Below are 57,671 nucleotides of genomic sequence, written 5' to 3' on the forward strand. Positions count from 1 at the left end.
CCGACTACACCGCGTACGAAGAGCTGCTGGACGTCTTCAAGGCGTTCACCGCCATCCCCATCCTGCTGGAGGGCGAGCGCGGCTACGCCTTCACCCACGACGACCTGCGCCGTGAAATCCAGGGGCGCGGCCTGTCCGCCCTGCTCTTCTCCAACCCGTGCAACCCCACCGGCAAGCTGGTGCAGGGGGACGAGTTGGCGCGGTGGGTGGGCGTGGCACGCGAGCTGGAGTGCACGCTGCTCATCGACGAGTTCTATTCGCACTACATCTGGACGGGCCGTCCGGGCGTGCTGCCGGTGGAGAGCGCCGCGCGGTACGTGGAGGACGTGAACCGCGACCCGGTGGTGCTCTTCGACGGGCTCACCAAGAACTGGCGCTATCCGGGCTGGCGCATGACGTGGACGGTGGGGCCCAAGCAGGTCATCGACACGGTGTCGAGCGCGGGCAGCTTCCTGGACGGCGGCGGCAGCCGGCCCCTGCAGCGCGCGGCGATCCCGCTGCTCCAGGAGGACACGGTGGTGGCGGAGACGCGCGCCATCCACTCCACCTTCCGCGAGAAGCGCGACAAGTTCCATTCGCGCCTGGAGCGGCTGGGCATCCGCACGGACCGGGCGCCGGACGGGACGTTCTACGTCTGGGGCAACCTGTCCGGACTGCCCGCGCCGCTCAACGACGGCATGGCCTTCTTCCGCGCCGCGCTGGAGCACAAGGTCATCAGCGTGCCCGGTGAGTTCTTCGACGTGAACCCGGGCAAGCGCCGCGCCCGGGCCTCGCGCTTCCGCAGCTACGTGCGCCTGTCCTTCGGCCCCTCGTGGGAGACGCTGGACAAGGCGCTCCAGCGACTGGAAGCGCTGGTGCTCCAGCACACGCCCGCGACCTGAAGCACGCAGCAGGGCCGGCCCCGGTCAGGACTCCGGGGTCGGCACGCCGCGGAACTCCGCCGTGGCCATCACGTGCACCTTCTTGCGGTGCGACAGCGGGAAGCCCAGGGCCACGCGGCCCTTGAGGTAGTTGCCACCGGAAGACATGGACACCGAGGAGCCCTCGTCACCGGCGTTGTAGCCCCCGCGCCCGGTGGCGAAGAGGTGCGCCTCCAGCGTCCGTTCAGAGAAGCGGTGCAGTCCCGCGAGCTTCACGCCCAGCCCGGCGGCCACGCGGCGGGCCTTCTTCACCGACTCGCGGGCCAGCTCCTCCAGCCAGTCCTGGCGGAACTCCAGCTCGCGCGAATAGCCCCACTTGAGCTCGCGCAGCGTCGCCTGCTTCATCGTGCTGAAGGCCGCGAGCACGTCCCCCAGCCGCTCCACCTGCTCCAGCCGGATGCGCAGCACGTACACCGCCGAGGACGAGCGCGTGAGCAGCCCCTCCGACATCTCCGCCTGCACCGACTGGAGGGTGAAGGCCGTGCGGGGCACGCCCAGATCCTCCAGCGCGCGCACCAGCACCACCACCTCCCGCGCGTTGGTGAACGCCGCGTTGCCGGTGAAGAAGGCCGACGCCTTCACCTCCACCACCGCGTCCACGTGGTCCGCTTCCAGCTCGTGGTCGGCGGACAGCTCCACGACGATGAGTCCCGACTCGGTCCCGGCCTGCTCCGACATGCGCCCCTCTTCGCGGGTGTGCGGCCCCACGCGTTTGGAAGGGCGGGAGTATAGGCTGCCCCCACGACCATGCGACGCATCCCGTCCCGGCTGTGGCTGTTGTGCGCCCTCTACTTCGTGCAGGGACTTCCGTTCGGCTTCCAGGTGACGGCGCTGCCCGTCTACCTGCGCACGCGCGGCGTCTCGCTGGCCGCGCTGGGCTTCGCGGGCGCGCTGTCGCTGCCGTGGATGCTCAAGGCGCTGTGGGCCCCGCTGGTGGACCGCTACGGCTCCCAGCGCGTGGGCCGGCGCCGCTCCTGGATATTGCCCATGCAGGCGGGCCTGGCCCTGGCGTGCGTGGGCGCCGCCTTCGCCGCGCAGCGGGACTCGCTGCCGCTCTTGCTGGGCCTCATCTTCGTGATGAACCTCTTCGCCGCCACCCAGGACATCGCGGTGGACGGCCTCGCGGTGGACCTGCTGCGTCCGGAGGAGCTGGGCCCGGGCAACACCGCGCAGGTCGTGGGCTACAAGCTGGGCATGCTCACCGGCGGCGGGCTGCTCGTGTGGGCCAGCTCGCGCATCGGCTGGTCGGGCCTGTTCCTCGTCATGGCCGCGCTGTGCCTCACGGTCTTCACCGTCGTGCTCTTCGTGCGAGAGCCGCCCCCGCGTGAGCAGGAGGGGCCCGCCGGGCCGAAGCTGGACTGGCCCGCGCTCTTCGCGCGCCTCAAGTCCGCGCTCACCCTGCCGGGCACCGGGTGGCTGCTGCTCTTCATCGGCACGTACAAGCTGGGCGAGTCCATGTCCGACGTCCTCTACAAGCCCTTCCTCGTGGACTCAGGCTACACGCCCGCCCAGATTGGCCTGTGGGTGGGCACGTGGGGCACCGCCGCGTCGCTCATCGGGTCCACCTGTGGCGGCCTGCTCGCCGCGCGCCTGCCGCTGCTGGGCGCGGTGGCGCTCACCGGGACGCTGCGCCTGTTGCCCCTGGCGGGACGGTGGCTCCTCACCCAGGTGGGCGTCAGCGACGCGGGCGTGCTGGGCGTCACCCTCACCGAGGAGTTCTTCGGCGGCGCGCTCACCACGGTGATGTTCGCCTTCATGATGTCGCGCACCGACCGCCGCATCGGCGCCACGCACTACACACTGCTGGCCAGCGTGGAGGTCGCGGGCAAGGCACCCGCCGGGCCGCTCGCGGGATTGCTCGCGGATCCGAAGTTCGGCGGCTGGGGCTATCCGAACGTGTTCCTGTTGGGCGTCGCGCTGTCCGCCGCGTTCCTCGCGCTGCTCGCGCCCCTGCGCCGCAACAGCCCCGCGCCCACGGCCCAGCCCGTGCACCCGTGAAGAGGTGAAGCCCTGACGCACCGCCGCAAAAGCGCCCCGGGCCCCGCGTTCCTCCCGGGGTCGCTTGCGGTCCCCGCCGCCTCTGTCATTGATTCGCGCCACGGTCCGGGTGGGCGGAGCGCACGCTCCGGCCCGGCCCTCAACAAACTCCTGGAGGAAGCGACATGGCGGAGATGAAGACGTACGCGGGTGCTTGCCACTGTGGACAGGTCAAGTACGAGGCCCAGACGGACCTGGCACAGGTGGTGAGCTGCAACTGTTCCATCTGTCACAAGCGCGGCCTGCTCCTGACCTTCGTCCCCCCGGAGCAGTTCAAGCCCCTGGCCGGCGTGGACAACCAGAAGCTCTATCAGTTCAACAAGAAGGTCATCGACCACCTCTTCTGCTCCAACTGCGGCGTGGAGTCCTACGGCACCGGCATGGGCCCGGATGGCAAGCGGATGTTCGCCATCAACGTGCGCTGCCTGGACGGCGTGGACATCTCCACGCTCACGCCCATGCCGTACAACGGCCGGGACGCGTAGGCATCCCGCACGGCCCGCCGCCTACGCGCGGCGGGCCCGCCACACCAGGCCGGCGGCGAGGACCACGGCCGTGGGCGCGACCCAGGGAAGCGACTTGCGCAGGCGGTGCTCCCAGACGTCCACCCGGTCCGCCAGGAGCAGCAGCATCCAGTGCGAGGGAACGTGGTCCGGCTTGCCGTAGGCGGCCCTTCGCAGCAGGCCACTCAGCCCCTGTGGAGGCTGGGCCGTGCCGAACACCGGGGGCATCTGCCTGCGGCCCGCGTGCTTGTACACCGGCACATCCGCGTGCTGCGGCGCGATGGGCACGCGCGCCCCCGCCAGCGGCCGCGGTGCGGTCTCCATCGGGACGCCCGGGCGCCGGGAGGTGTCCAGGTCCACGGCGATGTCCGTCGCCTTCTGCTTCGACTTCGCCCGGGGCGTCGCGGTGCGTGGTTTGCGAGGTGTCTTCTGGCGCATGAAAGGCTTCCGGGTTGTTGAAGCGGGTTCAGGTCAGGCGTGGCCGTGGGGCATGAGGACGCACTTGATGCACCCGTCCTGCTTGTCGGAGAACAGGTCGTAGGCCTCCGGCGCCTGCTCCAGCGGGAAGCGGTGGGTGATGATGGCCTTCGCGTCGATGCGCCCCTTCTGGATGTGCTCCAGCAAGTGCGGCATGTAGCGCCGGGTGTTCGCCTGGTTCATCCGCAGCGTCAGGCCCTTGTTCATCGCGGTGCCAATGGGGATGAAGTTCCACGGCGGCCCGTACACGCCGATGATGGAGATGTTGCCGCCCTTGCGCACGCTGTTGATGCACCACTGGATGACGGTGGGCGCGCCGGCCTCCAGCTTCAACCCCAGGCCCAGCACGCGGTGCGCGCGCGAGCCTTCCGCCTCCATGCCCACCGCGTCGATGCAGACGTCCGGGCCCCGCCCTTCGAACATGTCCTTCAGGTGCAGGACGATGTCGTCCACGTGCTTGAAGTTCACCGTCTCCACGTTCGCGAACCTGCGCGCGAACTCCAGGCGGTACGGCAGGGGGTCCACCGCCACCACGCGGCCCGCGCCCATCAGCCACGCGGACTTCATCGCGAAGAGACCCACCGGGCCCGCGCCGAACACCACCACCGTCTCCCCACCTTTTATCTCTCCCATCTCCGCGGCCTGATAGCCGGTGGGCAGGATGTCGCTCAGGAAGAGGACGGACTCGTCGTCCATGCCGTCCGGAATCTTCATGGGGCCCACGTCCGCGAAGGGCACGCGCACGTACTCCGCCTGCCCGCCGTCGAAGCCGCCGGTGGTGTGCGAATAGCCATACACGCCGGACGCCACGTCGCTGCCCGGGTTGCTGTTCTCGCAGTTCCCGGTGAGGCCGCGCTGGCAGTAGAAGCAGGTGCCGCAGGAGATGTTGAAGGGCACCACCACGCGGTCGCCCTTCTTGAGCTGCGCCACTTCGCCGCCCACCTCCTCCACCACGCCGGTGAATTCGTGGCCGAAGGTGCAGCCCACGCGCGTGTCCGGCACCAGTCCGTGGAGCAGGTGCAGGTCGGAGCCGCAGATGGCGGCGCGGGTCACCTTGAGGACCACGTCCTGGGGATGCTCGATGCGCGGGTCGGGCTTCTGCTCTACCTGGACGCGGTAGGGACCTTGATAGGTGAGTGCACGCATGCGCGGTGATTCCTCCGTCCCCAAGGGGTGAGGACGGCCGCGCGCCACGACAAGGGACGGTGCGCCCCGAGGGCCAGGTCGCCGGGTCGCCCTACTGCGGAGCGAAGGTGCCCACGGGCAGGTCCGCCGCCCGCCACAGATACCAGCTCACCACCGTGCGGTAGGGGCGCCAGCGCTCGCCGTAGGCCAGGAGCGCCTTGGGCTTGGGCATCTCCTTCAAGCCGTTGAGCACCATGAAGCCCTTGCGCACGCCGTAGTCGTCCACGGGCAGGATGTCCGGCCGGCCCAGGCGGAAGATGAGCAGCATCTCCACGGTCCACTGGCCAATGCCTCGCACTTGCGTGAGGTGTTCAATCAGGTCCGCGTCGGACATCCGGCGCACGCGGGCGAGCGTCGGCACGGTGCCATCCACCGTCTTGCGCGCCAGGTCCTGGATGGCCAGCAGCTTGTTCGCGGACAGGCCCGCTTCGCGCAAGGACAGGTCCGGCACCGCGAGCAGCTTCTGGGGCGTGAAGCCCTTGCCCTGCCCCACGCGTTCGCACACGCGCCCGAAGATGGTCGCCGCCGCGCGGCCGTGGAGCTGCTGGTAGACGATGGAGTGCGCCAGCGCCTCGAAGGGGCTGTGCAGCGGACTGCGCTCCATGCGGAAGGGGCCCACCGTCTTGAAGAGGGGCCCGAGCGTCGGGTCGGCCTTGAGCAGCGAGCGCCGCACGGCGGGCGTGTACGCGTCAGGAAGCAACGAAGGGGACGGGGCGGGAGCGCGCGGCATGGACCGCATGCTGCCCTGCCCCGTGCCACGCGCAACCCCGTTCCCACGCGTTCCGGCTAGATGGGCGCGGCGCGGTCGGTCTCCTCGGGCACCTCCATGCGGGGCTCGCCCTCCATCATCGAGTCGAACTCCTCCTCCATCTGGATGCCCAGGTCTTCCAACTGCTCCTTGCTCAGGAGCTTGCGCGCGGACTTGAAGAGGTCGTCCTCCTCCTCTTCGACGTGGTGCTCCACGTTCTCCTGGAGGACCTTCATCTTGGCGTCGAACTCCTCGTCGTCCGCCTCCATGCCCAGCAGGTCCGCGATGAGGCGCTTGACCACGAGGTGCTCCTCGGCGGCCTCGCGCAGCTTGTCCTCGGTGTCGTCCGTCTTGAGCGCCGGATAGAGGTAGAGCTCCTCGATCTTCGCGTGCGCCCCCAGCCGGTCCGCGATCTGTTCGAAGAGCTCCTGTCGCTCCTCGTCGTTGTGATCCGCGAGCTTCTCGTACTTCTTGAACAGCTTGGACACTTCCTCGTGCTGCTGCTTGAGCAGTTCCAGTGCGTTCATGTCGTCCCCCAGGACAGGTGCTAGTCAGGTGCTGATAGATGGGGGTGGGGGCCCGTGAATGGAAGCCTCCCACCCGCACTTCTCACTTCACCGGCAATTTCCGCGACGGGAGATCCTTCAGCGCGGGGCCGTTGAGCACGCGGCCGGTGGGGCTGAAGCGGCCGCCGTGGCAGGGGCAATCCCAGGAGCGCTCGGCGTTGTTCCAGTTCACATGGCACCCCAGGTGCGTGCACACGGGAGACACGGCATGCGCGGTGCCATCGTCCTCGCGGTAGACGGCCACCTTGTGGCCCTCCACTTCCAGAATCTTCCCTTCGCCCGGGGCGACGTCCGCCAGGTGGTGACCGTCCGGCTTCGCCAGGCGGTCCGCGACGAAGCGGAAGGCCACGTCCGCGTTCTCCTGGAGGAAGTCCTTCGCGCTGGCCTTGGGCTTCACGCGGCCAGGGGCGTACAGCGCGGCGTAGGGGTTCTGGTTGCCGAGGATGAGGTCCGACACCACCATGCCGGCCAGCGTCCCGAACGTCATGCCCGTGCCGGAGAAGCCCGTGGCCACGTACACGTGACGGCGGCCCACGTTGCGGCCGATGAAGGGCAGGCCGTCCGCGGGTTCGATGATCTGCCCCGACCAGCGGTGGGTGAGGCGCTTCACGGGCAGGTGCCTCACCGCGTAGTCCTCCAGCGCGGTGAAGCGCGAAGCGGTGTCCTCCTCCGCGCCGACCTTGTGGTCCTCGCCGCCCACGATGACGTACGGCACGCCGCCCACCTGCTGCGTGCGGATGTAGTGATAGGGCTCCTGGCTGTCGTAGTACTGGCCCGCTTCCAGCGGCCCCTCCAGCGGCCCCGCCACCGCATAGGTGCGGTAGGGGTAGAGCCTGGTGTGCATCGCCACGCGGTTGAGCGGCGTGGTGGTGGCCTCCACCACGGTCTGGGCGGTGACGGTGCCCCGCTCGGTGACGACGCGGCAGGGCGTGCCGTCATGCAGGTCCACCACCTTGGTGTTCTCGAACAGGTGGCAGCCGTCGCCAGGGATGGCGTCCGCGAGCGCGAGCAGGTACTCGCGCGGGTGGAACAGGGCCTGGTCCTCCACGCGCAGCGCGCCCTTCACCGGGAAGGGCAGCGGCACGTCCCGGGTGAAGGAGGCCAGCAGCCCCACCTGCCTCGCGGCGGAGACTTCAAGCACCAGCTCGCGCAGCTCCCGGTCGGTCTGCGCGTACTTGAAGGCCGGCACCCGGGTGAAGCCGCAGTCGATTGCGAGCGACTCCACCAGGGAGGCAATCTGTTCAATGGCGGCCCGGCTGGAGGACGCGGCCAGGTGCGCGCCCTTGTCACCGAAGTCCTGGAGCAGCGTGGTGTACGGCGTGTCCAGCAGCTCCGTCAGGTGCGCGGTCGTCTGCCCTGTCTGGCCGGAGAGGATGCGGTGCATCTCCAGCACCGCGACCTTCTTGCCGGCGCGCTTGAGCAGCCAGGCCGTCGTCAGCCCCGCGATGCCACCTCCGATGATGGCCACGTCCACCGCGAGGTCGCCCGGCAGGGTGGGAAGGTCCCGGGGCGGGGTCGTCACCGTCCAGAGGGATTTGTTCAGGCGCTCGTCATTCATGGCTCAAGGCTAGGAATCCGCCCCCCAGGGCATAAGCCACGCCTGCCATGCCCTGACCGGCCGCCTGCCCAGCTCGGGGTGTGTGCGACCCAACAGAGCCCCGCTCCGGGTGTTGGCAAGTCAGGCCCTTGGAACAGGAGTGGCTGGGGCGCGATGACCCCAGCGCGTTAGAACACCTGAGCCGGGGGTCCGCGCGCCGGGCGGGCCAAGGAGCGGTGTCGAGATGCCCGTGGAACGCATCGCTGGCTCGGCCAGCCTCGTGGACCTGCTGGACCGGATGTTGGACCGGGGACTGCGCTTCGACGCGCGGGCCCTGGGAACTCCGGGCCACGCCGCCTCATTGGAGGGAAAGGCGCGGATCGTCGTGGCATTTTCGGAGGTCCGCACCGCAGACTCGCCGGAACGCGGACTCCCGCCGCGTGAACCCTCACCCGGAGCGTAAGTTCGTGGCGTCTCCAGCCCCGCTGCCCCCCGCCGAAGCCGATGCCGGGGCGCGCCTCGTGCTCGCCGAGCACCTGCTCGCCTGCGAGTCCGCCATCGCCTGTGCACGGACCTTGGTGGAGTGGCTCACGCGGCAGACCGGGGTGCCGGTCGCCTGCCTGGGGCCGAGCGACGGTGGACCCGCGGCCGGCTGCCTGGCCAGTGAAGGGCTGACGGGAGCCCAGCAGACCGCGCTCGGGCTCGCGTGGGAGGAGCCCGCGTCCGCGCTGGTGGCCTTCCGCACCCGGCCCGGAGCCCGGTGGCTGGCGGCGGACGCGCTGGAAGGCAACGTGTTTCCGGGCGGCTTCCTGGCGGTGCCACTGGGCCGGCCCGGGGCGCCCGCGGTCGCGCTGCTGGCGGTGGGGCTGTCCGGGCCCGGCGTGCCGCAGGACGTGGCGTGGGCAGCGTCATGCGCCGGGCCGCTCCTCGCGCGGCTGGTGGCCTCCGATGCCCGGGCGCCGCGACGGCTGGAGCCAGACCGACTCCTGCGCCGGGTCATCAACGCGGTGTCGGACCCGGTGCTGCTGACGGACCCGGAGGGCGTGCTGCTCTTCGCCAACGGCCGCGCGGAGGCGCTGCTGGTGGCGGGCCCGGATGCCAGCCCCGGACGCGCGCGGGCGGTGGAGATCAACCAGCGCCTGTTCCGCGAGACGCTCGTGCAGGGCGGCGCCCTGGGGACGGGCGTGCACCGGCGCGAGGTGCCCCTGGTGGATCCCGTGGAGGGCATGGACCTGCTCTTCGAGCTGGTCACCACGCCGGTGCTCGCGCCGGACGGCCCCGCGGTGGTGGTGAGCGTGCTGCGCAACGTGACGGACCTGGGCCGCGCCGCGCAGGCCCTGGGGGAGAGCTACCGGCGGCTGCGCGCCACCGAGCGCGAGGCGCGCAGCGAGCGCCACCGGTTGGACCGGGTGCTGGACTCGGTGGCGGACCCCATCATCCTGTCCGACCCGGCCGGCGGCATGGTGATGATGAACGACCCGGCCGAGCGCCTCTTCGCGTGGCCCCACGAGTCGGGCGAGGCCTCCATGCGCCGGGTGCGCGCGAACGACGCGCTCTTCGGCTCCTTCCTCTCCCACCTGTTGGGCCCCGACAACGCGGGCGTGTCGCGGTGGAAGAGCCAGTTGACGCTGGACGACCCCGCCACCGGCGCGCCCGTTCCCATGGAGGCCATGGCCAACAAGGTGCTGGGCGACCAGGGCGAATTGACGGGCATCGTCACCGTCTTCCACGACCGCACGGAGGTGCTGGAGCGGGCGCGGCTGCTGGAGCGGGTGAAGGAGGTCTCCAGCGAGCTGGAGGCGCGCGTGCTGTCCGCGACGGCGGAGCTGGCGGAACAGAACGAGAAGCTGCGCCGGCAGGCCATCCAACTGGAGCAGGCGAGCGCGGCCAAGTCGCAGTTCCTGGCCAACATGTCGCATGAGTTCCGCACGCCGCTCAACGCCATCCTCGGCTACACGAACATGCTGCTCCAGGGCGTGTCCGGAGAGATGACGCCGCCGCAGCGCCGCAACCTCACCCGCATCGACTCCAACGGGCGGCACCTGCTGGAGGTCATCAACGAGATCCTGGACATCACCCGCATCGAGGCGGGGCGGATGCCGCTGCACCTGACGGACTTCGGGATGCAGGAGCTCCTGCTGGAGGTGATGGGGGAGATGGATCCCATCATCGCGCGCAGCAAGCTGACGGTGGAGACGCACCTGGAGGAAGGACTGCCGGGCGTGTGGACCGACCGACAGAAGGTGAAACAGATTGTTCTCAACCTGTTGTCCAACGCGCTGAAGTTCACGCATGAGGGCAGCGTGAATGTGTCGGTGGAGTATCAGAACGGCACCGGCACCCTCGCCATCTCGGTGAAGGACACGGGGATCGGCATTGACGTGTCGAACCAGGAGAAGATCTTCGAGGACTTCCAGCAGGTGGACAGCTCTCCCACGCGGGCCTATGGGGGCACCGGCCTGGGACTGTCCATCTGCCGTCGGCTGGCGACCATGCTGGGGGGGCGCGTCTCCCTCCAGAGCACTCCGGGCCAGGGTTCGACCTTCACCCTGCACTTTCCACGACGCGCGAGACGGACATGACGAACACCCCGGAAAAACCCAAGCCGCTCGTGCTGGTGGTGGACGACTACCAGGATGCCCGGGAGATGTACGCGGAGTACCTGGAGTTCTCCGGCTTCCGCGTGGCGGAGGCGAAGAACGGCCAGGAGGCGTTGGACAAGGCCTTCGAGCTGGTGCCGGACGTCATCCTGATGGACCTGTCCCTGCCGGTGATGGATGGCTGGGAGGCGACGCGCCGGCTGAAGGGCGACGAGCGCACGCGGCACATCCCGGTGGTGGCGCTCACCGGGCATGCGCTGAAGGGGCACTCGGAGGACGCGAACCAGGCCGGGTGTGATGCGTACGTCACCAAGCCGTGCCTGCCGGACAATCTGGTGGAGCAGGTGAAGAAGATGATCGCACGGCGCGAGGCGGCCTCGGCGAGCTGAAGCGTTCCCAGTCGAAAGGCGGAGCACGCCATGGCGACGAAGCAGCAGGCGGAAGTCACGCGGGAGGGCCGGGCGCACTACCTGTACGCCATCGTGCGGGCGGAAGGCGGCTGGGAGCGGGACCTCGCCGGGTTGGGCACGGCGCCGGTGCGCACGGTGCGCGAGGACGACCTGCTGGCGCTGGTGTCCGACACGGCGGGCCTCCGGGTGGCGCCCACGCGGGCCCATCTGCTGACCCATCAGCGCGTGACGGACGCGGTGCTGCGCGAGCACACGCTGGTGCCGGTGGCCTTCGGCACGGTGCTGCCGTCGGAGGAGCGCGTGCGGGAGGTGTTGCGCACGGCCCACGCCCCGCTCGTGCGCGCGCTGGCCATGCTGGACGGACGCGTGGAGCTGGGGCTGAAGGTGTACTGCCACCGCGACGCGCTGGCGCGCCAGTTGGAGGAGGAAGCGCCCCAATTGGCCCGGCGGCCCTCCGAGCCCGAAGAGGACCACGAGCAGCGGATGGAGCTGGCGCTGCTGGAGCGCACCACGCGGGACATGGACGTGCTGCGTGACGGGTTGGGACCGCTGGTGGCGGCCACGCACGAGTCCGCGCCCCTGGGAGAGCGGATGCTGCTCAACGCGGCCTTCCTGGTGGACCGCGCGGCGGTGTCCGCCTTCGAGGCACGACTGAAGACGCTGGCGGCGCGCACGGAGCTGTACGCGTACCGCTTCACCGGGCCCTGGCCGGGCTACAGCTTCGTGGACGTGCGGCTGGGCGTGGAGGCCAGCCCCGCCGCGGCGTCCTGACGGGCGTTTCAGCGCGGGGGCGCGGTGAGCTTCGCGGCCTCCTCGGCCAGGGACTCCAGGCCGCCGCCCATGCGCGTCCAGCCCGGCGTGAACTCGGTGCGCGCGTACCACGTGTGATCCGTCGCCATCGCCATGGAGAGCTCGCCCACGGGCTTGCCGGCGCGCTGGTATTCGATGCGGAAGGCGGGCGTGGAGGCGAGGCCCGGCGGGGACTCGCCCCGGCCGAGGAACTCCAGCGGGGTGAGGCGCCACACGCGGTCGTGCCAGTTGCGGGTGAAGTCGTCCGGGGTGCCGGGTGCGTCCACGGGCGACAACTGCACGGCGCCCGGGGGCTGGCCGCTGGCCACGAAGGCGCGGGAGGTGGTGCCGGCGGTGATGACCACGCGGTCGAAGCCGTCCACGTCGAAGGTGTGCAGGCGCCGGTCCACGAGCCGGCTGGACGCGGCCTCCAGGTCCGACAGCAGCGCGGGGCCCAGGAGGAAGACGTGGCTGTCGGAGGGCCGCTGGAGGTAGGGCGCGCCCCAGCCGGAAGCGGGGGCCGCGAGGCGGAAGGTCTTCGGCGTGCTGTCCACGGTGAGCGTCAGCGCCCGCTCCGTCTTCGCGAGGCCGAGCTCCTCCAGCTTCTTGGCGTCCAGGACACCCAGCTCGCGCTGGGCCCGCAGTGGGGCGAACTTCGCGAACAGCTTCTGGGCCAGGTCGTTGCCTCGCAGCTCACGGGGCGGTGGCACGGGGGCCGGGGTTGACGGTGTGCCGGCATCGGCGCCAGCGGTGGCGAGGGCACCCGCGTCCGAAGCACGAGCGGGGCCCGCATCGGAGGCTGCGTTCGCACGGGATGTCGCGTCGGCGATGCGAGCACCCTCGCCTGCATCGGAGGGGCCTGCGTCGGGCGCCGCGCGGACGAGCGCATCCACATCGCCGCCATCGACACCCGCATCCGCGCCCACGGGCTCCACCTTCGGCTTCGCGGGCTTGCTGCCCAGACGGACCCAGATGGCGTCGCGGTCCTGGGCGTCGCGGAACAGCTCCACGAAGCGCGCCTCGTCCTCGTAGCGGACCCGGTCGAGCGAACGCACCTGCGCGTCCTCCACCGTCACCTCGCCCGCTGCTCGGGACGGCTCGCGCTGCCACACGAAGAACGCGGCCACCAGGGCCACGCCCGCCAGGACTCCTTGCACGGCCACGTCGCGCGCCTTCATCGCGCACCTCCCACCGCTGCGGCGCTCCGAGGCGCACGCCGTCCGCGTCTGCGCGTCACGAAGAAGCCCACCGCCAGCACCACCACCGGCGCCAGGAAGACAGTCGCGTAGAACCACGCGACATCCTGCGAGCGCGTGTGCTGCAACGGCACGTCCTCTTCGCTCGTCGTCGCACCGGAGAGCGCCTCCTCACCGGAGAGCCAGCGCAGCGTGTCCACCGCCAGGTACGCATTGCCCACGTTGCCGAGGATGCCGTCGCCCAGCGCATCCGCGTCCGCCATCACCACCGCGCGCGGCGCGGGCTTCCCCTCCCCCGCCGCCGGCTTCTCCACCGCCACCACCAGCGGCCATGCCCGCGTGACGTCCGCGGCCTGGGGCTCGAAGTCGCCGTTGAGGTCCGCGAAGGTCTCCGCGTGCGCACGCACGCTCACGTCCAGCTTCACGCCGGGCACGGGCGGCGACACCAGCTCCAGCGCCACCGCGCCCGGGAACGCCACCGCCGCCTGTGAGCCCAGCGCGGACAGCGACGTGACGGACGGGTGCGAGGAGAAGCTCGCCGTGCCAAGGTTGCCCCGGTCGCTCACCTGACGCGTGGTGCGGAAGAAGACGCGATCATTCGCCAGCGGCACGCGCAGCGACCGCAGCCCCAGCGGATTGAGCAACGGATCCAGCGCCGCACCGTCCGGCTCCAGCGCGATCCACAGCCGGCCCCCCTGCTCCCAGTACTCCTGGAGCGCGGTGACCTCCTCCGGGCGCAGCTCGCTCGTGGGCCCCAACACCGCCACCATCGCCGCGTCGCGCGGCACCTCCGAGCCCAGCCCTTCCGCCGCCGTGAGCGTGCGCACGTCCACGTTCTGCGCGCGCAGCAGCTCCTTGAACTGCGCCACCGAAGGCCGGGCCGCTTCACCGGGAACGGGCCGCGTGTCGGCGCGCTCCCCGTGGCCGCCCGTGAGGTAGACGATGCGCCGGGGCTTCGCGACCGACAGCATGCGCCGCTGCACTTCGGCGTCCAGCCGCTGGAGCTGTCCCCGCGCCCGCTCCACGTCCAGGCCCAGCGTCAGGACCTCCTTGCGGTCCCCGCGCGACAGCACCACCGAACCATTGTTGCTGACACCCAGCGCCTTGCCCCGAGCAGGCTCCACCGCCTGATCCAACGACTCCACGCTCAGCAGTGGGCTCTCCGGCTCCAGGTCGCGGAAGTACTGCCGCACCGCCTCGCCCACCTCGTTGGCGGGCGGAAAGAAGAGCGTCACCTGCAAGGGCTCGTTGAGGCCGAGCACCAGCTTGCGCGTCGCCTCGCCCGACCGGGCGGTGCGGAAGTACGACAGGTCCCAGGTGGCATCCGCCTTCGTCGCCACGTAGGTCGCCGCGAACGCGAACACGCCCACGAAGGCCATGCCCAGACCGGAGAACAGCGCGCTGCGCACCCGCCCCGTCTCCGGCACCGGCGCCCGCGCCATCGCCACGAGCGCGGTCTCCACCAGCACCAGCGGCAGGAGCGCGCACACGAGCAGCGCCGGGAACAGCACCGCCAGCACGCCCGAAAGTCTCGGAGCGGAGCGCGACAACGGCGCCCCGAACAGCGCCGTGCCCACGTCCCCCTGGACGAAGTAGAGCACCAGCGCCCCCAGCCCCAGCGCGTACAGGGCCAGGACCCACCGCTCCAGCGAACGCCGGGCGGGAGGGGCCGCCAGCATCCGCACCACGCGCCAGCCCGTGGCGCCCACGGCGACGGCGACGCCCAGCGCGGCCAGGGCCACGCGGCCGGAGCCCACGCCCAGCACGCGCTCCGCGATGAAGACCGCGACCAGCCCCGCGACGAAGGCCACCGTCGCGGCCAGCCCGGTACCGAAGGAAGCTGTCGTGCTCATCGCCACCTCCGCGCTTCCAACACCCGTGTCGCCGCGAACAGCGCCACGTACGTGACGGCCAGGTAGTAGACGACGTCGCGCACGTGGATGAGCCCTGCCTGGAACGGGGGGAAGTGCTGGTTCCACAGCGACATCGCGCTGAAGACATCCGACAGGGGCTGCTCGGTGATGCGCGCGAGCAACCAGCACAGGATGAGCGCCACCAGCATCACCGCGGAGAAGATGGCCGCGAGCAGTTGGTTCTTCGCCAGCGAAGAGCCGAACGTGCCCACCGCCAGCGACGCGCTGCCCAACAGCAACAGTCCCAGGTAGCCCGCCGCCACGTGCCCGAAGGACACCTTGCCGTTCACCAGCACCAGGAGCGGCATGTACAGCGTGCACAACAGATAGAGCGCGAGGAACGCGAGCCCCGCCAGGAACTTGCCCAGCACGATGTCCCGGTCGCGCACCGGCGACGCGTACAAGAGCGGCAGCGTGCCCGTCTGGCGCTCCTCCGCGAGCAGCCGCATGGAGACCAGGATGGCCGCCACGATGGTGAAGCCACTGGAGTAGTAGAAGAAGCCGGACAGCACCTCCGCGGAGCGCTTGCTCGCGCCGCCCAGGGCGTACGCGTTGAAGAACAGGCCGTTCACCGCGAGGAGGATGGCGAGGATGACGTAGCCGCTGAGCGTGCGCAGGTAGCCGGCCAGCTCGCGGCGGGCAATCAGGAGCGCCTTCACGCGCGCACCTCCTGGCCCGTCAGCTTGAGGAACAGCGCTTCCAACTGCCCTTCTCCCGCGTCCAATCGCAGCAACTCCAGCCCCGCGCCCACCACCGCCCGCGCCACCTGGGGCCGCAGGTCCGGGGACGCCGCCACCTTCAACCCGAGCACCTCACCCTCCCCCTGCCGCACCTCCACCGCGCCGAACCCCTGGAGCGCTTCGAGCGCCCGCGCGCGCGAGCCCCGCACCTCCAACTCGATGGAGGGACCGCCCAGGCTGCGCGACAGCTCCTCCTCGCTGCCCTGCGCGAGCAGCGCGCCCTTGTGGATGATGAGCAGCCGGTCACACGTCTGGGAAATTTCCGGGAGGATGTGGCTGGACACGAGCACCGTGTGCGCGCCCTTGAGGCCGCGGATGACGTCGCGCATCTCGACTATCTGGAGCGGATCCAATCCGCTGGTGGGCTCATCCAGGATGAGCAGCGCGGGCCGGTGCACCAGCGCCTGCGCCAGGCCCACGCGCTGGCGGTAGCCGTGGCTGAGCGTGGAGATGACCTCGTCGTGCACGTCGCGCAGGCCCGTCTTCTCCTCGGCCTCGCCCACGTGGACGGGGGTGGCCTTCGCGGGCACGTCGCGCAGGCGGGCGACGTAGGTCAGGTATTCGCCCACCGTCATCTCCTCGTAGACGGGGGGCACGTCGGGCAGGTAGCCGATGCGCTGGCGCACCTCGTGGGACTGGTTCACCACGTCGTGCCCGTCGATGACGACGCGCCCCGACGTGGGCAGCAGCACGCACCCGAGAATCTTGAGCGTCGTCGACTTGCCGGCGCCGTTGAGGCCCAGGAAGCCAATCACTTCACCCTGACCGATGGTGAAGGCGAGGTCGCGGATGGCCGCGTGCTCGCCATAGAACTTCGTCAGCCCATCGACCTGGATCATCAGGACTCCTCGAAGCGAGGGGGAAGCGGCGCACTTCTGTCCCCCCGCCCCGGGAGTGTCAAGCACGGGCCTACGTGTGGCGGAATTCCGCGCCCTCGGTGGTCCGGCCCAGGGAGAAGCGCAGCGCGCCTTCCAGGTCGGGGAACAGGAAGGGGAAACCGTGCGCCTGGGCCACCGTGGGCAGGACGTGGGCGCTGGAGAGGAGGGTCTCCTCGCCCATCTGTCCGAACACGGTCTTCACCACGCCCACCGGCAGCGGGAAGAGGGCGGGACGGCGCAGCACCTTGCCCATCACCCGGGCCAGCTCCCCCTGGCGCACGGCGTGGGGCGCCACGGCGTTGAGCGGGCCGCGCACGGCCGGCGTCGCGATGGCGAACTGGATGAGCCCGAGCAGGTCCTCCAGGGACACCCAGCTCATCCACTGCTTGCCGGAGCCGATGGGCCCACCCCCACCCGCGAGGAACGCGGGCGCCAGCTTCGCGAGCACCCCGCCGCTCGCGTCCAGCACCACGCCGATGCGCAGGTGCACCACGCGGATGCCCGCGGCCTCGGCGGGCGCGGTGGCGGACTCCCACTGGCGCGTGACGTCCGCGAGGAAGCCACCGCCGACACCGGACGTCTCCGTGAGTTCCTCGTCGCCCCGACTGCCATAGAGGCCGATGGCGGAGGCGCAGACGAGCACGCGAGGCTTGCGGCTGGCGCGGGCCAGGGCCTCGCACAGCACGCGGGTGCTCTCCGTGCGGCTCTTGAGGATCTCCTGCTTGCGCTCCTCCGTCCAACGCCCCTCCGCGACGTTGGCGCCGGACAGGTGCACGACCGCGTCCAGGCCCTCCAGCCCTTCCGCGTCCACGGTGCCCCGGTCGGGCGCCCAGGCGATGTCGCCCCGGGCCGCGTTCGGACGGCCGCGCACCAGCCGCTTCACGCGGTGCCCGCCGGTGGAGAGGAACGACGCCAGCGCCTTGCCCACCAGGCCCGACGCGCCGCCGATGGCCACCGTGAGAGGGGCCTGGTCCTTGAAGGCGGCATGGCGGCGCAGGTCCATGCGGGTGAGGGTATGGCGGTACGCGAACATGCGCTCCAGGCGCTCGCGCGCGTAGCCGCCGCCGAAGGTGTCCCCGAGCGTCCCCACGGGCAGCACGTACTCCACCGCGTCCTCCAGGACGGACGCCTGGGGGGTGGTGCCTGGGTGCATGCGATGGTCGTGGACCCACTTGGTGAAGGGACCTTCACGCTGGGTGTCCTGGAAGGAGGCGCCCTCCACGTAGCCGGTGTGTTCGGCGACCAGGCGCTGGGGGATGGGGCCCAGGTGGATCTTCACGACGACGCGGGCGCCAGGACGGATGCCGTCGCCGGTGCGCTCGACGACCTCGGCGGTCTCCCAGGGAGGCGACAGGCGCTCGAAGGCGCCCTCACGGGTGTGCCAGGCGAAGAGGTCGGCGGCGGGGACTGGCATCTGGCTGCGCGCATCGAAGACGTGCGACTTGCCCATGGGTGCTCCTGGGGGGAGATTGCGACCGCGCATGCTTAATCCCGACCTCCTCGACCGTGCAGTCGAATTGCTTCGACGCGGCGGTGTCATCGCCCTGCCAACAGAGACGGTCTACGGCCTCGCGGCCAACGCCGAGGACGAACTGGCGGTCCGTCGCGTTTTCGCCATCAAGGGCCGGCCGGCCACCCACCCCCTCATCGTGCACATCCCCGGGGCGGAGCACCTGTCCCAGTGGGCCCGGGTGGTTCCGGAGGAAGCGACAGCCCTGGCGCGGGCCTTCTGGCCGGGACCGTTGACGCTGGTCCTGCCGCGCACCGCGAGGGCCACGGACGCCGTGACGGGAGGCCAGGACACGGTGGCGCTGCGCGTGCCGGGGCATCCGGTGGCGCTGGAGGTGCTGCGACGGCTGGGCGGAGGCGTGGCCGCGCCCAGCGCCAACCGCTTCGGCCGCGTGAGTCCCACGACGGCCGGGCACGTGGAGCAGGACCTGGGCGGCGATGTGGATCTGGTGCTGGACGGTGGCCCGTCCACGGTGGGCGTGGAGTCGACCATCGTGGACCTGTCCTCCGGTGCGCCCGCCATCCTCCGGCCGGGAGGACTGGCGACGGAGGAGGTGGAGCGGGTGCTGGGCAGGACGGTGCCAGTGCGCGCGTCCACCACGGTGCGCGTGTCCGGTTCGCTCGCGTCGCACTACGCACCGCGCGCGGGTGTGGTGCTGGCGGAGCCTTCTGATGTGTCGCAGCGGGTGGAAGCCCTGCGGGCCCAGGGCCTGCGCGTGGGCGTGCTCGGCCCCGCGTCGCTGTCACTGCCGGGGGATGTGCAGCGCTTCGACGTGCCGGGAGAACCGGCGCAGGCCGCGCGCGTCCTGTATGCCCGGCTGCGGGAGGCGGATGAACAGGGCCACGACGTGCTCGTGGCCTGTCTGCCTTTGGCGAGCGGCCTGGGCATCGCGGTGAGGGACCGGCTGTCTCGCGCCGCGGCCCCGCGCGACTGAACAGCGAGGGGTTGTTAGAAGTCCTTCGCCATTCGCTTCTGCTCCAGTTCCATGGCCTGCCTACGCGCCTTCGCAATCTCAGGCGCATACCGCGAACTCTCGTATTCGACGACCACCGCCACGACGCCTGGGGCCGTCACGCTTGTGAGCAGCACCTGACTTTCAACGGTCTCCCAATGGCTCATCAGCAAGAACCGCTTTTGGGCGGCGCGAGCCTCTCGCCGCGCCTCCATCTCATCATTTTCCGCCCGGAGGTCCATCCGCTGCTGCCCGTAAAGATCCGGCGGCACTCCACCCGGTAGCGACGAAGTCACCTTCCCCAGGAAGTACACGGCATCAGCAGCGGATCGATAGCTTCCCACCCGCCGCTGAGCCTCGTGGACAGTGTCCCGGTCACGCCCCGGTGTCCCATACTTCCGAGAAAGCAGGCGACGCAGCAGCAGATGGGCCTCCCTTGAGTTTCTGACCTCCGGGGAAAAGACATCCACTGCTGCGAACCTGTTCTCGACAAATCCAAGCGTCACGATGGCGGGCATTTTCGCGAGCAGGGTCTTCCACCGAAGCGCATTGCCATTGAGCAACCCTGCTTCAGGGAAGAGCGCTTGCACTTCCTCAAGAGTCATTCCCCAGCGGGCCTCTTGAAACCCCTCGGGGCTACGATAGCGCGAGCCCTGCCGTTCCCAGTCGCGCAGGGCTTCACGACGTTGCTGCGCGGTGGGCCCTTCTCTCCGGGTCGCGCATCCCACGGACAGCCCCAACATCAAGACACAACCCAGAATATCCAGCCTCAAGGGACCTCCGACCTGGGCCACGAGACAATCAGGAAGGTCTTCGACCTATCGCGGATCCGTGGAGAATCAGGATTCTCGCACGCCAGTGGCTCGACATAAAAGAGAGAGGCCCCCAGCAGAAGCCCGGGGTCCGGTCGCCCCAGGGGGCCTTGCAGCAAGCGACCGTGGGCATCCACGGCGCCGGTCCTTGAGAGGGAGCCACGTGCACGGGACTGACCGCAACCTGGTAGTTATTCATCCCGGTTGCGGCACCTCGCACTACTTCGAACCCTTCCGCCGAGGCGCCGTGAACCGCTTGAAGCACCTTATCGATGCCCCGGAAAGGCGCCGCAGTCCGAGTCCGCCACCCAAGACGCCTGGGATGAGACAGCCTTCCATGGACGGCGGCCCGTCCGGACACACCTTCGCATCAGAGGTCCTCCACCATCTCCTCGTGCGCCTTCTGGCTGGAGCGCCCGATGAGGCCAGCGCGCCGGGATGCGTACCGCGAGCTCTCGTACTGGAGGGACATGACGACCTTGCCGGGCAGGGCCCACTTCGTCAGGCTCACCTGGCTCTCTATGTTGGTCCCCCGGTGGAGCACGCGGAACTTCCCCCAGGCTGACAGGGAGATCTCCGCAGTGGAAGCATCGGCCAGGGCAGCCTCCTCCTGCACGGGGCACAGGCCCGCGGCGAAGCGCACCGGGACGTTGCCTTCCGTCACCTGCCGCGCCACGTCGAAGGTGCGCATCGGGTCGCCATACTTCCGCGTGAGCAGATCGCGCATTAACGTCTGAAACGTGCGCACGTCCGCCACCTCCGGGAAGAAGACGTCCACCGCAGCCAGCCGGTCCTCAAGGAAGCCCAACACTACCTCCGCCGGCACCTCCGCAATGGTGGTCTTCATCCGCAGCGTTCCATCCGGAGACACGCTCGATTCAGGAAGCACGGCGCGAACCTTCGCCGACGTCATGCCTCAGCGCGCCTCCTGCAACCCTTCCGACGAACGGTAGGTCTTGTCCACCGCCACGAGTCGCATCCCGCCGCTCCAACACGGACGGCCTTGCCGGATCCAAAGCGCAGCCCACCGCGAGTCCCAGCACCTCCACCTGTCCCACGGTCCACGATGTGCTCGTCGCATGTCTGCTGGCAGCGAGCGGCCTGGGCATCGCGGTGAGGGACCGGTTGTCTCGCGCCGCGGCCCCGCGAGAGTTGTAGAGCACATCAATCGCAGACTCGCCCCGCACGTCTGTCCGCGGCATGGCTGACGCATCCAGACGCGACGCCAGACCTCCTCCAGGCGGATTCTGCACGTTGGGGTCCTCCAGCGCGGCCCGCATCCCGCACGGAATATTCCTCAAAGACAATCCCGTCTCTGCAATCCACTGGAAATCAGTCGGTTCCGCTCAACCAGCAAAGACCGCCTGAGCCGCATAAAAAGCTTTGCAAGCCAATCATTAGGACAGGTTTGACTTTCACTTACAGTGCGACAATAGTTATTCCCCGGGTCAACGACAGGCATGCCCTTTTTTGACGGCACCCGTCCGCCCCGGAAGGAATCCCCACATGCTGAAGCACTCTCTCAAGGCCGCGCTCGCGGCTGGAGCCGTGTTGTGCGCGGGCTGTCAGGCCGAGGGGCCGGATGAAGCCTCCGTGGATCCCCGGGATCCCATCTCCGACCGTGGCGGCATGGGCGTCACGAACCGTGGCCAGGAGCAGGGGCTGGGCTCGGTGCAGCCCCAGACGGTGGATGCCCGCAAGTCGGTGGTGCTGACCGAGACGGCCATCCTGACCGGCTTCACCCTGTCTGGCGTCCTCAACCAGCTCGCCTCGCAGAACGGGGGCACGGGCCTCAACTCCACCCAGTTGTTCCGCCAGCTCTGGGACACCCAGAACCCCACCACCGGACAGGCGGACCTCCAGCCGAGCGCGCACTGCAACGACACTGGCAATCTGCTCAACGGCTTCCCCAATGGCTGCCGTACTTCGGAGGGCGCCCAGGCGGTGCCCACCAGCATCACCAACATCAACTCCTACTCCGCCATCGGCCTCTACAACCGGTTCGACCTGGCGCCCACCTCCGGTGCGGACTGTGGTGAGTACCGCGTCGTCTTCGCCAAGACAGGCGGCGGCGGCGGGCGCAACTTCATCATCTTCGAGGCCGCCCTCCCCAATCCCCGTCCGGACCTGGGCATCGACGGCTGCCGCCCCGTCCAGGCCTTCTGGCGCGACCTGAGCACGAAGCCGGTGGCCACCCGCGCCACCGCCGTGCGCGACTTCTACTTCATCGGACTGCCCGGCTTCTCCCCGGTCATCCACATGAACAACTACGGCTTCAACCCGGCGGGCATCGGTCAGGTGCGCGTCAACATGTTCATCGGCGGGCCGTGGATGCTGAAGGAGTTCAAGCTCAACCGCCAGTGCCCGGCCGGCGTGTGTACGCTGAAGTTCGCCCCGGTGACGGTGAAGGCCAACCCGGCGGGCCGGCTCTTCAACCCCGCCTCCACGCACGCGCTGGCCCCCAGCTTCCGCGCGCACTTCATCACCCAGGTGGAGGAGCTGGCGGTCAACAACGTCAACACCTTCAACTACAGCGTCCCGGACACGTTCAACGCCGCCCAGAGCGACGCGCAGTCGTTCGGCATCGAGGACGACTATTCGGCCCAGTTCGGCAACAGCGCCAGCACCTTCCGCAACGACATCCAGGCGGAGCTCACCCGGCTGGGCAGCACCGTGTCGCCCAACCAGATCGTCGCCCGCGCCCAGGCCCTCTCCTGCGGCGGCTGCCACGACCGCAGCAACAGCGCCTCCCTGGGCGGCTTCTCCTTCCCGAACTCGGCGTCCTTCGTGCACAGCACGGAGAACATCCAGACGGGGCCGGAAGGCACCCGCTTCGCCGTGTCCAACGCCCTGGCCAACACCTTCATCCCCTTCCGCAAGCAGGTGATGGAGGACTTCCTCAACGCGGACCACCCGCTCACCCCCGTCTCCCGATTCGACATCTCCGGCTCGGCCACGGATGGCCTCTTCGGCTACTGGGTGGAGCGCCGCGCCACTGGCGTCGTGATGAAGGCCTCGCTCGACAGCGGCGGGGAGAGCGTCCTCGCCTTCAACCGTCCGGACCCCATCGCCGTCGCCACGGATGGCCTCAACGTCTACTGGACGGAAGCCAGCGGCTCCATCCTCAAGGTGTCCGTGCTCGGCGGCGCGGTGTCCACGGTCGCCACCGGCCTCACGGGCCTGGGCGGCATCGCCACCGACGGCACCAGCCTCTTCATCACCCAGGGCGGCTCCCTCCTGTCGTTGCCCCTGGCGGGCGGCGCCACCACCGCCCTCGCCACCGGCCGCCCCGGCCTCACGGGCCGCCTCACCGTGGATGGCGCCAACCTCTTCTGGCACGAGGGCAACGACGTGCAGCGCATGCCCAAGGGCGGCGGTGCCATCAGCCTGTTCACCTCGCGCCCCGGCATCACCGGCCTGGCCAGTGACGGCGTGCGCCTCTGGGTGGCCGAGGACCTGAACCCGGGCAACGTCCTGGCCTTCCCCCTGGCGGGCGGCGCCCCGGTGGCCACCTTCGCCGCGGCCTTCAACATCAACAGCATCTCCGCGGGCGGCGGTCACGTCGTCTGGACGGAGAACCGCAACCCCGGCGTCGTCATGGCGAAGGTGAAGTAGCCCGCCAGCGACGCATCACCGGCCCCCCCTTCCCAGAGGGGGTCGGGCCTCTGCTTCCCAGCCCGGCTGTCCCTCTCAAACGCTCACGCGATGGGTTCCACATGCGCAAGCCTTCCCTTCCCACCTTCCTGAAGGTCGCGGTCCTCACCCTCCTGCCCGCCGCCGCGGTCGCCGAACCGATGCAGGAATGGCGTTGCAGCGTCGACAGCCTCACCCCGGACAAGGCCCAGGCCCGCATCGAGTGGGCCCGCAAGTGCGGCCTCACCCAGAACCTCAACCCGGGCGGCCCGAGCTCGTGGTTCCTGTCGGGCAAGGCCTTCGACACGAGCTTCGACTGGGCCAAGGAGTACAAGGAGTTCAACACCAACCGCGCGTGGACGGGGAATCTCAACCAGTACAACGTCAACTACTACCACGCGTTTTCGAAGTACGACAACACGCCCATGTACACGGTGGCCGCGGAGACGAGCGGCCCCACGGCGAACTACTTCAAGTGGTCGCACACCAGCACCCGCCCCCGCACGCTCTACCCGTCCTTCGAGAACAGCCCGGTGGCCGGCAGCGGCACGCAGCTCTTCCCGCACCCCACCCTGCAGAACTGCAACCTGTATTCGGACGAGACGGGCACCACCGTCTGGAATACCAACTTCTACGTCATCGCCTACTGCGAGTCGTCCTGCTACGCGCCGGACCAGAAGGTGCTGTTCAGCAACGGCGAGACGAACCTCCTGGAGGCCATGCAGCAGGGCCGTGAGGACATCATCACCCTGGGCGCCAACGCCACGCTGGACGACCTCCAGCTCACCCAGGGCAAGGTGTACAGCTACACCTCCGAGACCCGCGACAGCGAGCACCTGCTGTACCACCTGCGCACCGCGTCCGGCGGCGAGCTGAAGGTCACCAACGAGCACCCCGTCGTCACCCGCGAGGGCCGGATGGTGCAGGCCCAGACGCTCAAGGTTGGTGACGAGCTGTTGCGTCAGGACGGCACCCCGGACGCCATCGTCTCCGTGGAGAAGAGCACCCACTTCGGCAAGGTCTACAACCTCAAGCCCGAGTCGCGCGACCAGGTCTCCAACATCCTCGTCGCCCAGGGCTTCCTCGTCGGCTCCGCCCGCTTCCAGAACGACGACGTCGAATACATGAACCGCGTCCTGCTGTACCGCGGCGTCCCCGAGGACGTGCTGCCGCAGTAGTGCCCCGGTGCGCTGTCTGGCCGTGTCCCTGAAAACCCAAGGAGCAAGCAGGATGACTTCACCCATCTCACGTCCCCTCGCCGCGCTGGCGGCGCTGTCCCTCTTCCCTCTGGCGGCGCAAGCCGAGCCCCTCCAGGAGTGGCGCTGCAGCACCGACAGCCTCAACCCCGGGCAGGCGACCATCCGCATCGAGCGGGCCCGCAAGTGCGGCCTCCTCCGCAACGTCCTCAACCCCGACGCGTGGTTCATGTCCTCGCGCGCGTTCGACGCGAGCTTCCAGTTCGCCAAGGACTACAAGGAGGTCAACACCGCGGTGAACCCGCTGGGTGACAAGTCCTTCTCGGGCAGCTCATTCCAGTGGAACGTCAACTTCTACCACGCGTGGGGCACCTTCGACGCGACGCCCATCTACAGCGTGGCGAAGGAGACCACCGGGCTGACGGCCAACTACTTCAAGTGGTCGCACACCGCCACCCGGCCGCGCCCGCTGTACCCCACCTTCGAGAACACCGCCTCCGTGGGCACGGGCACGCAGTTGTTCCCCCACCCCACCAACCCCGACGACTGCCGGCTCTACAGCAATCCGGAGGGTACCGGCGCGCCGGTGGCCAACAGCAGCAGCTTCTTCGTGGTGGCCTACTGCGAGTCGTCCTGCTTCACGCCGGATCAGAGCGTGCTGTTCGGCGGCGGGGAGAAGAACATCCTCGACGCGATGAAGCAGGGCCGCGAGGACATCATCACCCTGGGCCCCGACTCCACGCTGGACGACCTCCAGCTCCAGCAGGGCAAGGTGTACAGCTACACCTCCGAGACCCGTGACAGCGAGCACGTCATCTTCCACGTGCGCACCGCGTCCGGTGGCGAGCTGAAGGTCACCAACGAGCACCCCGTCCTCACCCGCGAGGGCCGGATGGTGCAGGCCCAGACGCTCAAGGCCGGTGACGAACTGCTGCGCCAGGACGGCACCCCGGACGCCATCGTCTCCGTGGAGCGGGGCACCCACGCCGGCAAGGTCTACAACCTGAAGCCGGAAGCGCGCGACCAGGTCTCCAACATCCTCGTCGCCCAGGGCTTCCTCGTCGGCTCCGCCCGCTTCCAGAACGACGACGTCGAATACATGAACCGCATCATCCTGTTCCACGCCGTCCCGGCCGAAGCGCTGCCGGACTAGGCGGTTCCGGAGCACGTCACCCAGTCACGCGCAGCACGCCCGGAGCCCGGCAGGGGCTCCGGGCCCCTTCTTGGAAATCACGGGAGAGGAGCACCATGAAGCGCAGCCGTTCGCGGATCGTCCTGGGAGTCGCCCTGCTGTCGGGCGGGGTGAGCACATGGCTGTGGTTGGGACAGGAGACGCCCGCCACCGCGCCCCCCGTGGCCCAGGCGGACGTCAAGGCACCGACCGCTCCGGTTGCGCCCACCGCCGCGCTGGCCCCCAGCGTGAAGACGCCCCCGTCGCTCGCGGCGGCACCCGCGCCCGTGCCGGGCCTCGAGCGTCCTCCGCTGATGCCCAAGGAGCTGATCGCCCAGGTGCTGGAGGACAACAAGCCCCTGGGCCTGTTCATGCACTACCACAAGCATGTGCTGCTGGATGCGCAGGGCCGCGACGAGTACCGCAAGCTGCTCTCCGGCCCGGAGATGATGAAGACCATGGCCGACGGCCTGAAGGATCCGGGTCGCGGCGAGGTGGAGCCCCGGGAGCAGTACGAGCGGCTGATGGAGGTGGATTACTTCAAGGCCGCGCTCGCGTGGAAGGACAACCCCCAGCGCGAACAACTGCTCGCGCACGCCGAGGACGTCATCCTCCAGCAGAACATCTTCGGCGGTCAGGACACCGAACGCCGCTACATGCTCGCGGGCGGGAAGATGGAGATGTACCGCCTGCTGGCCGAACAGGACATGCAGCGGGCGCTCGCGCTCGGCGAACGCGCCCGGGGCACCCACATGGAGCAGCTCACCGCGTGGATGGCGACGGAGGAGCAGCGCCGCCGCACCCAGGAAGAGCAGATCCGCCTGGAGATGCAGGCCCAGGCCCGCAACTCCGCCACGCCTTGATGCCCCGTTCCAACCGCACGCGTCTTCCAGCGCATGGATTCCCCATGCCTCGCACAAACAACAGGTGGTGGTCAGTGTCGCAACACAGAGAGAGCCGGGGCGCGCGCAAGGGGATGGGGCTGGTGCTGGCCGTGGGGGTGCTGGGGACGGTGGGCTGCACGGGCGAGGAAGACCCGCAGGAGCCCGCGGGCACGTGTCAGACAGCCTGGCGGCAGGACTACCAGGGCGGGAGCTCCAGCGCGGACGAGGCGCTCTCCATCTGGGCCGGCAGCTCCGGCGCCGTCTACGTCGCGGGCTATGACCGGGGCAACCTGGGACAGACCAACATCGAACCCTCGGGCAATTCTCGGGCAGTGGTGCTGCGCTTCCTCCCCAATGGAACGTTGGATCGGACGGAGATCACCGACACGGGCGGCACTGACGTCGCCGAGCACATCACCGGCAGCGAGACCCAGGAATTGCTGACGGTGGTGGGCCGCACCACGGGCGCGCTGGAGAACGCCACCAACCGGGGGCAGTTCGACCTCTTCGTGACGCAGTTGGATGGCAAGGGCAACAAGCAGCGGACCGTGCAACAGGGCGACGAGCGCCCGCAGCACCCGATGAAGGTCGCCGTCCATCCCAACGGCAGCGTGTTCGTCGCCGGGTTCGACGACATGTTCGTCCAGGGTCGCGTGGTGTTGGATTCGGAGAATGGCTTCGTCACCCGCATCAACCGGGAGGGCAACGGCTTCGCGTCCACCGCGGCCTGGAAGTTCGCCTCCACGCTGGCGTCCAACCCGGACCGGCTGACGGGCTTCGCCACCAGTCCCAACGCGGACGCCCTGTACTCCTCCGGCTTCAAGTTCTTCGCCGACAGCGAGGGGCCCGGCGGCGCCTTCGTCCGGCGGCACGACCCGGCGAACGGCAGCGCCGTCTGGACGACCGCCATCGCGCCCGTCGCCACGGAAGCGGACGAGCTGCTGGTGACGCCCGACAACAAGCTGCTCCTGGCGGGCTCCAGCATGCTCCCCCTGGAGGAAGGCGTCCCCATCGCGGGGGAGGTGGACGTCTTCCTGGCCCAGCTCAATCCCGGCGACGGACAGGTCCAGTGGATCCGCACGGTGGGCACGCAGGGCAGCGAGCAGACCACCGCGCTGGCCCGCGCGCCCAATGGCGACATCTACGTCGCGGGCTCCACCCTGGGCGCCTTCCCGGGCTTCACCCACCAGGGCGCACGGGATCTGTTCGTGCTGCGCTTCAGCGCGGACGGGCGGCTGCTGGGCACCCTGCAGCGGGGCACGTCCGGCAATGACCAGGCGACGGCCCTCTGGGTGGACCCGTGCGGCAGGGTGTTCATCGCGGGCTACACCGAGGGCGCGCTCGTCCCCGGCATCCAGCACCAGGGCAGCCGCGACATGTTCCTGCTCAAGGTGGATGTCCCCCAACTCCAGACGCCTCCGCTCTAGCGCCCCTTCGCGCAGCGCCCCCGACTTCGTCCGACAAAGGAAGACCTGAATGTTCAAGCACTGGTCGCGCGCGCTGCTCGCCGCGGGAACCCTCATGGGGACGGGCTGTCAGCCGCCCGGCACGGTGGACGCGGAGTCCGCCGCCCCCGCGCCCTTCTCCGAACGGGGAGGCATTGGCATCGTCGCCCATGAGCAGGCGTTGACGACCCTGTCGCCCCAGACGGTCGATGGGCGCAAGTCCGTGGCGGTGACGGAGGCCGCCATCCTCGCCCCCTTCACCCTCTCCAGCGTCCTCCAGCAGCTCGTGGCCCAGAATGGGGGCTCGGGGCTCAACGCCACCCAGCTCTTCCGCCAGCTCTGGGACACGCAGAACCCGTCTCCCGGCCAGCCGGACCTCCAGCCGAGCGCGCACTGCAACGACAGTGGCAACCTGCTCAACGGCTTCCCCTATGGCTGCCGTCCCCAGGAGGGCGCCCAGGCGGCGGCCAACAGCCCCACGAGCATCAACTCCTACTCCGCCATCGGCCTGTACAACCGGTTCGACCTGGCGCCCACCTCCGGGGCCCACTGCGGTGAGTACCGGGTCGTCTTCGGCAAGACGTCCGGGGGCTCGGGCCGGGCGTTCCTCATCCTGGAGGCCGCGCTGCCCAACCCCCGTCCCGACCTGGGGCTCGACGGCTGCCGCCCCGTGCAGTCCTTCTGGCGCGACCTGAGCGCGAAGAACGTCGCGGACCGCGGCACCGCCCTGCGTGACTTCTACTTCACGGGCCTGCCCGGCTTCTCGCCGGTGTTCCACATCAACAACTACGGCCTCAACCCGGACAACACCGGCCAGGTGCGCATCAACGTCTTCATCGAGCCACTGTGGGTCCTGAAGGAGTTCAAGCTCCAGCGGCAGTGCCCGGGTGGGGTGTGCACGCTCAAGTTCGCCCCGGTGACGGTCAAGACCAACCCCTTCGGCGAGCTGTTCAACCCGGCCTCCACGCACTCGCTGGCCCCAAGCTTCCGCGCGCACTTCGTCAGCCAGGTGCCCGCGCTGGCCGCGGACAACCTCAACACCTTCAACTACGCGGTGCCGGATCAATTCAACGCCGTCCAGGGCGACTCCAGCTCCTTCAATCCCGTGGATGAATACAGCCTGCGCTTCGGCTCGGGGCCCAGCGCCTTCCGCAACGACATCCAGAGTCGACTGGACATGATTGGCAGCGACCTGACGCCCACCCAGATTGTCGCCCGCGCGCAGGCGCTCTCATGCAGCGGCTGTCACCAGCGCAGCGACGGCGTGGACGTGGGCGTCCTGCCGGATGGCAGCACGATGCGCTTCCCCAGCGCCGCGGGCTTCATCCACAACATGGAGTTCACCGAGCCGGGGCCGGACGGCAACCGCTTCTTCCTCTCCAGCGCGCTCACCCAGACCTTCATCCCGTTCCGCAAGCAGGTGATGGAGAACTTCCTCAACGCGGAGCATCCGCTCACGCCGCCCTCGCGCTTCAACCTGTCCGGCACGGCGACGGACGGCCGCTTCGCCTACTGGGTGGAGCGCCGCGCGGGAGGCGTGGTGATGCGCGCGTCGCTCGACAGCGGCGGCGAGCAGCTCATGGCCTTCAACCGGAATGAGCCGCTGGCCATCGCGACCGACGGCACCCACCTGTACTGGACGGAGGCGGCGGGCTCCATCCTCAAGCTCCCCGTGGCCACCCCGCTCGCCACCCCGACCGTGTTGGCCACCGGCATCACCAACCTGGGCGGCATCGCCACGGACGGGACGAACCTGTTCTGGACCGAGGGCGGCGCCGTCCGGAAGATGTCCAACCAGGGCGGCACCCGCTCCGATGTCGTCACCCAGCGCGCCAACGTCACGGGCCGCATCACGGTGGATGGCACCCACGTCTACTGGCAGGAGGGGGATGCCATCCGCAAGGTGGCCAAGGGCGGCGGCGCCGTCTCCACACCGCTGACGCGGGCCTCCATCACCGGCCTGGCCAGTGACGGCACCCAGCTGTGGCTGGCGGAAGACGGGATGCCCGGACAAATCCTCCGGGTGCCCGTCGGCGGTGGCGCCGCGGTGCCGGCCTTCACCCCGACGTTCAGCCTCACCAGCGTGGCGGTGGGCGGCAACCACGTCGTGTGGACGGAGAACCGTGGCCCCGGAACCGTGATGGCGAAGACGAAGTAGCGGCTGCCCTGCGCCACGGAGACACACCTCATGCGAAGCCACCACCTTGCCCTGAAGGTTCTCGTGGTCGGCCTGCTGCCCTCCTTCGCCCACGCGCAGGATCCCCAGCAGACCCGGTGCAACAGCGACGCGCTGACCACCACGCAGGCCGTCGCGCGCACCGAGTGGGCCCGGCGGTGCGGACTGACACGGAACACCGGGGGCGCGACGTCGTGGTTCACCACCAACGCGGCCTTTGACACCAGCTTCGCGTGGGCCAAGGAATACCGCGAGAGCGACACGAGCCACGCATACACGGGCAACACGCATTACAACAATGTGAACTACTACCACGCGCGCTCGCTCTATGACGCGACGCCGATGTATTCCGTGTTCCAGGAGACCAGCGGCGCCTCCGCCGGCTACTGGAAGTGGTCCCACACGACAGCGCGCGCGAAGCCGCTCTATCCCACCTTTGAAAGCACCATCGTCGCGGGCAGCGGCACGGTCCTGTATCCGCACCCCACCAACACGAATGACTGTCGTCTCTTCAGCACGCCGACGGGCACCTCGCCGTGGGTGACCATCACCCGGTACACCGTCTGTGATGACGAGCCTGTCTATTCGATGAAGGCACAGGGGGGCGAAGAGATCATCCGGGAGGGCTGCTACCCGGTCACGGAGACGGTGGAGAAGCCCTTCTACGTGGTGGCCTACTGCGAGGCCGGCTGTCACCCGGGGGACCAGTTCCTGACGTCCAGCTCCGGTGAGGCCCCCCACGGGGACGCCGCGCGGGAGACCCCGACGCTGCGAAACAACACCGCGTCCGGCGACACCCCGGACGCCAGCGACAGCGAACACATCGTCTACGAACTCTCCACGGAGTCCGGCGACCTGCTGCGGGTGCCCGCCGGGCATCCCGTCCTCATGAGCGGGGGACGCCGGGTGAAGGCGGAGTCACTGCTGCTCGGGGATGCATTGCAGCGCAGGGACGGGACACCGGACCGCATCGTGACGGTGAAACAGACGCTGTATTTCGCGAAGGTCCACGACGTCCGGCCCGTGGCACACGACGCGGTGTCGGATCTGCTGCTCACCGAGGGCTATCGGGTGGGCCCGGCCCGCGTCCAGAAAGAGGACGTGGAGCAGCTCAACCGGGTCCTGCGACAGCAAGCCATCCCGGCGGAAGTGCTGCCGGAGTAGTCCTCCCACGCCCCCTGGGGAGGTTCGGGCGGCGCCCATCGGATCCCGTCCGGAGGGCACCGCCGAGGTCTGCTGAATCAAGAGGGGGCGGCAGTCCGTCCAAGAAGTCCGAAGGGGAGTTCCATGTCCAAGTCTGTCTTCAGAATCGTCCTGGGAGGCGCGGCCGCCATCGCGCTGTTTCCCACCGTGGCAGGCGCGCAGACCCAACAGGAGTGGCGCTGCAACATCGACAGCCTGGCGCCGAGCCAGGCCATCGTGCGCACCGAATGGGCTCGCAAGTGCGGTCTGCTCAACAACCTCATCCCCGCCGGCCCTACGGGCTTTGTGTCGTCCAACACCACCCTCGATGCAGCAGCTTTCCCAAGCATCGTGTGGGCCAAGGAATACATCGAGAAGACCCCCGACCGGGCGTACGCGGGCAACTCGCAGGCCTACAGGGTGAACTACTACTACGCGATCGCGATGTATGACGCGACGCCCATGCTCAAGGTGGAGGCGGAGCCCTCGGGCCCCACCGTGGGGTTCTTCAAGTGGCTTGCCACCCCCACGACGATCTCCCGCGCACGGCCCCTCTACCCGACGTTCGAGTCGATGCAGGTCCCGGGTACCGGGATAGCGCTCTATCCGCACCCCACCGACACCAGCGACTGCCGCCTCTATCGGGACACCAACAATGACGCCCGGGGCGACACGCTGTACGGGACCGGGTCCTTCTACGTGGTGGCCCAATGCGAATCGAGCTGCTACGCGCCGGACCAGGAGCTGCTGTTCAGCAATGGCTCGGTGCCCATCTCCAAGGCCGTCCGTGAGCAGCAGACGGACATCATCACCCTGACGCCGGACGCCACCCTGGACGACGTGCAACTCCAGACGAACCACGTCTACAGCTACACGTCGGAGACGCGCGACAGCGAGCACCTGCTCTACACCATCACCACCGAGCACGGCGGCAAGCTGCGGCTGACCAACGAGCACCCGGTGGTCAACAGCGAGGGCCGGATGGTCCGCGCGGCGGACCTGAAGCTCGATGACGAGCTGCTGCGCCAGGACGGTACGCGCGAGCGCGTCGTGAGCGTGGAGAAGACGACGCACTTCGGGAAGGTCTACAACCTGCGACCCATCACCCGCGATCAGGTGACCAACGTGGTGGTGGCCCAGGGCTTCCTGGTGGGTTCGGCCCGCTACCAGAACGAAGACGTCGGGTTCATGAACCGCATCATCCTGCAGCGCTCCGTGCCGGAGGAGCTGCTTCCCCAGTAGGGAAGGCCCTCCTTGTCTTGACGCTCAGCGCCCGGGGCCGGCATCGGTCCCGGGCGTTTGTCTGATATGGGAAGGGGGAAGGCCATGGAGGCCGGGGGTGCCACGTGCTGGGATGCGACACGAGCCACAAGCCGGCCCCAGGCAGTTCCAGCCCACGTCTGGGAATGGCCCTGGCCTTCCTTGTCGGGGTGTTCGGTCTGGGCTGCACGCCTTCACCGTCCGGCCAGGTCGGCCCCACGAAGGATGGCGGCACCTTGGACGCAGGCCCGGTCGAACCCGATGCGGGAACACCCGACGCGGGGACATCCGACGCAGGCCATGACGGCGGCCTGGACGGAGGCGAGCCCGACGCGGGCCCGGTGACCTGTGCTTCGCCCTGGCAGGGAGACCGCCAGGAGGGAACGGCGGCGGCGGACGAGACGCTGTCTGTCTGGGTCAGCGAGGCAGGCGACCTCTACACGACCGGCTATTGGGACGGCCGCCTCGGCGAGAGCAACATCGAGCCCTCGGGAGACTCGCGCGCGGTCATCACCCGGCACGCGGCCGATGGACGCCTCCTCTGGCGGCGGAGCCTGGACACAGCGGGGACGGACACGGCGGAGCACGTCGTCGGAGGCAGGGAGCGCGGCACGGTGCAGGTGGTGGGGCGCACCACCGGCGCGCTGGAGGGCCACGCCAACGGCGGTCAGTTCGATGTGTTCCTCCTGCAACTGGATGGCGACGGGAACACGCTCCGCACCGTGCAGCAGGGTGACGAGCGCCCCCAACATCCGGCGAAGGTGGCGGTGGATTCCGCCGGCCAGGTGGTGGTCGCCGGGTACGACGACCTGTTCGTCCAGAACAAGGTGTCGCTGGATGCGGAGAATGGCTTTGTCGCCCGGTTCCCCGCTCCGGCCCAGGGGCCCCTCGGGCCCTCCTGGCGGGTGCGCTCGCAGGTCGTGGACAATCCGGACCGGCTGACGGGCCTTGCCCTCACGCCCGACGGTGATGCGCTGTTCACGTCGGGCTTCCGGTTCTTCGCCGACGAAGACGGGCCGGGCGGCGCCTTCGTCCAGCGTCGGGACCCGGCGGACGGACACGTCGTCTGGACGAGCGTCATCGCTCCCACGGGCACCGAGGCGGACGAGCTGCTCCTGACGCCCGACCACCAGCTCCTGCTGGCCGGCTCCAGCCTGCTGGCACTGGAGCCCGGCGTCCCCATCGTGGGCGAAGCGGACGTCTTCCTCGCCCTGCTCGAACCTGACTCCGGACAGGTCCAATGGGTGCGGCAGGTGGGCACCCGGGGCAGCGACCAGGCCACGGCCCTGGCCCGTGCCCCCCATGGCGACATCTACGTCGCGGGCGACACCCTGGGCAGCTTCCCGGGCTTCACGAATCAGGGAGGAAGGGATCTGTTCGTGTTGCGCTTCAGCGCGGACGGGCGGCTCTTGGGGCTCTGGCAGCAGGGCACGCCCCAGGACGATCACGTCACCGGACTGGCCGTGGACGCGTGTGGCAATGCCGTGGTCGTCGGCTCCACCGAGGGCGGGCTGGTTCCAGGCAGCCCGCCCCTGGGCAGCCGCGACGCGTTCCTCTTGAGGCTGTCACCGCCCACACTGCCCTTGGGGCGGTGACGTCACGCTCAGAGGTCCTTCAGCAGGCCCTCACGGCCCAGCGCGCGGGCCCGGCGGATGTCATCCCCATACCGGGCGCTTTCATATTCGATGACCATGGAAGAGGCTCCTCGGGATTTCGCCATCGAGAGCTTCACGTGGCTCTCCACCGTCCTGAACCGAATCCACGGTTTGTGGTTCCTTCGCACGGCCTGGGCCTCATCGCCGGCGGCCACTTCCGGTGGAGCCTCGGGGTCTTCCCCAGCAGCCTGTTCAGAGGCGTCCTGCGGCGATGCACTGTCGGAAGAGACGGGGTGCCCCAGGGCGTGGGTCACCTCGGCCGCCGTGCGATAGGCCCCGGCCCTTCTTCGCGCCTCCTCGTCGGTGTCCCGGACACGAACAGGAGGTCCGTACTTCTGGGTGAGCAGGTCGCGCAGGAGCCGCTCGCTTCCCTTCAGGTCCGTCACTTCGGGAAGCTCGACCTCGACGGCGACGAGCCTGTCTCCCAGGAACCCGAAGGTGACGACGGCAGGCATCCGGGCCACTTCGGTCCGCGCGAAGAACGCACCGCTGTTGAGCGCGGTCAGGTCCGGATACAGGTCCCGCACCTCGCTGGAGGTCATGCCCCAGCGAGACTCCTGGAACCCTTCCGGGCTCCGGTAGTTCGCGCCCTGCCGGGACCAATCCTGTCGGGCTTCCTGGAGCGCCCGCCTCGAGGGCCCCCTGTTACGGGACGAGCAGCCCACCGTCAGGCTCAACAACAACCCACACACCAGGACATCCATCCTCACGGCGGCCCCCCAGGGGAACACAAGACATCCACGCCAGCCTTCATTCACCCCATCCAGGCGCGGAGGAAGGGCATGGCCCCCTCTGGCCTGGACATAGAGGATCCCCGAGCACGGCGAAAGCATGGGGGTCCTCCCGTTGCCCGAGGGGCCTTGCGGCCAGGGGTCCGGCTCACCCAGGCTGCCTTCCAGGAGAAGGGGACGCGCGAATGGGTCTCATCACAGGGGTGAGGGAATCGCTCCGGGGCAAGCCTCCGCCGGAGCGCGTGGCCCACATCGCCGCCTCCTCCCGCAGTCCCCTCGCCGAGAAACAGGCGCTGCTGGCCGGCCTGCTGCGCTCCAGGGCTCCGCGCCTCGCCACCACCCTGCCCCGCCCCCGCCGGCCTCCCGGCCCCCGTCAGGACACCTCCTCCGCTTCGGAGCGCGTCGGACCGGAGCCCGGAGTGCCGGCGCTACGACCCATTCCTGGCCGAGTGCCCCAGTGCTTGCGCTAGCAAGCATTTCGACACGGGCACCCTGGAGCGCCAGGGCATCGCGGCCGGCGAAGCCCTTCCGCCCGAACCCGTGGACTGGCGTGCCTGCCACTGAGCCGTCCGTGCGCTCCGCCGTCGCAACGGGCCGCGTCATTCCACCTTCTCCCTTTTACAACCGTCGCCCGCTCCGCTATCCCGCGACCGTCACCAGGAGTGTCCCCGTGAAGCGAAGTCTGTGCGGTCTGCTCGTTGCCCTCGCGTTCACCGGCTGCAGCCAGGAGGCGCCCGGGAAGATCGAGCCCCTCCAGCGCCCGCCAGGAGCGCCGCCCGCGCCCGCGTCCACCGGGGAAGCCCCCGCGCCCGTCGCCGCCGCGCCCGTCATTCCCAAGGACGCCGTGCTCCTGCGCTGGAAGCCCACCCCGGGCACCCCGGTCTCCTTCCGCCTGTCGCTCACGTTGGATCGCGGCGCGCCCGCCTTCGAATCCGCCCCGGCGGAGCCCAAGGCCGACAAGAAGAAGAAGGGCGACAAGGAAGCGGAAGCCCCCGCCGCCGCCGCCGCGCCGGCCACCGTCCCCAGCGAATACACCTACGTGCTGGACCTGGACCGCGCCGGTGAGCGCCACCTGCGCATGACGCCCTCGGGTGGGGGCGCGCCGGAGGACGCCTCCGTGAGCGACCGCGGCTTCATCATCGACGGACTTCCACAACGCGAGCGCAACCTGGCCACGCTCGTGCTGGAGCTGCCCCGGGACCCCGTGCGCCCCGGTGAGACCTGGTCGCTGGCCACCGCGCTGCTCACCCCGGACGCGCTGGGAACCCAGTTCCGCCGCGCCACCGGCGGCGCTGAACGGCACAACCGCGTGAAGCTCGTCTCCGTCACCCCCGCCGACAACGGCGAGCAGGTGGCCACGCTCGAGTACGACCTCCTGGAGCAGTTCGGAGGACTCCTCACGCCCGCGCGCGCCGTCCCCAATCGCGGCGCCCGCCCGCCCGGCGCCCAGGGCCCGGCCAGCGATGACGCCGCCGCCCGCCCCACCGAAGGCACCGAACTGAGCGCCACGGTGAAGATCACCGGCCGGGGCGAGTTCCTGGTGAAGGCCGGGCAGTGGCGCTCCTGGGAGGGCACCCTCGCCACCAGCATGAAGGGACCGGCCCAGTCCGCCGTGGGCCTGCCGCCAGGCACCTACCAGGCCCGCCTCGCCCCCGTCAGCGCGACGCCGGCTCCCGCGGCTCCGACAGCGACGCCGCCCGCGCCGTAAGCGGCGGTCCATCCGACGCACGCACCAGCCGCACCACGGCGTCCACCCACTCCGGGTGGGCGTTGAGGGACGGCACCAGCGTCAGCGACTCGCCGCCCGCCTCCACGAACTGCTCCTTCGCGCGGATGCCCACCTCTTCCAGCGTCTCCAGGCAGTCCGCCACGAAGGCCGGGCACATCACCGCCAGCCGCTTCACGCCCTTCGCCGCCAGCTCCGGCAGCACGATGTCCGTGTAGGGCTTCACCCACGGCGAGCGCCCCAACCGGGACTGGAAGGACACGGTGTAGCCGCCCTCCGGCAACGCCAGCCGCCGGGCCAGGTTGCGCGCCGTGTCGAAGCACTGCGCGCGGTAGCAGTGCCGGTTCGCCTCCCCCAGCACGTCGCAGCAGCCCGCCGACGCCAAGCAGTGCTGCCCCGTGGGGTCGCTCTTGCGCATGTGGCGCTCCGGCAGCCCGTGGAAGCTGAACAGCACGTGGTCCGCGCGCGCGTCGTCAATCACCGGCCGGGCCACCGCCGCGAACGCATCCAGGAAGCCCGCGTCGTCGAAGAAGGCCGGCACCACGCGGACGTTGGGCACGTCCCAACCTTCCGTCAGCACCTCGTACGTGCGCGCCAGCGACGACGACGCGGACGACGTGGCCTCCTGCGGGTACAGGGGCAGCACGGTGAACTCCGACACCCCCTTCGCCCTGAGCGCCGCGATGGCGTCCGGCAGGGACGGGTTGCCGTAGCGCATGGCGAGCGCCACCTCGTAGTCCCCCTTCAGGCGCTCGGCCACCGCCGCCTCCAGCGCGCGGCTGTACACGAGCAGCGGAGAGCCCTCCTGTGTCCACACCTTGCGGTACGCCTCCGCGCTCTTCGCGGGGCGCAACGGCAGGATGAAGAGGTTGAGCAGGAACCAGCGCCCCACCGGGTGGATGTCGATGACGCGCGGGTCGTTGAGGAACTCGCGCAGGTAGCGGCGCACGGGCCCGGACTCGGGCGCGTCCGGCGTCCCCAGGTTGATGAGCAGCAATCCCCGCTTCGTGCTCGGCAGGACCATGCGCTTGAGGACTCCGGTGTGGGGTTTTCAGTGCAGCGCGTGCGGCAACGTCAGGGCGAACTCGGCGATGCGCGCCTCGAAGCGCGTGCCATCCGGACGCACCATCTCGTAGCTGCCGCGCATGGTGCCGAAGGGCGTCTTCAGCATCGCCCAGCTCGTGTATTCGAAACGCTCGCCCGGCCCCAGACGGGGCTGGCGGCCCACCACGCCCTCGCCCTTCACCTCATCCACGTTGCCCTGGGCATCCGTGATGAGCCAGTGCCGGGCGTGGAGCTGGGCGGGAGCATCGCCGTCGTTGACGATCTCCACCTTGTACATGAAGGCGAACTGCCCGGCCTCGGGCGTGCTGCGCTCCGGCCAGAAGGTCGGCTCCACGGTGACGCGGATGCCATCGGTGGTGGCGGTGGACATGGCGGGAGACTTGGCAGCGACTCCCGCCCGATGCAAGGGAAACACTGCCTCCCGCCGGGACTCCCGGTCCTACCCGCGCTCCTGCTCCCGGGCGGGGGCCTCCGGCTGCTTGCCAGCCTCCGGGGCCTGGGCCACCTCCGGCGGCTTGGGGAACACCAGCGACGCGACGACGGCCGTCACCAGGCACCCGGCGATGACCGCCAGCGAGATGCCAATGGGAATCTTGTAGAAGTACTCCAGCAGCATCTTCACGCCGACGAAGCCCAGGATGACGCCCAGGGCAATCTTCAGCAGGTGGAACTTCTCCATCAGGCTGGAGACGACGAAGAAGAGCGAGCGCAGACCCAGGATGGCGCAGACGTTGGACGTGTAGATGATGAACGCGTCCTTGCTGATGCCCAGCACCGCGGGGATGGAGTCCATCGCGAAGAGCAGGTCCGTGGCCTCCACCACCATCAGCACGATGAACAGCGGCGTCACCTTGCGCCGGCCATCCTCGGTGATGAAGAAGCGGCTGCCGTCGCCCTGACGCGCCACCGGCAACAGCCGCCGGGACATCTTCACGATGAAGCCGGCCTCCGGATCCACGTCCTCGTCGTCCTTGGCGACGAGCATCTTCACGGCCGTGAACACGAGGAACGCGCCGAAGACGTAGATGAGCCAGTGGAACTTCGCGACCAGCGCCGTGCCCGCGATGATGAGCACCGCGCGCATCACGAACGCGCCCAGGATGCCCCAGAAGAGCACCCGGTGCTGGTGCTGCGGCGGCACCCGGAAGTAGCCGAACACCATCAGGAAGACGAAGAGGTTGTCGACCGACAGCGCGTACTCCACCACGTACGCCGTCAGCCACTCCAGCGCCGGGCCCCGTCCGCCCTGGTGCCAGATGCCTGCGCAGAACGCGAGGCTGATGCTCACCCACACGAGCGTCCAGAGCGTCGCCTCCTTCGGCGACACCGCGTGCTCCTTGCGGTGGAACAGCCCCAGGTCCAGGGCGAGCATCGCCAGGACGAAGACGTTGAAGCCCACCCAGGGCCAGACTGATTCGGTTAGCACGTGCGCCCGTTCCCGGTCCGAAGACGCCGCGCGAAGTGAGGGGCCCCCAGGGGAAGAGGCCACCTCGCGCGTTCAAGCCCGCTGCCTACCCCGGGACGGCCCCGGGGGCTACTCCCATTCCGTCGTCGGCCGGCGCAACACCACCACGGAGCGCCCCGCCGCCTGCACCTTGCCTCCGGCCGGGGTGTGCGTGCGCTGCGACTCGCCCGTGGCCGCCGTGTCCACCACCAGCTCCCAGTCCGCGCCCCACTCCAGCGCGGGCAGCAGGAAGGTGATGGGTTCGTGGTGCGCGTTGAGCAGCACCAGCAACGTGTCCCCGACGATGCGGTAGCCCTCGTCATCCGGCGTGGCGATGGCGTCTCCGCCCAGCAGGAAGGCCAGGGAGCGCACATAGGGCTTCTCCCAGTCCTCCCGCTTCATCTCCTTGCCGTCCGGCCGGAACCACGCCAGGTCCTTCAGCTCGCTGTCCCAGATGTGGGCGCCGCGGAAGAAGCGGCGCTTGCTCAAGACGGGCTGCTCGCGCCGCAGCTTCGTCATCCGGGTGGTGAACTCCAGCAGCTGGCGCTGCTTCTCGTTGAGCTCCCAGTTCACCCACGACAGCTCGTTGTCCTGGCAGTAGGCGTTGTTGTTGCCCTTCTGCGTGCGGCCCATCTCGTCGCCCGCCACCAGCATGGGCACGCCTTGCGACAGGAAGAGCGTCGACAGGAAGTTGCGCTTCTGCTGTTCGCGCAGCGCGTTCACCTTGGGGTCCGCGGTCTCCCCCTCCACGCCGCAGTTCCAGGCGTGGTTGTCGTTGGCGCCGTCCCGGTTGTCCTCGCCGTTGGCCTCGTTGTGCTTCTGGCTGTACGTGACCAGGTCGTGCAGCGTGAAGCCGTCGTGCGCGGTGACGAAGTTCACGCTCGCCGTGGGCTTGCGGCCGGACAGCGCATACAGGTCGGAGCTGCCCGTGAGCCGCGAGCCAATCTCCGCCGCCTGCCGGTCATCGCCCTTCCAGTAGCGCCGGATGGTGTCGCGGTACTTGCCGTTCCACTCGCTCCACAGCACCGGGAAGTTGCCCACCTGGTAGCCGTAGTCGCCCACGTCCCAGGGCTCCGCGATGAGCTTCGCGCGGCTGAGCACCGGGTCCTGGTGGAGGATCTGGAAGAAGGCCGCGCGGGTGTCGTAGCCGTGCCTGTCGCGGCCCAGCGTCGTCGCCAGGTCGAAGCGGAAGCCGTCCACGTGCATCACTTCCACCCAGTAGCGCAGCGAGTCCGCCACCAGCTTCAGCGCGTACGGGTGCGTGGCGTTCCACGAATTGCCGCACCCGGTGAAGTCCATGAAGTAGCGCGGGTCCTTCTCGCTGAGCCGGTAGTACGCGCCGGCATCCAGCCCCTTGAAGGACAGCGTGGGGCCCAGGTGGTTGCCCTCGCAGGTGTGGTTGTAGACCACGTCGAGGATGACCTCGATGCCCGCGCGGTGCAGCAGCTTCACCATCCCCTTGAACTCCGCCACCTGCTCGCCCAGCGAACCCGACGCGCTGAAGCGCGCGTCCGGGGCGAAGAAGTTCAGCGTGTTGTAGCCCCAGTAGTTGGAGCGACCCTTCTGGGTGAGGAACGGCTCATCCATGTACGCATGGATGGGCAGCAGCTCCACCGACGTCACCCCCAACTTTTTCATGTGCTCGATGGAGGCCGGGTGCGCCAGGCCCGCATACGTGCCGCGCAGGGGTTCGGGGATGCGCGGGTGCAGCTTGGTGAAGCCCTTGACGTGCACCTCGTAGAGGACCGTCTTGTGCCAGGGGACCTCCGGCTTGCGGTCCTCCTCCCAGTCGAACCCGTCCGTCAGGATGACGCCCTTGGGCACGCCCCAGGCATCGTCCTGGGTGTCCATGGCCAGGTCCTCTTCCTTGCCGCCGTGCACATAGGCGTGGAAGGGGGCCTTGGGGTCCACCTTGCCGTGCAGCGCCTTGGCGTACGGATCCACCAGGAGCTTGTGCGGGTTGAAGCGCAGCCCCTTCTTCGGCTCGTACGGTCCGTGAACGCGCAGGCCATACAGGGTGCCCGCGGGCACGTCCGGCATGTACCCATGCCAGACGTGGTTCGTCGTCTCCAACAGCGGGAAGCGCCGCGTCTCCTTCTTCGGATCCGCGGGGTCGAAGAGGCAGACCTCCACCTTCTTCGCATGCTCGCTGAACACGGCGAAGTTGACGCCGCTCCCGTCATACGTGGCGCCCAGGGGAAACGGCTTCCCTGGAAGCACCTCGGCCCTCCTCATCCAGCGCTCCTCTCCATCTCCAGCAGCACCACCGGGAACTCCGCGAGGAGTGGCCCCAGGGCCAGCCCCGCGCCTCCCGGCCCCTGCTGGGGACGGACCTGGCGCCCGGTGAAGACGTTGCGGAACATCATGCCCGCATATGCCTCCGGAAGGTCCAGGAACGTACCGTCATACGCCTGCGACAGCCCCCCGGACTCCAGCGCCTCCAGGGTGTAACGCGGCGCGCAGGCAATCAGCACCGTGTCACCATGCGTGCGGGCGAAGCCCACCGCGGCGGGCGCGCGCGGCCCGGACAGCTCCAGGGCCTCGTAGCCGCCCCCCCGGAACAGGTCCGAGTGCTTCTGGCGCAGCCGCAGCGTCTCCGCCGTGAGGAACAGCTTCACCTGCCCGTCATCCAGGTCCTTCGACAGCCGCGCGCACAGGTCCGCCCGGTCCTTCGCGGCTTGCGCGTCCAGCCCCGCGAGCAGCTTCTCCCGCAGGGCGTAGTCCACCGGCCGGCGGTTGTCCGGATCCACCAGGGACAAATCCCACAGCTCGCAGCCCTGGTACGTGTCCACCACGCCGGGCGACGCGAGCTTCAGCAGCAACTGCCCCAGCGCGTTGTGCTGGCCCGCGCGTTCGATGCGGCGCTTGAACGCGTGCACGTCGTCCAGGAACGCCTGGCCCTTCTTCGGGTCGAAGCACGCGTCCACGTAGCGCGCCATCGCGTCGTCGTAGGACGAATCCGGGTTGGTCCACGAGGTGCGGACCTTGGCCTCCTTGATGGCCTTGCCCATGTACTCGCGCACGCGGCGGTGGAAGTCCTCCATCTGCTTCGTGGACACGTGCTCGCCCATGGGCCAGGCGCCCAGCACCGTCTGGAAGAAGAGGTAGGTGTCGTTGGCGGACGGGGCCGGGCCCGAGGGCAGGTGGGAGACGAAGGGCTGCGTCAGGTCCGCCCAGGAGCGGGCCCGCTCGCGCCACGCCTCCGGCAACTCGGTGAGGACGTTGATGCGCGCGCGCACGTCCTCGCTGCGCTTGGTGTCGTGGGTGCTGGAGGTGAGCATGCTCCCCGGCCAGCGCTCCGCGCGCTCCTGGTTGCGCAGGTGGAAGGTGGTGGCGCGCATGCCGAAGTGCTCCGGCTCGCCGCCCACCTCGTTGAGGCTCACCAGCCGGTTGTAGATGTAGAAGACGGTGTCCTCCAGGCCCTTGGCCATGACGGGACCTGTCACTTGCTGGAGCTTCATCGCGAAGCGCAGCATCACGGCCTTCTCGTCGTCGCCCACGTGCTCCGGGTAGCGGCCCAGGAGGATGTCGCGCAGGAAGTCGAAGATGGACGCGTTGGTGGTGGTGTTGCGCTCCTTGGCGCGCTGGAGGGTCCACTCGATGTACTGCACGTCGCGCGCGTCCAGCTCCTGCCGCCAGCCGTCCACGTAGGTGCGGTAGACGGGGAACAGCGCGATGAATTCGATGAGCGCGCGCCTCAAGCTGTTGAGCGTGAAGTCACGCGTGCGGCGGTTCATCTCCGAGATGCGGTTGAGCTCATGCGCCAGGACGTTGATCTCACTGGCCATGGACACGCGCATGATGAGCAGCTTCTTCTGGTACGTCAGCTCCGCGAAGTCCTGCGTGCCACCGGCGAAGCGCTCGTACGTCTCCGTCAGATGCGCCTCCGCCGCCGGGTGCACGAACAGGCCGCTCACCGCGTTGGCGAAGCGGTAGCCCGTGGTGCCGTGCACCGCCCACGCGTCCGGGATGCGCTCGCGGCCGCCCTGAATCTTCTCCACCGACACGAAGAGCGCCTTGCGCAGCGGGCTGTCCGGCGCGCCCATCACCTCCTGTCGCCACTTCGCGCGCAGGAGCGTCTCCACCTGCGGCCAGCGCGAATCCGAACCGCCCTTCAGCCCCGCCTCGAACCGGGCCCGCGCGCGCTCCACGAAGAAGCGCTCCTGCAGGTCCAGGAAGTAGGCGGTGGGGTCGAACAGGCCGTCCGGATGGTCGATGCGCAGGCCGGTGACCCGCCCCTCGCGCAACCACTCGAAGATGAGCTGGTGGGCCTCCAGGAAGACGTCTGGATCCTCCACGCGGATGGCCGCCAGCCCGTTGATGTCGAAGAAGCGGCGGTAGTTGATCTCCTCCCCCGCCACGCGCCAGTGCGCCAGCCGGTAGCTGCACTCCTGGAGGAGCGCGTCCAGCATGTCGAAGGAGCGCACGTTGCCGGGCGAGCCGTTGAACACCCGCACGTTCTCATCGATGTAGGCCGTAAGTTCCGTGCTGTCCGCCACCACCGTGGCGAGCCGCCGCTTGATGACCTCCTTCTCCCGGTGCCGCTCAATCACCTTCGCGCGCTCCACCTCCGTGCGCGGCGGCAGGTGCTCCAGCGCGGTGAGGATGGAGAGCAGCTCCACCAGATGCGGGTGCTCCGCGCCCAACTGCGTCTCCAGCCGCTCCAGCCCGTGGCGCAGGATGCGGGCGTACTGGCGCGGGGCCACCGGCAGCCGGTGGTCGTAGTAGTGCAGGTAGAAGGAGCCGGCTTCGAAGGACAGCTTCAGCTCGCCGCGCTCCAGCACGATGCCGTACTGGTCGCCCAGGATGGGCAGCAGCACCTTGTCCGCCAGCTCGTCCTTCACCGGCCGCCAGTCGATGTCGAAGAACTTCGCGTAGACGGACGACGGACCGTTCTCCAGCACGTCCAGCCACAGGCGGTTGTCGCGCTCGATGCCCATGTGGTTGGGCACCACGTCCAGCACCTGCCCCAGGCCGTGCTCACGCAGGGTTTCGCAGAACTCCGCGTGGTCGTCCGGCGTGCCCACCTCCGGGTTGAGCCGCTGGTGGTCCACGCAGTCGTAGCCGTGGGTGCTGCCCGGCGTGGCCTTCAGGTAGGGGGACGCATAGAAGTCACTCACCCCCAGCCGGGCCAGGTACGGCACCACCGCCCTGGCCTGCTGGAAGGTGAAGCCCTGGTGCAGCTGCATCCGGTAGGTGGACAGCGGCGTGACGCGCCGGGACTCCAGCTCCTGGCGCACCTGGCCAAACAGGCCGTCCGCCAGCGCTTCCACCGTCGTGTGCGTGCCATCCGCGTCCGCCTGCTTCGCGGTGCGCTCCCCTGCCTCGAGCCCGTCCTGGAACATGGTGCCCACAGGTAGGCCCGACGCGGCACGTCCGCCAGCGTCGAGTGAGGGGTCCGCCCCCTTTTCAACGCTCGGGCGGCACCAAAAGCAGAGGGCCCGTCCCGCGCGATGCGTGACGAGCCCTCAAGTGGTCCTTCGGGTGGCCAACGATGGCCCCCGACGGCCCGGATGCCAATCAGCTCAGCTGCTTGTTCACCAGCGAGGTCATCTCGAACATGGTGACGTTCTTCTTGCCGCCGAAGATGGGCTTCAGCTTGTCGTCGGCGTTGATCTGCCGCTTGTTCTTCGCGTCCTGGAGGTTGTTCTTCTTGATGTAGGCCCAGAGCTTCTTCACAACCTCGGTCCGGGGCAGCGGCTTGGGGCCGACGATCTCCGCCAGCGCGGCAGAGGGCGTCATTTCCTTCATGAACGCCGCGTTCGGCTTGCGCGCACCATCGGCGGCCTTCTTCGCGGTGGTCTTCTTGGCGGCGGGAGCGGCAGTGGTCTTCTTCGCAGCGGCTTTCTTGGCGGCCATTCGTCTTGTGTCTCCTCCCCTCCGAAGGGGACGTTGCACGGCGTGCTTGCATCTTCAAGCTAGAGCCGATGGCGCGTAGTAGCACGGTCAAGCTTGAAAAACAGCGCTCTTCACGCGCTTTTTCCCTCGGGGAACGCCCGGAGCGACGTGTTCGGAGGCTAGAACTCGGCCCCGCAGCGCATTCTTCCCTCGGGAGCGGAAGTCTCGCGACGCATCCGGAGCCCTAGAAACCGCCTCCGGAAGGCGTTTTCCCTCTGGGATTGGGCCAGTGAACACGTCTGGAGGCGATTTCCCGGCCCCGCGACAGCGTGCTCCCTCTGGGGGCGGGGGCCCATTTCGACGGTGGACGGGATGTGGCTTTTCGGATGAAACAGCACCCATGAATGCCCTCATCACCGGTGCCGGCGGCTTCCTGGGGACCTGGCTCGCACGCGCGCTGGTCGCTCGCGGCGACCGTGTCTCATGCCTGTTGCGCCCCTCCACCGACGCCCGGGAGCTGGAGAAGGCGCTGGAGGGCCACCCCTGGAAGCGGGTGCTGGGGGACGTGACGGACCGGGCCTCCCTGGAGGAGGCGGTGAAGGGCGTGGACGTCGTCTTCCACCTGGCGGGCATCCGCCGCGCCGCGCAGCGGGACGAGTTCATCCGCGTCAACGCGGGCGGCACCCGGCTGCTCTGCGAGGCCCTGGCCGCCCTGCCCGGCCCTGCCCCGAAGCCCCGGCTGGTGATGTGTGGGTCGCTGGCCTCGCACGGGCCCTCCACCCCGGAGCGGCCCCATGTGGAGGAGGACGCCTTCCATCCCCATGAGTGGTACGGCGAGAGCAAGGCGGAGGCGGAGCGGATTGCCTTCTCCTTCAAGGACCGGCTGCCCGTCACGGTGATCCGCCCCCCCCGCATCCTGGGGCCCGGCGACCGGGAGAACCTGTCCTTCTTCAAGCTGGCGAAGCAGGGCATCCGCCTGGAGCTGGTGGGAGGCCCCCGGCCCCTGTCCCTGGTGGACGTGGAGGACGTGGTGGACCTGCTCATCGTCCTGGCCGAGCGGCCGGAGGCCCTGGGGGAGGCGTTCTTCTGCGCGGGCCCGGAGCGGCTGACCCTGGAGGAGATGCAGGACCTGGGGGCGAAGGCCCTGGGCTACCACCCCAGGACGGTGCGCATGCCCCCGGCCGTGTTGACGGCCCTGGCGACGGCGGCGGACGGGGTGACGCGGCTGACCGGGAAGAAGCTGCCCCTGAACCGGAAGCTGGCGCGGCAGCTCCTGGCGCCCGCCTGGACGTGCTCCGGGGCCAAGGCCGAAAGGCTGCTGGGCTTCCGGCCGCGAAGAAATCTGGCGGAGTCGATCACCCGTAGTGGTGAATGGTATCGCGCGCAGGGCTGGTTATAGCCCCATGCGCCCAAAGGGCAGTCCCCCTGCCCCGCCCCTTCCGGCGTCGTTGACCGGACCCCCCCCAGGATGGGAGGAAGCCCGACCGCCCATGCCCCCCAAAGTGCCCGCCAAAGCCGCCTTCTTCGACGTCGACGGGACGCTGGTCCGGACGAACATCGTCCACGTCTATGCCTACTACGCGATGAACCGGGGTTCGCTCCGGGGCATCGTGGGTCGCACCCTGGGGACCGCCCTGGGGCTGCCGGTGTTCGGCATCCTGGATGCCGTCAACCGCAAGGCCTTCAACGAGTTCTTCTACCGCTATTACTCGGGGCTCAGCGAGGACCGGCTCGTCACCATCGCCGAGGACATGTTCGAGGACGTCCTCAAGCCCGCGCTCTACGAGCAGACCCAGGACCTCATCGACGAGGCGCGTCGTGCCGGCTGCCGCATCGTGCTCGTCACCGGGGCCCTGGACTTCACCATGCGCCCGCTGGCCCGGCACCTGGGCTGCGATGACGTCATCGCCAACAAGATGCAGTTCGTGGGTGGCAAGGCGACGGGCAAGGTGGTTCCGCCCATCATCGAAGGCGCCAACAAGGCCAACGCCATCCGTGCCTACTGCGAGAAGGAGGGCCTGGCCCTCAACCAGTGCCACGGCTATTCGGACAGCGCCTCCGACTACGCCATGCTCGCCGTCGTCGGGCGGCCCACCGCGGTGAACCCGGACCCGCGGCTGCGCTCGCTCGCGCGTGCGTACAACTGGCCCATCCTGGACTTGAAGTAACCCCCTCCTTCCCCCCGGCCCAAGCCCATGCGCCCGCTCAAGACGCTCCAGAAGCTGTACGACGAGGAAAGCCAGGTGGTCATCACGGAGAAGGGCAGCCCGCCCCGGGCGCTCTTCTACGGTGAGGGCTTCATGCAGGAAGACCTGCCCGTGGGCACCCGGGTCATCTTCCCCCGCCCCCCGCTGGAGGGCGTGCCCAACGTGAAGGCCGCCATCCGCTGGGCCATCAACCACCCGGAGGGCATGGACCCGCTGCACGCGCTCCTGCGCCCCGGCATGCGGCTGACCTGCGTCATCGACGACATCAGCGTGCCCTTGCCGCCCATGGTCACGCCCGACGTGCGCCAGTCCATCCTGGAGGTGGTGCTGGAGCTGTGCGCGGACTCCGGCGTGGACGACGTGCACCTGGTCATCGCCAACGCGCTTCACCGCCGGATGACCGAAGGCGAGATGAAGCGGATGGTGGGCGCGAAGATCTACGACGCCTACTACCCGGACCGTTACTACAACCACGACGCGGAAGACCCGGACGGCATCACGGAGCTGGAGCGCACCAGCCACAATGAAGTGGTGGCGGTGAACCGGCGCGTCGCGGAGAGCGACCTCATCGTCTACGTGAACATCAACTTCGTGCCCATGAACGGCGGGCACAAGTCCATGGGCACGGGCGTGACGAACTACGCGTCGCTGCGGCACCACCACAACCCGAAGACCATCCGCGACTCCGACAGCTACATGGAGCCGAAGGCGAGCGCGCTGTACACGAAGAACACGCGCATCGGGACGGTCATCGACCAGAACCTCAAGGTCTTCCACATCGAGACCACGCTCAACAACCGCATGTTCGGCGCGCCCACGGACTTCCTCGCGAAGAAGGAAGAGGACTACACGGAGGCGGACCGGCTGAAGTTCCAGGCCCTGCGCTTCACGCTGTCCAAGCTGCCCCGCGCCGCCGCGCGCAAGGTGCTCAACGCCATCCCCGCGCCCTACGACGTGACGGGCGTGTTCGCGGGGGCCACGGAGCCCACACACCAGAAGACGCTGGAGCAGAGCTGGAAGCAGTACGTGGTGCCGGTGGAGGGACAGAGCGACATCGTCATCTTCCCCATCCCGTTCGTCAGCCCCTACAGCGTCAACTCCGTGCTCAACCCCCTGCTCGTGCAGGTGATGGGCCTGGGCTACTTCTACAACCTCAACCGGGGCGTGCCCCTGGTGAAGAAGGGGGGCGTGCTCATCCTCCTGCACCCGGCCTACGACGAGTTCGACCCGGTGCAGCACCCCAGCTACATCGAGTTCTTCCACCGGCTGCTGCCGGAGACGCGCGACTCCATGAAGCTGGAGCACAAGTACGAGAAGGAGTTCGCGGAGAACCCCAGCTACGTGCACCTGTACCGCAAGGGCAACGCCTACCACGGCGTCCACCCCTTCTACATGTGGTACTGGGGCGAGAACGGCCGTCAGCACGTGGGCAAGGTGATTGTCGCGGGCGCGGAGAACAACCACGTCCCGGCGCTGCTCGGCTGGGATCGCACCGACACCCTCTCCGAGGCGATTGAAGAAGCGCGCGGCTTCATGGGGCGCTCGGCGTCCATCAGCCTGCTGCGCATCGCGCCCACGGTGATGGTGGACGTGAAGTGAAAGGGTCGCACACGGACATGGCCACGCCCTCCGAGCTGAACGTCACCGAGGTCTTCACCGGCAAGAGAATCGTCTTCGTCGGCACCACCGGCTTCGTGGGCAAGGTGACGCTGTCGATGTTGCTCTTCCACTACGGCGACGTGTTGGATCGGGTCTACGTCATCGTGCGCAAGGGCAGCGCCGCGTCCGCGGAGCGCCGCTTCTTCGACAAGGTGGCGCCCAGCGAGCCCTTCCAGCCGCTGCGCGACCGCCTGGGCGACGACGGCGCGATGCAGTACCTGCGCGAGAAGTGCATCGTGCTGGACGGCGACATCACGGACCCCTGGGTGGGCCTGGAGGAGGCGGACGTCGCGAAGATGACGGGGCAGGTGCACGCCATCGTCAACTGCGCGGGGCTCGTGTCCTTCAACCCGTCGCTGGAGGTGGGCCTCAACGTCAACACCCACGGCGTGAAGAACGCGGTGGAGCTGGCGCTGCGCTGGAAGGTGCCGCTCATCCACATGTCCACCGCCTTCGTCGCGGGCAACCGCAGCGGGCTCGTCTTCGAGGACGAGCAGGTGGCGGGCTACTTCCCGAAGATGGAGGAGATGGACGGGCGCGACTTCAGCCTGGAGCAGGAGCTGGTGGACGCGGAGAAGACCGTGGCCCGCCTGCGCGAACAGGCGGACGACAAGGCCCTCACCTCCCTCTTCCGGAAGAAGGCGCTGGACCGCCTGGAAGAAGAAGGCCGCGACGCCACGGATGAGAAGACGCTGCGGCTGGCGGTGGGCCGTGAGCGCAAGCTGTGGCTGTCCGGTGAGCTGGTGCGCGCGGGCATGGAGCGCGCGCTGCACTGGGGCTGGCCCAACACGTACACGTACACCAAGCACCTGGGCGAACAGGTGATGGCCGGCACGCCGGGCCTTCGCTACTCCATCGTGCGGCCCTCCATCGTGGAGAGCGCGGCGCACTTCCCGTTCCCCGGTTGGAACGAGGGCTTCACCACGTCCGCGCCGCTGGCGTACGCGGGCATCAAGGGTCAGCGCGGCATCCCGGCAGGGGACCACGCCATCCTGGACATCATCCCGGTGGATCAGGTGGCGGGCGCCACGCTGGGCATCACCGCGCACGCGATGCAGGTGGAGGAGCGCCGCGTCTACAACCTGGCCTCCGGCGACGTGAACCCGTTCCTCGCCAGCCGCTCCGTGGAGCTGGTGGGCCTGTACCGCCGCCGCTTCTACCGCAACCGTGAGACGGGCAACTCGCTGATGAACTCGCTGCGCTCGCGCATCGAGCCGCAGCCGGTGAGCAAGCAGGAGTTCCAGTTGCTCAGCGCGCCCATGCTGCTCAAGGGCGCGAAGCTCCTGCGCAAGACGCTGGGCGAGGTGCGGCCCGCTTGGGGCGCGCCGCGCATCCAGGCGATGGTGGACAAGGCCGTCACCGCGCTGGACGAGGTGGAGTCGCAGGCGGGCAGCCTCTCCAGCCTCATCGAGCTGTTCCTCCCCTTCCTCTGGGAGAACCGCTACGTCTTCCGCTGCGACAACACGCGCTCCGTCTACGAGCGCATGGTGCCGGCGGACCGCGCGAAGATTGACTGGGCGCCGGAGCGCATCGACTGGCGCGAGTACTTCCTGGGCACGCACATGCCCGGCCTGGAGAAGTGGGTGTTCCCGGGCCTGGACGAGGAGCTCGAGAAGCGCACCGTCATCCCCGCGTCGCGCGACCTGTTGGAGATGTTCGAGGCCACCGTGCACGCGTGGCGTCACCGGGTGGCCTTCCGCATGGCCGCCGGAGAGAAGGAAGAGCGCTTCACCTTCGGCGAGGTGCACCGCTACGCCGCGCGCGTGGGCAGCTACCTCATGGCCGCGGGCATCCAGCGCGGCGACCGCGTGCTGCTGGTGTCGGAGAACCGGCCGGAGTGGGCCATCAGCTACTTCGGCATCCTGCGCGCGGGCGCCACCGTCGTGCCGGTGGACCCCGCCCTCACCGAAGCGGAAGTCGTCAACATCGCGAAGCGCGCGGAGGCCAAGCAGTGCCTCATCTCCGAGCAGGCCGCGGAGGACTTCCCCGGCCTCTTCACCGCGCTGGGTGAAGGCGTGGGCGTGGCGAGCCTCGCGGAGGCGATGACGGGCGACCCGGCGTACCCGGACCGCATCGGGCCGGTGAAGAAGACCGCGGCCCCCGACGACGTGGCCAGCGTCATCTTCACCTCCGGAACCACCGGCACGCCCAAGGGCGTGATGCTCACGCACCGCAACTTCACGTCGCTCGTCGCCAAGCTCGCGGGCGCATTCAACGTGGGCGTGGGCGACGGCGTGCTGTCCGTCCTGCCGCTGCACCACACGTTCGAATTCTCCGCCGGCTTCCTCACGCCGTTCTCGCGCGGCGCGGAAATCACGTACATCGACGAGCTCACGTCGGACCGGCTGGGCGACGTGTTCGAGACGGGCCGCGTCACCGCGATGATTGGCGTGCCCGCGCTGTGGCAGCTCCTGCACCGTAAAATCACGCAGGAGATGGCCGCGCGTCCGCCCGTGGTGGAGCAGGCGATCAAGGCGCTGATGGCGGCCAACGGGGAGCTCAGAAACCGCAGCTCGCTCAACCTGGGCAAGCTGCTGTTCTGGCCCGTGCACCGCAAGTTCGGCGGCCGGGTGAAGGTGTTGGTGTCGGGTGGTTCCGCGCTGTCGGACGAAGTGCACCAGGCCTTCCACGAGCTGGGCTTCACCATGCGCGAGGGCTACGGCCTGACGGAGGCCGCGCCGGTGCTGGCGGTGTCGGAGGCCACCAACAAGCGCATCCGGGGTTCGGTGGGCAAGGCGCTGCCGGGCATCGAGTTCCGCATCCTCACGCCGGACAACGACGGCATCGGCGAGGTGCTGGCCAAGGGCCCCAACGTGATGGCCGGCTACTTCGGAGACCGCGAGGCCACCGAGGCCGTGGTGAAGGACGGCTGGCTGCACACGGGCGACCTGGGCCGCATGGACGACGAGGGCCGGCTGTACCTGATGGGCCGCGCCAAGGACGTCATCGTCGACGCCAACGGCAAGAACGTCTACCCGGACGAGTTGGAGGAGCTGTACCAGGAGCACCCGCACGTGAAGGAGCTGTCCATCGTCGGCCTGCCGGACGACTCCGGCGGCGAGAAGGTGGCCTGCCTCTGCGTGCCGGACTTCAAGGACCGTCCTCGCGAGGAGGTGCGCCATGAGCTGGAGGAGCACTTCCGCAAGGTGAGCGCGGGCATGCCCTTCTACCGGCGCGTGAAGACGGTGCGCTTCTGGGACGGCGAGCTGCCCAAGACGTCCACCCGCAAGGTGAAGCGCAAGCGCGTGGTGGAGGAGCTGCAGCGGTTGGACCGCGTGGCGGCCAGCGCGGGCCGCGTGAAGGAGAAGGCGCAGGCGACGCCCACCGGCGGCGTGGCGGACTGGCTCTACCCGCTGGTCGCGGAGGTGTGCCACCGCCCGGTGTCGGACGTGCGTCCGGACGCGCAGCTCATTGGCGATTTGGGCTTCGACTCGCTGATGCTCACGGAGATGTCCGTGGCGTTGGAGGGTGCGGGCGTGCCCCTGCCCGCGATTGAGGACCTCACGCAGGTGCAGACGGTGGAGGACCTGCGCAAGCTGGTGGTGGTGTCCGGCCGCCGGCCTTCGCAGGAGACGCGGGCGCGCGACATCCTCAAGGAGACCGAGCGCGCGGAGGCCCAGGAGATTCCCGTTCCGGAGGCCGTGTCCGCGGTGGGACGGCAGCTCCTGTCCTTCGGGCAGAAGGTGCTCTACGGCGGCGTCTTCGACGTGAAGGTGACGGGCAAGACGTTCATCCCGCAGAACCGCAACTTCCTCGTCATCGCCAACCACGCCAGCCACCTGGACGCGGGGCTGGTGCGCGTGGTGCTGGGCGAGCAGGGCGAGCGCATGGTGTCGCTGGCCGCGCGCGACTACTTCTTCGACACGCCGCTCAAGCGCGCGTGGTTCGAGAACTTCACGCACCTCATCCCCATTGACCGGCAGGGTTCGCTGCGTGAATCGCTGCGCGTGGCGGGGGAAGCGCTCCGCCAGGGCTTCAACGTCCTCATCTTCCCGGAGGGCACGCGCTCCACCACGGGCGAGCTGATGGAGTTCAAGCCGACGCTGGGCTACCTGTCGCTCACCTACGGGGTGGACGTGCTGCCGCTCTACATCCACGGCGCCTATGAGGCGCTGCCCAAGGGCTCCATGTTCCCGAAGACGAAGGAGCTGGAGGTGCACGTGGGCCCGGCGCTGGAACATGCGTCGCTGAAGGCCCGGGCGCAGGGCATGTCGCGCTCGGAGGGTTACCGCTACGTGACGCACATCGCGGAGGAAGCGGTGCGCACGCTGCGCGCGGGCAAGGTGCTGGACCTGGAGCAGGTGGGCGCGGACCGCGTCTTCACCCCGCCGGCCCGCACCCTGACGGGAGGGAAGGACTCGTGAAGCTGCTCGTCACTGGAGGCACGGGGTTCCTGGGCACGCACCTGGTGCCCAGGCTTACGGCCGCGGGCCACGACGTGCGCCTCATCGCGCGCTCGAAGCCGTCAGGCGCCGCATTCGACAAGACGGAAGTCCTCCAGGGCGACCTGAAGGACCGGGAGGCGGTGCGCCGCGCGCTCGTGGGCGTGGACGCCGTCTACCACCTGGCGGGACTCGTCTCCTTCCAGAACAAGGACGCGCGGCGGATGTACGAGCTGCACGTGGACTGCACGCGCGAGTTCCTGCGCGACGTGCGCGAAGCGGGCGTGAAGCGCGTCATCCTGGGCTCCACCTCCGGCACCATCGCGGTGTCCAAGGAGGAGCGCGTGGGCACGGAGGACGACGACTACCCCATCACCACCGTCGCGAACTGGCCCTACTACCTGTCCAAGATCTACGAGGAGAAGCTGGCGCTGGAGTACTGCCGCAAGCACGCCATCCCGCTCGTCGTCATGAACCCCAGCCTGCTGATGGGCCCCGGGGATGACAGGCTTTCGTCTACCTGGACGGTCGTGAAGTTCCTCAACCGGGAGATTCCGTCCATGCCCGGCGGCGGCATCTCCTTCGTGGACGCGCGCGACGCGGCGGACGCCTTCGTGCAGGCGCTCACCCGGGGCGAGGTCTACGGCCGCCACCTGATGGGCGTGAACATGTCCCTGGCGGACTTCTTCGACAGGCTCCAGCGCCTCACCGGCGTGCCCGCGCCGCGCATGAAGCTGCCCCGCGAGCTCAACATCTGGGGCGGCAAGCTGCTGGAGCAGTGGGCCAAGGTGCGCGGCACCGTGGCGAAGCTCGACCCGCAGGAGGTCGAGATTGGCGAGCACTGGTTCTACCTGGAGCCCGCCAAGGCCGAGCGCGAGCTGGGCTTCAAGGCCCGCGACGTCCACGAGACGCTGCTGGACACCGTGCAGTACGTCTACGGGAAGATGCCTCCGGACAGCCTGCCCGGCACCCGCGGCCGGCTGGCCGAGACGCGCGAAGGCACCTGAGCTGTCCTGAGGTTCCGAAGCTCGGAAGTGAAGCGGCGCGGTGTCTCCCCTTACGGGGCGGACGCCGCGCCGTGCTGCTTTCCGCTCACCTGCTCCACCAGCCGGGCGGCGCGAGGGTCGGTGTCCTTGCGGTACCAGACCCAGGCGGCGCCGAAGAAGGCGATGCCAAGGAGCACGAAGAGGAGCCGCGCCAGGAAGGAGGGGCCTCCCGCTTCGGACGCCATGCGCTTCAGCCCACCACGCGGTTGCGGCCCGTCTTCTTGGCCTTGTAGAGGTTCATGTCCGCCACCTTGATGAACTGGGTGGGCTCCGACATCTCCGAAGCCACTTCCGCCACGCCCAGCGAGATGGTGACGGGGATGACCTTGTCCTCGAAGGTGAAGACCTTGTCCTCCACCAGCTTGCGGATCTTCTCCGCGAACACGCGCGCCTTGTCCGGCCCGTCCTCCGGCATCACGACGGCGAACTCCTCGCCGCCGTAGCGCGCGAAGCACTGCTCGCGGCGCACCAGCCGTTTGATGGACTGCGCCAGCTCTCGCAGGACGTAGTCCCCAGCCAGGTGGCCGTGCACGTCGTTGATCTGCTTGAAGTGGTCGATGTCGAACATGAACATCGACATTGAGCGCTGGTACCGGTGCGAGCGGCCCATCTCCCGCTCCAGGTACTCCAGGAAGTAGCGCTTGTTGTTGATGCCGGTCAGACCGTCCGCGATGGTCAGCGTGTAGATGGTCTCGTGGTACTGGGTCTCGATGTTGTCGCCGTCGAGGAACTTGAAGATGGAGCCGCCCACCTTCACCAAGTCCCCGCTGCGCAGGGGCTGGGCCTGAATCACCTCCTTGTCGTTCAGGTAGGTGCCGTTGGTGGACTGGAGGTCCTCCACGAACATCTTCCCCTGGCGACCCCAGATGCGAGCGTGGCGGCGGGACACGTTGTCCAGGTCCACCACGATGTGGTTGTGCTGGTCGCGACCGATGGTGAATTCGGTCTCTTCCAGCACGTACTTCTTGCCCAGCTCCGGTCCGTGGATCTGCACGAGGCAGCACTCCGTGCCGCGCTCGGGTCCTGGGGTGAGGCTGGAGATCTTGGTGACTCGGGTTTGGTCGCCAGACATCGCACCGCTCACGCTAGCACGCCGGGTCCAGGGAAGCCACGCAAGGCGGGGGGACCCACCGGGTTGCGCTCCTCCTCCTACATCCTCTGAAACCGGGAGGAGAATGGGACCTGGGTCCGGCTCCATCCAGGGCGGGCGGTTGGGCATTCAACGGAATGCGAAGAGGCGCTCGCACGGGCATTGTGGGCGGGCGGGCTGGGGCTAACGTGGCCGGTACCTATGTCAAAGCTGCTGGCCATGATCCTTGCGGGAGGCGCGGGCACGCGCCTGGAGCCGCTGACGCGTGAGCGGGCGAAGCCCGCGGTCCCGTTCGGCGGGCGCTACCGCATCATCGACTTCGTCCTGTCCAACTTCGCCAACTCCGGCGTGTACCGGATGAAGGTGCTGACGCAGTACAAGAGCGATTCGCTCAACAACCACCTGTCGCGCGCGTGGCGCATGACGGCGTTCCTGGGCCACTACGTGGAGGCGGTGCCCGCGCAGATGCGCACCGGCGTGGACTGGTACAAGGGCAGCGCGGACGCCATCTACCAGAACCTCAACATCATCACGGACGAGGAGCCGGACCACATCTTCGTGTTCGGCGCGGACCACGTGTACCGGATGGACGTCCGCAAGATGCTGGACTTCCACATCGAGCGGAAGGCCGCGTGCACCGTGGCGGCCATCCCCGTCCCCATCGAACAGGGGCGCGAGTTCGGCATCATCGACGTGGGGCCGGACGGGCGGATGCTCCAGTTCCTGGAGAAGCCCAAGGACCCGCCGCCCATGCCGGGCAACCCGAAGATGTGCCTGGCGTCCATGGGCAACTACCTCTTCAGCACCGACACGCTGGTGAAGGAGGTGGTGCGGGACGCCGCGGACGAGAAGAGCGCGCACGACTTCGGCAAGTCCATCATCAGCGAGCTGTACAAGCACGAGCCCGTGTACGTGTACGACTTCGCCCAGAACACGCTGTCCGGCCAGGAGGACAAGGAGCGCGGCTACTGGCGCGACGTGGGGAACATCGACGTGTACTACCAGTCCAACATGGACCTGGTGGAGGTGGACCCCATCTTCAACCTCTACAACGACCGCTGGCCCATCCACACGCAGCCCAACAACTATCCGCCGGCGAAGTTCGTCTTCGCGGACGCGGACAACAAGCGCGTGGGCAAGGCGACGGACTCGCTGGTGGCGGAGGGCTGCATCATCTCCGGCGGCAGCGTGCACCGCTCCGTGCTGTCGCCCAAGGTGCGGGTGAATTCGTATTCGGAGGTGGAGGACTCCATCCTCTTCGAGAACGTCACCATCGGCCGCCGCAGCCGCATCCGGCGGGCCATCATCGACAAAAACGTGGAGATTCCTCCCGGGATGACCATTGGCTACGACCCGGCCGAGGACAAGCGCCGCTTCCACGTCACCTCCGGTGGCGTCGTCGTCATCCCCAAGGGGATGAAGGTCACCTGAGCTTCAAGACGGGCCCCAGGCCACGAAGCCAGTCCACGACGCGCGACGGGCGTCCCGGAAGTGATTCCGGGGCGCCCGATGTGCATCCGAAGCGGTGGGGACTCCAGGGCTAGACGAAGGCCGCCTTCACGTCCGGGCGGTTGAGCACGATGAGCGACCAGATGCCCGGGATGAGCGACAGACAGGAGCACGGGCCGCAGCACGGGATGCAACAGATGATGGCGGCGGCCATGGACCAGCCGTAGCTCTGCAGGTTCTTCATCTTCCAGGCGCCGAAGGCCACCACGCCGTTGAGCACCAGCCCGGGCACCGTGAGCAGGATGCGGCCCAGCGGCGACGTCACCCACAGCAGCATGTCCTTCCACTGCTGCGGGATGTCCGGATTGTCGAAGAAGGTCGCCAGCTGCTCCGGATTCGCGGGGCTCGCCATGCTCACCAGCGAGTACAGGAGCGTGAGCCCGGCCATCACCAGCATCAGGATGGAGGGGACGGCCAGGTCCTGGGCCGCCTTCGCGCGCGAAGGGCCGGGTTCCGGCGTCGGGGGTGTGCCGTAGGTGTCTTCCATCATCCCTCCACGCGAGGCGTGGCACGCGCGACGGCGGAAGTGCCCGCGCCATGCGGGGGGCATTCCACCCGGGCCCGGGCACCGCGCGCCAGGACAAACGACCATGCGCCGC

General features: G+C 69.0%; 47 protein-coding genes. 24 read left to right on the plus strand and 23 right to left on the minus strand.

Features of this window, described 5'->3' with window-relative positions; all coding sequences use genetic code 11:
* Positions 1–881: pyridoxal phosphate-dependent aminotransferase (locus OV208_RS20775; RefSeq protein WP_267575613.1), on the plus strand; the 881-nt coding region annotated here is incomplete at its 5' end.
* 24 nt (positions 882–905) lie between these two features.
* Here OV208_RS20775 and OV208_RS20780 read toward each other — a convergent pair.
* Complete coding sequence (locus OV208_RS20780) at positions 906–1,598, minus strand: SIMPL domain-containing protein (RefSeq protein WP_267575614.1); 693 nt, start codon at positions 1,596–1,598, stop codon at positions 906–908.
* 69 nt (positions 1,599–1,667) lie between these two features.
* Here OV208_RS20780 and OV208_RS20785 point away from each other — a divergent pair, with 69 nt between their 5' ends.
* Both OV208_RS20785 and OV208_RS20790 read left to right on the plus strand, forming a co-directional pair.
* A complete protein-coding gene (locus tag OV208_RS20785; RefSeq protein ID WP_267575615.1) occupies positions 1,668–2,918 on the plus strand; it encodes an MFS transporter in 1,251 nt (416 codons plus the stop codon).
* Between the two features lie 164 nt (positions 2,919–3,082).
* A complete protein-coding gene (locus OV208_RS20790) occupies positions 3,083–3,442 on the plus strand; it encodes a GFA family protein (RefSeq protein ID WP_267575616.1) in 360 nt (119 codons plus the stop codon).
* Between the two features lie 21 nt (positions 3,443–3,463).
* Here the strand turns inward: OV208_RS20790 and OV208_RS20795 are convergent, their stop codons facing one another.
* From OV208_RS20795 to OV208_RS20815, 5 genes are all read right to left on the minus strand, one after another.
* Entirely contained in the window at positions 3,464–3,898 is a 435-nt protein-coding gene (locus OV208_RS20795) for a hypothetical protein (RefSeq protein ID WP_267575617.1), read from the minus strand.
* A 33-nt stretch (positions 3,899–3,931) separates the two neighbouring features.
* The gene (locus OV208_RS20800) at positions 3,932–5,083 is read right to left on the minus strand and encodes a zinc-dependent alcohol dehydrogenase (protein ID WP_267575618.1); all 1,152 of its coding nucleotides are present in this window, start codon (positions 5,081–5,083) and stop codon (positions 3,932–3,934) included.
* A 91-nt stretch (positions 5,084–5,174) separates the two neighbouring features.
* The gene (locus tag OV208_RS20805; RefSeq protein WP_420715037.1) at positions 5,175–5,852 is read right to left on the minus strand and encodes a DNA-3-methyladenine glycosylase family protein; all 678 of its coding nucleotides are present in this window, start codon (positions 5,850–5,852) and stop codon (positions 5,175–5,177) included.
* Between the two features lie 56 nt (positions 5,853–5,908).
* Positions 5,909–6,397: a hemerythrin domain-containing protein gene (locus OV208_RS20810; RefSeq protein ID WP_267575620.1), complete on the minus strand. Its 489-nt coding sequence runs from the start codon at positions 6,395–6,397 to the stop codon at positions 5,909–5,911.
* 82 nt (positions 6,398–6,479) lie between these two features.
* Positions 6,480–7,994 carry an FAD-dependent oxidoreductase gene (locus OV208_RS20815; protein ID WP_267575621.1) on the minus strand — a complete coding sequence of 505 codons (1,515 nt, stop codon included), beginning with the start codon at positions 7,992–7,994 and terminating at the stop codon, positions 6,480–6,482.
* A gap of 223 nt (positions 7,995–8,217) precedes the next feature.
* On the opposite strand from OV208_RS20815, the gene OV208_RS20820 reads away from it, so the two are divergent.
* From OV208_RS20820 to OV208_RS20835, 4 genes are read left to right on the plus strand one after another with little or no spacing between them, the layout of a single operon-like run.
* Positions 8,218–8,436 (plus strand): hypothetical protein, encoded by a 219-nt coding sequence (locus tag OV208_RS20820; RefSeq protein ID WP_267575622.1) that lies wholly within the window; start codon positions 8,218–8,220, stop codon positions 8,434–8,436.
* A 4-nt stretch (positions 8,437–8,440) separates the two neighbouring features.
* Positions 8,441–10,555 carry a PAS domain-containing sensor histidine kinase gene (locus tag OV208_RS20825; protein WP_267575623.1) on the plus strand — a complete coding sequence of 705 codons (2,115 nt, stop codon included), beginning with the start codon at positions 8,441–8,443 and terminating at the stop codon, positions 10,553–10,555.
* A complete protein-coding gene (locus OV208_RS20830; protein WP_267575624.1) occupies positions 10,552–10,962 on the plus strand; it encodes a response regulator in 411 nt (136 codons plus the stop codon). The genes OV208_RS20825 and OV208_RS20830 overlap by 4 nt, the downstream gene beginning before the upstream one ends.
* Positions 10,963–10,992: 30 nt before the next feature.
* A complete protein-coding gene (locus OV208_RS20835; protein ID WP_267575625.1) occupies positions 10,993–11,754 on the plus strand; it encodes a GvpL/GvpF family gas vesicle protein in 762 nt (253 codons plus the stop codon).
* An 8-nt stretch (positions 11,755–11,762) separates the two neighbouring features.
* Here OV208_RS20835 and OV208_RS20840 read toward each other — a convergent pair whose 3' ends face one another.
* The 5 genes from OV208_RS20840 to OV208_RS20860 all read right to left on the minus strand — a co-directional run bounded on the left by OV208_RS20840 (position 11,763) and on the right by OV208_RS20860 (position 17,949).
* Complete coding sequence (locus OV208_RS20840) at positions 11,763–12,950, minus strand: hypothetical protein (RefSeq protein WP_267575626.1); 1,188 nt, start codon at positions 12,948–12,950, stop codon at positions 11,763–11,765.
* Positions 12,947–14,821 (minus strand): Gldg family protein, encoded by a 1,875-nt coding sequence (locus tag OV208_RS20845; protein ID WP_267575627.1) that lies wholly within the window; start codon positions 14,819–14,821, stop codon positions 12,947–12,949. The genes OV208_RS20840 and OV208_RS20845 overlap by 4 nt, the downstream gene beginning before the upstream one ends.
* Positions 14,818–15,540 carry an ABC transporter permease gene (locus OV208_RS20850; protein WP_267575628.1) on the minus strand — a complete coding sequence of 241 codons (723 nt, stop codon included), beginning with the start codon at positions 15,538–15,540 and terminating at the stop codon, positions 14,818–14,820. The genes OV208_RS20845 and OV208_RS20850 overlap by 4 nt, the downstream gene beginning before the upstream one ends.
* On the minus strand, positions 15,537–16,460 hold the full coding sequence (locus OV208_RS20855) for an ABC transporter ATP-binding protein (protein ID WP_267575629.1): 924 nt from the start codon (positions 16,458–16,460) through the stop codon (positions 15,537–15,539). The genes OV208_RS20850 and OV208_RS20855 overlap by 4 nt, the downstream gene beginning before the upstream one ends.
* Before the next feature lie 70 nt (positions 16,461–16,530).
* A complete protein-coding gene (locus OV208_RS20860; RefSeq protein ID WP_267575630.1) occupies positions 16,531–17,949 on the minus strand; it encodes a TIGR01777 family oxidoreductase in 1,419 nt (472 codons plus the stop codon).
* A 31-nt stretch (positions 17,950–17,980) separates the two neighbouring features.
* On the opposite strand from OV208_RS20860, the gene OV208_RS20865 reads away from it, so the two are divergent.
* Positions 17,981–18,943, plus strand: a complete 963-nt coding sequence (locus tag OV208_RS20865; protein WP_267575631.1) for an L-threonylcarbamoyladenylate synthase — start codon at positions 17,981–17,983, stop codon at positions 18,941–18,943.
* Positions 18,944–18,957: 14 nt separating this feature from the next.
* Here OV208_RS20865 and OV208_RS20870 read toward each other — a convergent pair whose 3' ends face one another.
* Entirely contained in the window at positions 18,958–19,734 is a 777-nt protein-coding gene (locus tag OV208_RS20870) for a hypothetical protein (RefSeq protein WP_267575632.1), read from the minus strand.
* Positions 19,735–20,143: 409 nt separating this feature from the next.
* Positions 20,144–20,620 (minus strand): hypothetical protein, encoded by a 477-nt coding sequence (locus OV208_RS20875; RefSeq protein WP_267575633.1) that lies wholly within the window; start codon positions 20,618–20,620, stop codon positions 20,144–20,146.
* A gap of 659 nt (positions 20,621–21,279) precedes the next feature.
* On the opposite strand from OV208_RS20875, the gene OV208_RS20880 reads away from it, so the two are divergent.
* From OV208_RS20880 to OV208_RS20920, 9 genes are all read left to right on the plus strand, one after another.
* Positions 21,280–23,388 (plus strand): hypothetical protein, encoded by a 2,109-nt coding sequence (locus tag OV208_RS20880; protein WP_267575634.1) that lies wholly within the window; start codon positions 21,280–21,282, stop codon positions 23,386–23,388.
* 101 nt (positions 23,389–23,489) lie between these two features.
* Complete coding sequence (locus OV208_RS20885; protein ID WP_267575635.1) at positions 23,490–24,584, plus strand: Hint domain-containing protein; 1,095 nt, start codon at positions 23,490–23,492, stop codon at positions 24,582–24,584.
* A 52-nt stretch (positions 24,585–24,636) separates the two neighbouring features.
* On the plus strand, positions 24,637–25,755 hold the full coding sequence (locus OV208_RS20890) for a Hint domain-containing protein (RefSeq protein WP_267575636.1): 1,119 nt from the start codon (positions 24,637–24,639) through the stop codon (positions 25,753–25,755).
* Between the two features lie 95 nt (positions 25,756–25,850).
* A complete protein-coding gene (locus OV208_RS20895; protein ID WP_267575637.1) occupies positions 25,851–26,636 on the plus strand; it encodes a hypothetical protein in 786 nt (261 codons plus the stop codon).
* A 74-nt stretch (positions 26,637–26,710) separates the two neighbouring features.
* Positions 26,711–28,084: a hypothetical protein gene (locus OV208_RS20900; protein WP_267575638.1), complete on the plus strand. Its 1,374-nt coding sequence runs from the start codon at positions 26,711–26,713 to the stop codon at positions 28,082–28,084.
* A gap of 49 nt (positions 28,085–28,133) precedes the next feature.
* Positions 28,134–30,260, plus strand: a complete 2,127-nt coding sequence (locus OV208_RS20905; protein ID WP_267575639.1) for a hypothetical protein — start codon at positions 28,134–28,136, stop codon at positions 30,258–30,260.
* A 30-nt stretch (positions 30,261–30,290) separates the two neighbouring features.
* Positions 30,291–31,442, plus strand: coding sequence for a hypothetical protein (locus tag OV208_RS20910; protein WP_267575640.1), 1,152 nt, complete (start codon positions 30,291–30,293; stop codon positions 31,440–31,442).
* 123 nt (positions 31,443–31,565) lie between these two features.
* Positions 31,566–32,702: a Hint domain-containing protein gene (locus tag OV208_RS20915; protein WP_267575641.1), complete on the plus strand. Its 1,137-nt coding sequence runs from the start codon at positions 31,566–31,568 to the stop codon at positions 32,700–32,702.
* 254 nt (positions 32,703–32,956) lie between these two features.
* Positions 32,957–34,315: an SBBP repeat-containing protein gene (locus tag OV208_RS20920; RefSeq protein ID WP_267575642.1), complete on the plus strand. Its 1,359-nt coding sequence runs from the start codon at positions 32,957–32,959 to the stop codon at positions 34,313–34,315.
* A gap of 8 nt (positions 34,316–34,323) precedes the next feature.
* Here OV208_RS20920 and OV208_RS20925 read toward each other — a convergent pair whose 3' ends face one another.
* Positions 34,324–34,917 carry a hypothetical protein gene (locus OV208_RS20925; protein ID WP_267575643.1) on the minus strand — a complete coding sequence of 198 codons (594 nt, stop codon included), beginning with the start codon at positions 34,915–34,917 and terminating at the stop codon, positions 34,324–34,326.
* An 859-nt stretch (positions 34,918–35,776) separates the two neighbouring features.
* Between OV208_RS20925 and OV208_RS20930 the strand changes: the two genes are divergently transcribed.
* Positions 35,777–36,814: a hypothetical protein gene (locus tag OV208_RS20930; RefSeq protein WP_267575644.1), complete on the plus strand. Its 1,038-nt coding sequence runs from the start codon at positions 35,777–35,779 to the stop codon at positions 36,812–36,814.
* Here OV208_RS20930 and hemH read toward each other — a convergent pair.
* The 6 genes from hemH to OV208_RS20960 all read right to left on the minus strand — a co-directional run bounded on the left by hemH (position 36,762) and on the right by OV208_RS20960 (position 45,200).
* A complete protein-coding gene (hemH, locus tag OV208_RS20935; RefSeq protein ID WP_267575645.1) occupies positions 36,762–37,856 on the minus strand; it encodes a ferrochelatase in 1,095 nt (364 codons plus the stop codon). The two genes, OV208_RS20930 and hemH, sit on opposite strands and share 53 nt — an antisense overlap.
* A gap of 27 nt (positions 37,857–37,883) precedes the next feature.
* Positions 37,884–38,267 (minus strand): Co2+/Mg2+ efflux protein ApaG, encoded by a 384-nt coding sequence (apaG, locus tag OV208_RS20940; protein WP_267575646.1) that lies wholly within the window; start codon positions 38,265–38,267, stop codon positions 37,884–37,886.
* A 69-nt stretch (positions 38,268–38,336) separates the two neighbouring features.
* The gene (locus OV208_RS20945; RefSeq protein WP_267575647.1) at positions 38,337–39,323 is read right to left on the minus strand and encodes a TerC family protein; all 987 of its coding nucleotides are present in this window, start codon (positions 39,321–39,323) and stop codon (positions 38,337–38,339) included.
* Between the two features lie 108 nt (positions 39,324–39,431).
* Positions 39,432–41,576: a glycogen debranching protein GlgX gene (gene glgX / locus OV208_RS20950; RefSeq protein ID WP_267575648.1), complete on the minus strand. Its 2,145-nt coding sequence runs from the start codon at positions 41,574–41,576 to the stop codon at positions 39,432–39,434.
* The gene (gene treY / locus OV208_RS20955; protein WP_267575649.1) at positions 41,573–44,686 is read right to left on the minus strand and encodes a malto-oligosyltrehalose synthase; all 3,114 of its coding nucleotides are present in this window, start codon (positions 44,684–44,686) and stop codon (positions 41,573–41,575) included. Before treY ends, glgX begins: the two co-directional genes overlap by 4 nt.
* Before the next feature lie 175 nt (positions 44,687–44,861).
* Positions 44,862–45,200, minus strand: coding sequence for an SWIB/MDM2 domain-containing protein (locus OV208_RS20960; RefSeq protein WP_267575650.1), 339 nt, complete (start codon positions 45,198–45,200; stop codon positions 44,862–44,864).
* Positions 45,201–45,579: 379 nt separating this feature from the next.
* Between OV208_RS20960 and OV208_RS20965 the strand changes: the two genes are divergently transcribed.
* The 5 genes from OV208_RS20965 (at position 45,580) to OV208_RS20985 (ending at position 54,434) form a co-directional block, all read left to right on the plus strand.
* Positions 45,580–46,578 (plus strand): NAD-dependent epimerase/dehydratase family protein, encoded by a 999-nt coding sequence (locus tag OV208_RS20965; RefSeq protein ID WP_267575651.1) that lies wholly within the window; start codon positions 45,580–45,582, stop codon positions 46,576–46,578.
* A gap of 103 nt (positions 46,579–46,681) precedes the next feature.
* Complete coding sequence (locus tag OV208_RS20970; RefSeq protein ID WP_267576445.1) at positions 46,682–47,347, plus strand: HAD family hydrolase; 666 nt, start codon at positions 46,682–46,684, stop codon at positions 47,345–47,347.
* Positions 47,348–47,374: 27 nt separating this feature from the next.
* Positions 47,375–48,985 (plus strand): lactate racemase domain-containing protein, encoded by a 1,611-nt coding sequence (locus tag OV208_RS20975; RefSeq protein WP_267575652.1) that lies wholly within the window; start codon positions 47,375–47,377, stop codon positions 48,983–48,985.
* 17 nt (positions 48,986–49,002) lie between these two features.
* Complete coding sequence (locus OV208_RS20980; RefSeq protein WP_267575653.1) at positions 49,003–53,409, plus strand: AMP-binding protein; 4,407 nt, start codon at positions 49,003–49,005, stop codon at positions 53,407–53,409.
* Positions 53,406–54,434 (plus strand): NAD-dependent epimerase/dehydratase family protein, encoded by a 1,029-nt coding sequence (locus tag OV208_RS20985; protein ID WP_267575654.1) that lies wholly within the window; start codon positions 53,406–53,408, stop codon positions 54,432–54,434. The genes OV208_RS20980 and OV208_RS20985 overlap by 4 nt, the downstream gene beginning before the upstream one ends.
* Before the next feature lie 50 nt (positions 54,435–54,484).
* Here the strand turns inward: OV208_RS20985 and OV208_RS20990 are convergent, their stop codons facing one another.
* Together OV208_RS20990 and OV208_RS20995 are read right to left on the minus strand one after the other, a co-directional pair.
* On the minus strand, positions 54,485–54,658 hold the full coding sequence (locus tag OV208_RS20990) for a hypothetical protein (protein ID WP_267575655.1): 174 nt from the start codon (positions 54,656–54,658) through the stop codon (positions 54,485–54,487).
* Positions 54,659–54,663: 5 nt separating this feature from the next.
* The gene (locus OV208_RS20995) at positions 54,664–55,545 is read right to left on the minus strand and encodes a GGDEF domain-containing protein (RefSeq protein WP_267575656.1); all 882 of its coding nucleotides are present in this window, start codon (positions 55,543–55,545) and stop codon (positions 54,664–54,666) included.
* A 219-nt stretch (positions 55,546–55,764) separates the two neighbouring features.
* Here OV208_RS20995 and glgC point away from each other — a divergent pair, with 219 nt between their 5' ends.
* Positions 55,765–56,994 carry a glucose-1-phosphate adenylyltransferase gene (glgC, locus tag OV208_RS21000; RefSeq protein WP_120543745.1) on the plus strand — a complete coding sequence of 410 codons (1,230 nt, stop codon included), beginning with the start codon at positions 55,765–55,767 and terminating at the stop codon, positions 56,992–56,994.
* Positions 56,995–57,103: 109 nt separating this feature from the next.
* Here glgC and OV208_RS21005 read toward each other — a convergent pair whose 3' ends face one another.
* Positions 57,104–57,562 carry a hypothetical protein gene (locus tag OV208_RS21005; protein ID WP_267575657.1) on the minus strand — a complete coding sequence of 153 codons (459 nt, stop codon included), beginning with the start codon at positions 57,560–57,562 and terminating at the stop codon, positions 57,104–57,106.
* Between the last annotated feature and the right edge of the window lie 109 nt (positions 57,563–57,671).

It is taken from the genome of Corallococcus sp. bb12-1 (assembly GCF_026626765.1).
GTDB lineage: Bacteria > Myxococcota > Myxococcia > Myxococcales > Myxococcaceae > Corallococcus > Corallococcus terminator.

Coding starts and splice junctions, on each gene's coding strand:
- OV208_RS20780 (WP_267575614.1), bottom strand. CDS start 1,598: ATGTCGGAGCAGGCCGGGACCGAGTCGGGACTCATCGTCGTGGAGCTG.
- OV208_RS20785 (WP_267575615.1), top strand. CDS start 1,668: ATGCGACGCATCCCGTCCCGGCTGTGGCTGTTGTGCGCCCTCTACTTC.
- OV208_RS20790 (WP_267575616.1), top strand. CDS start 3,083: ATGGCGGAGATGAAGACGTACGCGGGTGCTTGCCACTGTGGACAGGTC.
- OV208_RS20795 (WP_267575617.1), bottom strand. CDS start 3,898: ATGCGCCAGAAGACACCTCGCAAACCACGCACCGCGACGCCCCGGGCG.
- OV208_RS20800 (WP_267575618.1), bottom strand. CDS start 5,083: ATGCGTGCACTCACCTATCAAGGTCCCTACCGCGTCCAGGTAGAGCAG.
- OV208_RS20805 (WP_420715037.1), bottom strand. CDS start 5,852: ATGCCGCGCGCTCCCGCCCCGTCCCCTTCGTTGCTTCCTGACGCGTAC.
- OV208_RS20810 (WP_267575620.1), bottom strand. CDS start 6,397: ATGAACGCACTGGAACTGCTCAAGCAGCAGCACGAGGAAGTGTCCAAG.
- OV208_RS20815 (WP_267575621.1), bottom strand. CDS start 7,994: ATGAATGACGAGCGCCTGAACAAATCCCTCTGGACGGTGACGACCCCG.
- OV208_RS20820 (WP_267575622.1), top strand. CDS start 8,218: ATGCCCGTGGAACGCATCGCTGGCTCGGCCAGCCTCGTGGACCTGCTG.
- OV208_RS20830 (WP_267575624.1), top strand. CDS start 10,552: ATGACGAACACCCCGGAAAAACCCAAGCCGCTCGTGCTGGTGGTGGAC.
- OV208_RS20835 (WP_267575625.1), top strand. CDS start 10,993: ATGGCGACGAAGCAGCAGGCGGAAGTCACGCGGGAGGGCCGGGCGCAC.
- OV208_RS20840 (WP_267575626.1), bottom strand. CDS start 12,950: ATGAAGGCGCGCGACGTGGCCGTGCAAGGAGTCCTGGCGGGCGTGGCC.
- OV208_RS20845 (WP_267575627.1), bottom strand. CDS start 14,821: ATGAGCACGACAGCTTCCTTCGGTACCGGGCTGGCCGCGACGGTGGCC.
- OV208_RS20855 (WP_267575629.1), bottom strand. CDS start 16,460: ATGATCCAGGTCGATGGGCTGACGAAGTTCTATGGCGAGCACGCGGCC.
- OV208_RS20860 (WP_267575630.1), bottom strand. CDS start 17,949: ATGGGCAAGTCGCACGTCTTCGATGCGCGCAGCCAGATGCCAGTCCCC.
- OV208_RS20865 (WP_267575631.1), top strand. CDS start 17,981: ATGCTTAATCCCGACCTCCTCGACCGTGCAGTCGAATTGCTTCGACGC.
- OV208_RS20875 (WP_267575633.1), bottom strand. CDS start 20,620: ATGAAGACCACCATTGCGGAGGTGCCGGCGGAGGTAGTGTTGGGCTTC.
- OV208_RS20880 (WP_267575634.1), top strand. CDS start 21,280: ATGCTGAAGCACTCTCTCAAGGCCGCGCTCGCGGCTGGAGCCGTGTTG.
- OV208_RS20885 (WP_267575635.1), top strand. CDS start 23,490: ATGCGCAAGCCTTCCCTTCCCACCTTCCTGAAGGTCGCGGTCCTCACC.
- OV208_RS20890 (WP_267575636.1), top strand. CDS start 24,637: ATGACTTCACCCATCTCACGTCCCCTCGCCGCGCTGGCGGCGCTGTCC.
- OV208_RS20895 (WP_267575637.1), top strand. CDS start 25,851: ATGAAGCGCAGCCGTTCGCGGATCGTCCTGGGAGTCGCCCTGCTGTCG.
- OV208_RS20905 (WP_267575639.1), top strand. CDS start 28,134: ATGTTCAAGCACTGGTCGCGCGCGCTGCTCGCCGCGGGAACCCTCATG.
- OV208_RS20910 (WP_267575640.1), top strand. CDS start 30,291: ATGCGAAGCCACCACCTTGCCCTGAAGGTTCTCGTGGTCGGCCTGCTG.
- OV208_RS20915 (WP_267575641.1), top strand. CDS start 31,566: ATGTCCAAGTCTGTCTTCAGAATCGTCCTGGGAGGCGCGGCCGCCATC.
- OV208_RS20925 (WP_267575643.1), bottom strand. CDS start 34,917: ATGACCTCCAGCGAGGTGCGGGACCTGTATCCGGACCTGACCGCGCTC.
- hemH (WP_267575645.1), bottom strand. CDS start 37,856: ATGGTCCTGCCGAGCACGAAGCGGGGATTGCTGCTCATCAACCTGGGG.
- apaG (WP_267575646.1), bottom strand. CDS start 38,267: ATGTCCACCGCCACCACCGATGGCATCCGCGTCACCGTGGAGCCGACC.
- glgX (WP_267575648.1), bottom strand. CDS start 41,576: ATGAGGAGGGCCGAGGTGCTTCCAGGGAAGCCGTTTCCCCTGGGCGCC.
- treY (WP_267575649.1), bottom strand. CDS start 44,686: ATGTTCCAGGACGGGCTCGAGGCAGGGGAGCGCACCGCGAAGCAGGCG.
- OV208_RS20960 (WP_267575650.1), bottom strand. CDS start 45,200: ATGGCCGCCAAGAAAGCCGCTGCGAAGAAGACCACTGCCGCTCCCGCC.
- OV208_RS20965 (WP_267575651.1), top strand. CDS start 45,580: ATGAATGCCCTCATCACCGGTGCCGGCGGCTTCCTGGGGACCTGGCTC.
- OV208_RS20975 (WP_267575652.1), top strand. CDS start 47,375: ATGCGCCCGCTCAAGACGCTCCAGAAGCTGTACGACGAGGAAAGCCAG.
- OV208_RS20980 (WP_267575653.1), top strand. CDS start 49,003: ATGGCCACGCCCTCCGAGCTGAACGTCACCGAGGTCTTCACCGGCAAG.
- OV208_RS20990 (WP_267575655.1), bottom strand. CDS start 54,658: ATGGCGTCCGAAGCGGGAGGCCCCTCCTTCCTGGCGCGGCTCCTCTTC.
- OV208_RS20995 (WP_267575656.1), bottom strand. CDS start 55,545: ATGTCTGGCGACCAAACCCGAGTCACCAAGATCTCCAGCCTCACCCCA.
- glgC (WP_120543745.1), top strand. CDS start 55,765: ATGTCAAAGCTGCTGGCCATGATCCTTGCGGGAGGCGCGGGCACGCGC.
- OV208_RS21005 (WP_267575657.1), bottom strand. CDS start 57,562: ATGATGGAAGACACCTACGGCACACCCCCGACGCCGGAACCCGGCCCT.